Annotated in this window: 46 protein-coding genes (1 of these 46 running past the window's edge); 32 read left to right on the plus strand and 14 right to left on the minus strand. The window is 55.4% G+C overall.

Features of this window, described 5'->3' with window-relative positions; genetic code table 11:
• Nucleotides 1-4,461 (plus strand): Ig-like domain-containing protein (locus J5067_RS13465; RefSeq protein ID WP_319802394.1); only part of this gene is annotated, 4,461 nt, incomplete at its 5' end.
• An 82-nt stretch (nt 4,462-4,543) separates the two neighbouring features.
• Nucleotides 4,544-4,888: a tryptophan synthase subunit beta gene (locus J5067_RS13470; RefSeq protein WP_222157791.1), complete on the plus strand. Its 345-nt coding sequence runs from the start codon at nt 4,544-4,546 to the stop codon at nt 4,886-4,888.
• 84 nt (nt 4,889-4,972) lie between these two features.
• On the opposite strand, the gene lapD is transcribed toward J5067_RS13470, so the two are convergent.
• Both lapD and lapG read right to left on the minus strand, forming a co-directional pair.
• On the minus strand, nt 4,973-6,937 hold the full coding sequence (gene lapD, locus J5067_RS13475; protein ID WP_264651320.1) for a cyclic di-GMP receptor LapD: 1,965 nt from the start codon (nt 6,935-6,937) through the stop codon (nt 4,973-4,975).
• 9 nt (nt 6,938-6,946) lie between these two features.
• Nucleotides 6,947-7,594: a cysteine protease LapG gene (lapG, locus tag J5067_RS13480; RefSeq protein WP_264643665.1), complete on the minus strand. Its 648-nt coding sequence runs from the start codon at nt 7,592-7,594 to the stop codon at nt 6,947-6,949.
• A gap of 308 nt (nt 7,595-7,902) precedes the next feature.
• Here lapG and murQ point away from each other — a divergent pair, with 308 nt between their 5' ends.
• From murQ to tadA, 3 genes are all read left to right on the plus strand, one after another.
• On the plus strand, nt 7,903-8,796 hold the full coding sequence (gene murQ, locus J5067_RS13485; RefSeq protein ID WP_264651321.1) for an N-acetylmuramic acid 6-phosphate etherase: 894 nt from the start codon (nt 7,903-7,905) through the stop codon (nt 8,794-8,796).
• Nucleotides 8,797-8,871: 75 nt separating this feature from the next.
• Nucleotides 8,872-9,510, plus strand: a complete 639-nt coding sequence (gene yfhb, locus J5067_RS13490) for a phosphatidylglycerophosphatase C (protein WP_264651322.1) — start codon at nt 8,872-8,874, stop codon at nt 9,508-9,510.
• 93 nt (nt 9,511-9,603) lie between these two features.
• Nucleotides 9,604-10,134, plus strand: coding sequence for a tRNA adenosine(34) deaminase TadA (gene tadA, locus J5067_RS13495; RefSeq protein WP_264651323.1), 531 nt, complete (start codon nt 9,604-9,606; stop codon nt 10,132-10,134).
• Between the two features lies 1 nt (nt 10,135).
• Here tadA and mltF read toward each other — a convergent pair whose 3' ends face one another.
• Nucleotides 10,136-11,581: a membrane-bound lytic murein transglycosylase MltF gene (gene mltF, locus J5067_RS13500; RefSeq protein WP_264651324.1), complete on the minus strand. Its 1,446-nt coding sequence runs from the start codon at nt 11,579-11,581 to the stop codon at nt 10,136-10,138.
• 297 nt (nt 11,582-11,878) lie between these two features.
• Here mltF and purL point away from each other — a divergent pair, with 297 nt between their 5' ends.
• The 5 genes from purL to glnB all read left to right on the plus strand — a co-directional run bounded on the left by purL (nt 11,879) and on the right by glnB (nt 20,367).
• Nucleotides 11,879-15,763, plus strand: coding sequence for a phosphoribosylformylglycinamidine synthase (purL, locus tag J5067_RS13505; protein ID WP_264651491.1), 3,885 nt, complete (start codon nt 11,879-11,881; stop codon nt 15,761-15,763).
• A 662-nt stretch (nt 15,764-16,425) separates the two neighbouring features.
• Nucleotides 16,426-17,862: a HAMP domain-containing sensor histidine kinase gene (locus J5067_RS13510; RefSeq protein ID WP_264643660.1), complete on the plus strand. Its 1,437-nt coding sequence runs from the start codon at nt 16,426-16,428 to the stop codon at nt 17,860-17,862.
• A gap of 3 nt (nt 17,863-17,865) precedes the next feature.
• A complete protein-coding gene (gene qseG, locus J5067_RS13515) occupies nt 17,866-18,573 on the plus strand; it encodes a two-component system QseEF-associated lipoprotein QseG (protein WP_264643659.1) in 708 nt (235 codons plus the stop codon).
• Nucleotides 18,574-18,587: 14 nt separating this feature from the next.
• Nucleotides 18,588-19,925, plus strand: a complete 1,338-nt coding sequence (gene glrR, locus J5067_RS13520) for a two-component system response regulator GlrR (RefSeq protein ID WP_264643658.1) — start codon at nt 18,588-18,590, stop codon at nt 19,923-19,925.
• A gap of 103 nt (nt 19,926-20,028) precedes the next feature.
• Nucleotides 20,029-20,367, plus strand: coding sequence for a nitrogen regulatory protein P-II (glnB, locus tag J5067_RS13525; protein ID WP_195315181.1), 339 nt, complete (start codon nt 20,029-20,031; stop codon nt 20,365-20,367).
• Nucleotides 20,368-20,413: 46 nt separating this feature from the next.
• Here glnB and pemA read toward each other — a convergent pair whose 3' ends face one another.
• The 3 genes from pemA to hmpA all read right to left on the minus strand — a co-directional run bounded on the left by pemA (nt 20,414) and on the right by hmpA (nt 24,772).
• Entirely contained in the window at nt 20,414-21,514 is a 1,101-nt protein-coding gene (gene pemA, locus J5067_RS13530; RefSeq protein ID WP_264651325.1) for a pectinesterase PemA, read from the minus strand.
• Between the two features lie 96 nt (nt 21,515-21,610).
• Nucleotides 21,611-23,248: a pectin acetylesterase PaeY gene (gene paeY / locus J5067_RS13535; protein WP_264651326.1), complete on the minus strand. Its 1,638-nt coding sequence runs from the start codon at nt 23,246-23,248 to the stop codon at nt 21,611-21,613.
• A gap of 333 nt (nt 23,249-23,581) precedes the next feature.
• Nucleotides 23,582-24,772 (minus strand): NO-inducible flavohemoprotein, encoded by a 1,191-nt coding sequence (hmpA, locus tag J5067_RS13540; RefSeq protein WP_264651327.1) that lies wholly within the window; start codon nt 24,770-24,772, stop codon nt 23,582-23,584.
• Between the two features lie 325 nt (nt 24,773-25,097).
• Between hmpA and glyA the strand changes: the two genes are divergently transcribed.
• The 8 genes from glyA (at nt 25,098) to J5067_RS13580 (ending at nt 36,930) form a co-directional block, all read left to right on the plus strand.
• Entirely contained in the window at nt 25,098-26,351 is a 1,254-nt protein-coding gene (gene glyA, locus J5067_RS13545) for a serine hydroxymethyltransferase (protein WP_264643654.1), read from the plus strand.
• Nucleotides 26,352-26,664: 313 nt separating this feature from the next.
• Nucleotides 26,665-29,556: an autotransporter outer membrane beta-barrel domain-containing protein gene (locus J5067_RS13550; RefSeq protein ID WP_264651328.1), complete on the plus strand. Its 2,892-nt coding sequence runs from the start codon at nt 26,665-26,667 to the stop codon at nt 29,554-29,556.
• A gap of 75 nt (nt 29,557-29,631) precedes the next feature.
• Nucleotides 29,632-31,584 (plus strand): tetratricopeptide repeat protein, encoded by a 1,953-nt coding sequence (locus tag J5067_RS13555; RefSeq protein WP_264651329.1) that lies wholly within the window; start codon nt 29,632-29,634, stop codon nt 31,582-31,584.
• Entirely contained in the window at nt 31,578-32,456 is an 879-nt protein-coding gene (locus tag J5067_RS13560; protein WP_264643651.1) for an alpha/beta hydrolase, read from the plus strand. Before J5067_RS13555 ends, J5067_RS13560 begins: the two co-directional genes overlap by 7 nt.
• Nucleotides 32,457-32,590: 134 nt before the next feature.
• Complete coding sequence (locus J5067_RS13565) at nt 32,591-33,739, plus strand: 3-phenylpropionate MFS transporter (RefSeq protein ID WP_264651330.1); 1,149 nt, start codon at nt 32,591-32,593, stop codon at nt 33,737-33,739.
• 207 nt (nt 33,740-33,946) lie between these two features.
• On the plus strand, nt 33,947-34,621 hold the full coding sequence (locus J5067_RS13570) for a DUF1007 family protein (protein WP_264643649.1): 675 nt from the start codon (nt 33,947-33,949) through the stop codon (nt 34,619-34,621).
• Entirely contained in the window at nt 34,612-35,670 is a 1,059-nt protein-coding gene (locus J5067_RS13575) for a nickel/cobalt transporter (protein ID WP_264651331.1), read from the plus strand. The genes J5067_RS13570 and J5067_RS13575 overlap by 10 nt, the downstream gene beginning before the upstream one ends.
• Before the next feature lie 129 nt (nt 35,671-35,799).
• Nucleotides 35,800-36,930 carry an ABC transporter substrate-binding protein gene (locus tag J5067_RS13580; protein ID WP_264651332.1) on the plus strand — a complete coding sequence of 377 codons (1,131 nt, stop codon included), beginning with the start codon at nt 35,800-35,802 and terminating at the stop codon, nt 36,928-36,930.
• A gap of 58 nt (nt 36,931-36,988) precedes the next feature.
• On the opposite strand, the gene J5067_RS13585 is transcribed toward J5067_RS13580, so the two are convergent.
• The 4 genes from J5067_RS13585 to suhB all read right to left on the minus strand — a co-directional run bounded on the left by J5067_RS13585 (nt 36,989) and on the right by suhB (nt 40,980).
• Nucleotides 36,989-37,792 (minus strand): ABC transporter ATP-binding protein, encoded by an 804-nt coding sequence (locus tag J5067_RS13585; RefSeq protein ID WP_264651333.1) that lies wholly within the window; start codon nt 37,790-37,792, stop codon nt 36,989-36,991.
• Nucleotides 37,789-38,865 carry an iron ABC transporter permease gene (locus tag J5067_RS13590; RefSeq protein ID WP_264643645.1) on the minus strand — a complete coding sequence of 359 codons (1,077 nt, stop codon included), beginning with the start codon at nt 38,863-38,865 and terminating at the stop codon, nt 37,789-37,791. The genes J5067_RS13585 and J5067_RS13590 overlap by 4 nt, the downstream gene beginning before the upstream one ends.
• A gap of 3 nt (nt 38,866-38,868) precedes the next feature.
• A complete protein-coding gene (locus tag J5067_RS13595; protein WP_264651334.1) occupies nt 38,869-39,993 on the minus strand; it encodes an ABC transporter substrate-binding protein in 1,125 nt (374 codons plus the stop codon).
• Nucleotides 39,994-40,176: 183 nt separating this feature from the next.
• Complete coding sequence (gene suhB / locus J5067_RS13600) at nt 40,177-40,980, minus strand: inositol-1-monophosphatase (RefSeq protein WP_264651335.1); 804 nt, start codon at nt 40,978-40,980, stop codon at nt 40,177-40,179.
• Between the two features lie 132 nt (nt 40,981-41,112).
• On the opposite strand from suhB, the gene trmJ reads away from it, so the two are divergent.
• The 11 genes from trmJ to sseB all read left to right on the plus strand — a co-directional run bounded on the left by trmJ (nt 41,113) and on the right by sseB (nt 49,942).
• Complete coding sequence (gene trmJ, locus J5067_RS13605; RefSeq protein WP_264651336.1) at nt 41,113-41,847, plus strand: tRNA (cytosine(32)/uridine(32)-2'-O)-methyltransferase TrmJ; 735 nt, start codon at nt 41,113-41,115, stop codon at nt 41,845-41,847.
• A gap of 164 nt (nt 41,848-42,011) precedes the next feature.
• Nucleotides 42,012-42,506, plus strand: coding sequence for a Fe-S cluster assembly transcriptional regulator IscR (gene iscR / locus J5067_RS13610; RefSeq protein ID WP_222157767.1), 495 nt, complete (start codon nt 42,012-42,014; stop codon nt 42,504-42,506).
• Between the two features lie 74 nt (nt 42,507-42,580).
• Nucleotides 42,581-43,795 carry an IscS subfamily cysteine desulfurase gene (locus J5067_RS13615; RefSeq protein ID WP_264643641.1) on the plus strand — a complete coding sequence of 405 codons (1,215 nt, stop codon included), beginning with the start codon at nt 42,581-42,583 and terminating at the stop codon, nt 43,793-43,795.
• Nucleotides 43,796-43,819: 24 nt separating this feature from the next.
• Nucleotides 43,820-44,206 carry a Fe-S cluster assembly scaffold IscU gene (gene iscU, locus J5067_RS13620; RefSeq protein ID WP_195315164.1) on the plus strand — a complete coding sequence of 129 codons (387 nt, stop codon included), beginning with the start codon at nt 43,820-43,822 and terminating at the stop codon, nt 44,204-44,206.
• A 72-nt stretch (nt 44,207-44,278) separates the two neighbouring features.
• Nucleotides 44,279-44,602 (plus strand): iron-sulfur cluster assembly protein IscA, encoded by a 324-nt coding sequence (gene iscA / locus J5067_RS13625; protein WP_264643640.1) that lies wholly within the window; start codon nt 44,279-44,281, stop codon nt 44,600-44,602.
• 87 nt (nt 44,603-44,689) lie between these two features.
• Nucleotides 44,690-45,208 (plus strand): co-chaperone HscB, encoded by a 519-nt coding sequence (gene hscB / locus J5067_RS13630; protein WP_264643639.1) that lies wholly within the window; start codon nt 44,690-44,692, stop codon nt 45,206-45,208.
• An 88-nt stretch (nt 45,209-45,296) separates the two neighbouring features.
• The gene (hscA, locus tag J5067_RS13635) at nt 45,297-47,147 is read left to right on the plus strand and encodes a Fe-S protein assembly chaperone HscA (RefSeq protein ID WP_264651337.1); all 1,851 of its coding nucleotides are present in this window, start codon (nt 45,297-45,299) and stop codon (nt 47,145-47,147) included.
• Nucleotides 47,148-47,149: 2 nt separating this feature from the next.
• Nucleotides 47,150-47,485 carry an ISC system 2Fe-2S type ferredoxin gene (fdx, locus tag J5067_RS13640; protein ID WP_264643637.1) on the plus strand — a complete coding sequence of 112 codons (336 nt, stop codon included), beginning with the start codon at nt 47,150-47,152 and terminating at the stop codon, nt 47,483-47,485.
• Between the two features lie 12 nt (nt 47,486-47,497).
• Nucleotides 47,498-47,698, plus strand: a complete 201-nt coding sequence (gene iscX, locus J5067_RS13645; protein ID WP_264643636.1) for a Fe-S cluster assembly protein IscX — start codon at nt 47,498-47,500, stop codon at nt 47,696-47,698.
• 115 nt (nt 47,699-47,813) lie between these two features.
• The gene (pepB, locus tag J5067_RS13650; RefSeq protein WP_264643635.1) at nt 47,814-49,112 is read left to right on the plus strand and encodes an aminopeptidase PepB; all 1,299 of its coding nucleotides are present in this window, start codon (nt 47,814-47,816) and stop codon (nt 49,110-49,112) included.
• Between the two features lie 29 nt (nt 49,113-49,141).
• Complete coding sequence (sseB, locus tag J5067_RS13655) at nt 49,142-49,942, plus strand: enhanced serine sensitivity protein SseB (RefSeq protein WP_264643634.1); 801 nt, start codon at nt 49,142-49,144, stop codon at nt 49,940-49,942.
• Between the two features lie 35 nt (nt 49,943-49,977).
• Here the strand turns inward: sseB and J5067_RS13660 are convergent, their stop codons facing one another.
• The 4 genes from J5067_RS13660 to J5067_RS13675 form a co-directional block, all read right to left on the minus strand.
• Entirely contained in the window at nt 49,978-50,769 is a 792-nt protein-coding gene (locus J5067_RS13660) for a MurR/RpiR family transcriptional regulator (RefSeq protein ID WP_264643633.1), read from the minus strand.
• Nucleotides 50,770-50,790: 21 nt separating this feature from the next.
• Nucleotides 50,791-51,642 carry a 3-mercaptopyruvate sulfurtransferase gene (sseA, locus tag J5067_RS13665; RefSeq protein WP_264651338.1) on the minus strand — a complete coding sequence of 284 codons (852 nt, stop codon included), beginning with the start codon at nt 51,640-51,642 and terminating at the stop codon, nt 50,791-50,793.
• A gap of 86 nt (nt 51,643-51,728) precedes the next feature.
• Nucleotides 51,729-53,108 carry a 6-phospho-alpha-glucosidase gene (locus J5067_RS13670; RefSeq protein ID WP_264651339.1) on the minus strand — a complete coding sequence of 460 codons (1,380 nt, stop codon included), beginning with the start codon at nt 53,106-53,108 and terminating at the stop codon, nt 51,729-51,731.
• A 13-nt stretch (nt 53,109-53,121) separates the two neighbouring features.
• Nucleotides 53,122-54,678: a PTS transporter subunit EIIC gene (locus J5067_RS13675; protein WP_264643630.1), complete on the minus strand. Its 1,557-nt coding sequence runs from the start codon at nt 54,676-54,678 to the stop codon at nt 53,122-53,124.
• A gap of 380 nt (nt 54,679-55,058) precedes the next feature.
• On the opposite strand from J5067_RS13675, the gene ndk reads away from it, so the two are divergent.
• The 3 genes from ndk to pilW all read left to right on the plus strand — a co-directional run.
• A complete protein-coding gene (gene ndk / locus J5067_RS13680) occupies nt 55,059-55,490 on the plus strand; it encodes a nucleoside-diphosphate kinase (RefSeq protein WP_264643629.1) in 432 nt (143 codons plus the stop codon).
• A 190-nt stretch (nt 55,491-55,680) separates the two neighbouring features.
• On the plus strand, nt 55,681-56,889 hold the full coding sequence (locus J5067_RS13685; protein WP_264651492.1) for a bifunctional tRNA (adenosine(37)-C2)-methyltransferase TrmG/ribosomal RNA large subunit methyltransferase RlmN: 1,209 nt from the start codon (nt 55,681-55,683) through the stop codon (nt 56,887-56,889).
• Between the two features lie 188 nt (nt 56,890-57,077).
• On the plus strand, nt 57,078-57,671 hold the 5' portion of the coding sequence (gene pilW / locus J5067_RS13690) for a type IV pilus biogenesis/stability protein PilW (RefSeq protein ID WP_264651340.1). 198 nt of this gene lie beyond the right edge of the window; 594 of the gene's 792 nt are visible here — the first part of the coding sequence; the start codon lies at nt 57,078-57,080; its stop codon lies beyond the right edge, outside the window.

The following is a 57,671-nucleotide window of genomic DNA, read 5'->3' on the forward strand; positions in this document are numbered from 1 at the left end:
AAGGTGGAAGCCAAGGCCACCGCCACTGACCCGGCCGGCAATCAGGCGCACGACACTGCCAACTCGACGCTGGATGTGACTGGTCCAACCGTCGATATCGAGCACTTTGCCGGTGATGACGGCTTTATCAATACCAGCGAGTCGACGGCGACGCCGGTGAGCGGCACCAGCAGTGAGAAGACGGTTGATCTGGTGTTTACCGACGTCAACGGCAAAACCGTGGAAGTGAAAAACGTCTCGGTAGTGGACGGCAAGTGGAGCACCACGGCCGATCTGAGCAGCCTGGCGGAGGGCAAGGTGGAAGCCAAAGCTACCGCCACTGACCCGGCAGGCAATCAGGCGCACGACACTGCCAACTCGACGCTGGACGTCACCGGCCCGAGCGTCGATATCGAGCATTTTGCCGGCGATGACGGCTTTATCAATACCAGCGAGTCCACCGCCACGCCGGTCAGTGGTACCAGCAGCGAGAAGACGGTTGATCTGGTGTTTACCGACGTCAACGGCAAAACCGTTGAAGTGAAAAATGTCTCGGTAGTGGACGGCAAGTGGAGCACCAACGCCGATCTGAGCAGTCTGGCGGAAGGCAAGGTGGAAGCCAAAGCTACCGCCACTGACCCGGCAGGCAATCAGGCGCACGACACCGCCAACTCGACGCTGGACGTCACCGGCCCGAGCGTCGATATCGAGCATTTTGCCGGCGATGACGGCTTTATCAATACCAGCGAGTCCACCGCGACGCCGGTCAGCGGCACCAGCAGCGAAAAAACCGTGGATCTGGTGTTTACCGACGTCAACGGCAAGACCGTTGAAGTGAAAAATGTCTCGGTAGTGGACGGCAAGTGGAGCACCACGGCGGATCTGAGCAGCCTGGCGGAGGGCAAGGTGGAAGCCAAAGCCACCGCCACTGACCCGGCCGGTAATCAGGCACACGATACGGCCCTCTCGGCGCTAGACGTGACTGCCCCTGAGATAGATATCACTGGATTTGCGGGTAACGACGGATATATCAATCAGCAAGAGTTGGGTGGAACCTTTATTGAGGGGACGAGCAACGAGCGTTTCGTCAATCTCACCTTTACCGACAGTAACGGCAAGTCAGTCACCGTCAGCAGTGTGCCGGTCTTTGACGGCAAATGGCATAACACGATTAATTTAGGTTCGCTGGCAGAAGGCAAAATCACCGTGGTGGCGACGGCGACGGATGCCGCAGGTAACACCGCGCAAGACAGCGCCAGTGCCATCATGGATAAAACCTTACCTGAAATTGATATCACCAATTTTGCCGGTAATGATGGCTATCTCAATGCGCACGAATTAGCCGGACAATTTATTCAGGGCACCAGCACGGAAAACCACGTGACATTGGTCTTCACTGACAGTAAGGGAAAAGAGGTCAAACTTACTGATGTGCCTGTTATTGATGGTAAATGGAGTACCTCAGCCGATCTGAGCACATTGGCAGAAGGCAAGATTAAGGTCGTTGCAACGGCAACGGATCCGGCGGGTAATCAGGCTCACGATAACGATCAAGCCATATTGGATACCAAGCCGCCTGTCGCGCACGATGAGACGGTGACCGGGCTGGAAGATACGCCGGTGCATATCGGTTGGGATAGCTTGGGCGTTTCTGGCGATACGTCCAGCGTGGTGATTTCTTCATTGCCACCGGCCAGCGCTGGTACGCTGTATTACAACGATAATGGCACCTGGAAACCCGTCACGGAAGGACAGTCGTTTAACTCGACCAATACAGATTTGCGTTTTGATCCTGCGGCAAATGCGTCGGGTTCACCCTATGGCATCGTGCATTTCTCACCGGTGGATAAAGCGGGCAACGTTGGTGCGGAAACCTCGCTCAACATTGATATTACCCCGGTGGCGGATGCACCGACGGTGACGCTGGACATTACCAGCGGCAACAGTACGCCAAGCAGTGAAGTGATTCATATTAACGGCGGCAGTACCAACGGTGGCTTTGATATTCAGGATGGAAAAATTGTTGCCGTCGGCAATGGGGTGCGCGTCTGGTTAACCGAGGGGGATCCGATCCCGACATTGGTGGGTACCGGTACATACTCGTACTATACACAGGGTAATACCAGCGGAAATGATGGCTACAGTGATATTTTCGTTGTCCACTCGAACAGCGGATATTTCTATCGTCAAAGTGGACGACCTGATGAACTAAAACCCTTGGATTCTTTTGGTGGAAACCGAGTAGTTAATAATGACAGTGCGCATAAAGATTATGTGTTTGTGATGAAAGAGGATGGCTATACCTATAATCCTACTTACAACACGAATAATAATCAGCCAACGAGCGTCAATACCCTTGATGGCGTCAAAGTTAACTACACCGACAGCAACGGACAATCCCATTCGTTCACCAATCAGGTGAGTAACAATCTGGGCGGGGTGATTTACAGTGATGGCACCAGTATGGCGCCAGGCAGCAATGCGCCTACGGTAACCAAAGAAACCAACACGGGTACCCAGGAACATACGCTGGATGTCTCAGCCGCATTGACCGATCTTGACGGCAGTGAAACGCTGTCGGGCATTACCCTGACCGGCCTGCCGGAAGGCACCAAAGTGGTTGACCATATCAACAATGATGCGACCTATACCGTGGGCAAAGATGGCACTTACACCATTGCCAACGCGCACAATGCCAACGCGTTGTCGGGAACGGTCACGTTGTACGTGCCAGTGGCGGCAGGCAAGTTCGAGGTGGTGGCTCAAGCAACGTCAACTGAAAAACTCAACCATGACAGCGCGACCGGTTATTCGACGGAAGGCGTTGAGCAATACGGTGCAGCCATCGGCACTACCGGGGATGATTCTGTACAGGGCACCAACAGCAACGATGTGATGATAGCCGATGTTTCCGGTCTGCAACTGGTGGAAGGCACCAACTATAACATCGCGTTTATGGTGGACAGCTCGGGCAGTATGACCACTACCGATATCGCCAACACGGTTGCTTCTCTGAAAAACGTGTTTAACAGCCTGATCAACAGTGCCAACGGTGCGCATGCAGGGAAAGTGAACGTGTTCCTCGCTGACTTTGACACGCAGGTTGGCCGCACGGTATCGGTGGATCTGAAAGACTCGACGGCGCTGAGCAAGCTTACCGGCGTACTGAACTCAATGGTTGGCGGTGGTAACGGCGGCGGTACTAACTATGAGGACGTGTTTAAAACCACGGCCAACTGGTTCCAAAGTGCGGCGGTGAAAAATAATGTCGGTACTAACCTGACCTATTTTATTACCGACGGCGAGCCGACCTATTATCAGAAGGATGAAACCAATCAGGTACAGGTGGGTAGTAATTCGAATGAAGTGCTGAATATCGACAGTTTCAATTACCAAGTCGGCCAAGCCTATAACATGAAAATTATGGGGGAGAACCGCGAGGTCATCAGTGCTAATGGCGATGTCAATCGATACTTCTATAATCGTTATGGTTATATCGACCACGAAGTTGTCGGACGGGTACATGCGCAGGGCGATGGCACTTATGAAATCTCCACGTTGGGCGGCTGGGGTAACAACGACGGGGACTACGGCTACTACAATCGTTACTACAGCCAGCAAAACGCAGACACTGCCTTCAAGCTGTTGCAGTCGATATCGCATAACACCATTGAAGCCATTGGCGTGGGCAAATCGCTCGATGCCAGCAGTCTGACGCGTTACGACTCCGACGGTATTGTTCAAAGCAAGATCGATCCGAGCAAGCTGAGTGAAGCGATCCTGGGCAGCAACAAACCGTTGCCCGGCGGAGACGACACCTTGCACGGTGGTATTGGCAATGACATCCTGTTTGGCGATGTGGTGCGCTTTGACGGTATCGAAGGTAACGGCTTGTCGGCACTGCAAACCTATATCGCGCAGCAGATGAAAGTCTCCAGCGTAACGGTGCAGGATATGCACCATTACATTACCGATCACCATCAGGCGTTTGATCTCTCTTCCAGCAACGACGGTGACGACAAACTGTACGGCGGTGCGGGCAATGACATCCTGTTTGGTCAGGGTGGCAATGACCTGCTTAACGGTGGTGAAGGTAACGACATCCTGTACGGCGGCAGCGGCAACGATATCTTGATCGGCGGTAAGGGCAACGACACGCTGATTGGTGGCTCAGGGGCGGATACCTTTATGTGGCAAAAAGGGGATACCGGTTTTGATGTCATCAAAGATTTCAACCCGGGTGAAGGTGACAAGATCAATCTGCACGATCTGCTCGGCGATCTGGATAAAGGGGCCGATCTTAGCCGTTATATCCGCTTTACCGATCATAACGGTTCTCCCACCATTGAAGTCAGCACGCAAGGTGACTTCTCGGGCAACGCGGGCGGTACGGTGAATGTCTCTATCACGCTTGAGCATTACAGTGGATCAATGCCTTCGCTGGAAAGTCTGGTCAGCAAGCCCGAACAGACGGTAAACTGAGTTGCATTACTTGCGCCCGGAGAAGGCATCGACCTTCTCCGGGGCGAGGCAGCCATACCGTACCGGAGAGAAGAGGTGGTGCATGTACTATATCCAGCGTGACAGCCAAGGGTTTTTAGTCAGAGTGGCGGATGTGCCCTTTGACGAGATGACCGGTAAACTGGCAAAAGATTCTCCGGAAGCGATCCTGTGGCGGAAAAATCAGGAAGTGATGCTCAATGGATTGCAGCAGCTACGCCAAAGCGATTTGGAAATGGTGCGCGTGCTTGAGGATTTGATTCAGGTGCTAACGCAGAAAGGTGTTATCAATATTACCGATTTCCCTGCTGCGGCACAGTTGAAGCTGATTAACCGGGCCCATGCACGTGAAGCGCTCAACGGCGGGCTGAGCAAGCTGATTAACGACGAAGATGAGGCGATGTTTTAAGCCTCAAGTTGCCGCACTTTTCTCTCTCTGGTGCGTGCAGGCAAGCCTGTCTGCACGCACTATTCCTATCAATGCCCTTAGACGTTATTTCAGCAACAGCGTGTTATCCGGCGCGGGGAATGGTTCTCCCAGCAAACGTCCCATAGCACCCTGTAGCCCCATGCCGCGCAGCGTATCCAGCTCACCCTCGGTTTCGACACGTTCAGCAATCAGTGGCAAATCGATGCTGTTGGCGGTGCGGTAAAGGGCTTCAATAAACACCTTTTTATCGTTTTCCCGATCGATATTGCGAATGTAGCTGCCATCAATTTTCAGGTAGGCAAGCCCCCACTGCGCCAGGTTACCTATCAGGTTAAAACGCCCGCCGAAGTGCTGTAATCCCAGTTGGCAACCGTATTCGCTGAGCATTGCGATCAGCGCTTCAAGATGATGGGTTTCCGGCAACTGGTTTTCATCCAGCTCAAGAATCACACGGCGTGCCCGCTCGGGATGGCCCTTAAGCGGTGCCAGCATTTGCGTCAACAGGTTTAAATCCAGCACGGTACTGCCCGACAGACTCAGCGCCAGCGTACCGGAACTGCGTGACAGATAATCCAATGTTTGTTTTATCATCACCTGATCTAACCGGGCATTCCAGCCAAAGCGCTGAATCCAGGGGAGGAAAAATCCCGCTGCGATGCTATTGCCCTGCTCATCGTTGATACGTGCCAGTACCTTATGGTGAAGCACGTCGCCGGGGTGAGCGCAGCGGCAAACCGGCTGGAAGAACAGTTGCAGGCGCTCCTCATTCAGCAGCGTATCCAGGCGATTAAACCACAGGTGACGATCGGCCTCGGTCGGTGAATGGGCTTCATTGTCCGCCAGGGGCGCGTGATGCAGCGGAGAGCTTTCTGCCCGCGTGAGCGCGTGGTCACCTTGTATCAACAGTGTTTTCAGGCTATCGCCGTGCTTGAACGGCACCATGCCCAATGCGGCAACCGGCGAGCTGTCGATTTCGCCCGTTAGCGCGAGTGATTCCAGGTTGTGTGAAAGTGCGACGACCAGCGTGTGCGCTTCTTTTTCTGCCATGCCGGGGCACAGCAGGGCAAATTCACCGCCGCGCAAACGCGCCAGCACGCTCTCCTGTTCGGCATAGAGCTTCTGTGCGGTACGCATCATTTTCGCCATGGTTTCCAGCAGCACATCGGTGCGTTGACCGCCGAGTCGCTGGTTGAGACCTGCCAGATCCTGTATGCGAATCATAATCAGATAACCCGGCGGCGTCTCTTCATCGCTGCTCTTGTCGTTGAACTGCATCTCAAAAGCGCGACGGTTAGGCAGACCGGTTTGCGGATCCTGATAGGCTTCTTGACGTAAGCGTTCACTTCGCTCGGCTTCTTCTTCAAACAACATCTTTAACTTGCTGACCATCAGGTTCATGGCCTGTGCCACGCGGCGGAATTCTGGTGTGCTGGGCAAGTCCGGCTGAGTGAGGTATTCACGGCGGGTGATCGCCAGCGACTGTTTCACCATGTAGTTTAACGGGCGCAACTGGCGGCGCAGCAACAACGCGCCAATCAATAAACCGAGCGCAGCGCAGCCCAGCAGCCAGATGGCTCCTGCGGAGGTGCTTTGCCACAGACGGGTAACGGCGAACATCGGGTGGCTGACCACTTCCACTTTTGCCGCCTGCTCCCACCCGCGCATCACCATGGCCTCACCGCTGCCCGGTGTCAGATTAACCAGCCGCACAAACCAGGCGGGAACATTGGGAATTTCAGGCGAGGCGATGCGTTCCAGCGTGACGTCACCGGTTTTAATATCACGCACCCGAATGCTGGAAAAATAGCCGCTATCGAAAATCGAGCTGACCATTAATTCCACCATGGCCGGATCGTCGATATTGGGCGTTAACGACAATCCAAGTGCGGTGGCGGCATCCTGCGCGTGGGATTGCAATTGGTTATTCGACTGCTCGCGTGAATTTTCCAGGCTGACAAAAAAACTGCCGCTAAAAATCACCAGTACGAATAAGCAGATGGCTATCAAAAGTTGTTTGTACAGAGACATAGCCTAATCCTACTCTTCAAGAGAAAAACCTTCGGCCCGCATTTTGGTCAATAAATCTTGCCAACGTGAAAGCCGCTTACTGTCGCCGACCCGTTTATTGCTGCCATCACTGCCGGGCAGCCATAGTCCCTCTGCGTTAAAGGAATAAACGGGGATGAGGTCGGTACGCTGCGTTGCGGGTAATATTTTATCCGTTAGATTATCCAACACCAGCGGAATAGAGGTCGGAGTGGGATAATACGCAACGATCATATGTGCCTGATTAAGGCGTAATGCTTTAACGTAGGTAATTCGCAACTTCTCATTCGGAATACCGAGCCTGCGTAGCGTAAAATATTTTGCAATAGAATAATCTTCGCAGTCAGCCATTCCTTTGCGCAGCGCTTCAATGGGCGTTGCCCAATAATCTTCCTGCTGCCAGATGACACGATCGTCGCGAAATAGCAGCCGTTCATTAAAAAAACGGTTTACCGATTCCAATAGTTTTTTTTCATCGCTGCCGGGCAATGAACCTAATAATGCCTGCCACTCATTAATTCGCTTACGCGCTTCCGGTGTTGCAGGGCCGTAAAGTTGTTCCGTGCGCTGATTAATGGTGACGAAATCCCAATCCGCGCGCAGCGTTGCCGTCAGCAGTAACAGACTGCTGAACAGCACAAGCAGAACCCCTTTATTACGCCATGTCGTTATCCAGCGGCTATTCACCGGTGTTTCTCTTCGCTATTGATTGAACCAGAGTAAGCCTCTCATCCTCGTTGCGGTGTGCTGGCCTTGTTGCGTGAAAATACGCCATGCGGCCCTGTTGAACACAAGGCAGACATGCACACCTTCCTGGCGTGAAGATAGAATAGGCGCTGAGGGCGGAAACACTGTCGATACAGACGAGTTATCGTTAGCTATTATGGCAGAATAACCTACTTTTATGGCTGGGTCAGCAGCGCACACCGTGTGTCAGGGAGAAAAACATGAATTTAGCCACCTTGGTATCAGAAACCCGTAATCCGGCAACGATGGAACTGGACAGCCAAACCACGCTTGCAATGATGACGCTGTTCAATCAGGAAGACCGTAAAGTGCCCGAGGCGATAAGCCTGGTGCTGCCGGAGATTGCGCGCGCGGTGGATATGGCGGCTGCCAGAATGAAAGCGGGCGGGCGACTGATCTATCTCGGGGCGGGTACCAGTGGGCGCTTGGGGGTTCTTGATGCGTCTGAATGCCCGCCGACCTTTGGCGTGCCCCACGGGCTGGTTATCGGGTTGATAGCCGGTGGACCCGGCGCGCTGTTGAAGGCGGTTGAAGGTGCCGAGGACGATCCTTCCCTCGGTGAGGCCGATCTGGTGGCGCTGTCGCTGACGCCACAAGACACCGTGGTGGGGCTGGCGGCGTCGGGCCGTACCCCTTATGTGATTGGTGCGTTGAAATATGCACGCAGCCAGGGTTGTGGTACGGTCGCCATCTCTTGCAACCCCGCATCCCCGATTGCGGCGCTGGCCGAGGTGGCGATTTCACCGGTAGTCGGACCGGAAGCGCTGACCGGTTCGACACGCCTCAAATCCGGTACGGCGCAAAAGCTGGTGCTCAACATGCTCTCCACGGGCGTGATGGTTAAGCTGGGAAAGGTGTACCAAAATCTGATGGTCGATGTAAAAGCGACCAATGAGAAACTGGTGGATCGCGCTTGTCGTATCGTGATGGAAGCCACGGGTGCCACACGTGATGAGGCGCAGCGAGCGTTACAAGAAACCGGCTATGCGGCCAAACCCGCTATACTGATGATCCTCAGCGGTATCAGCGCGGCAGAGGCCGAGCAGCGGTTGGCAATACACCACGGTTATTTGCGCGATGCGCTGTTGCCTTAAGAATAAGGAAATGGGTACCGTACGTGCTCGTTTTTTCCCGTAACGTAGTGATTACCCTGGCAAGAGGAAAATGGTTTGGGTGAACAATCACCGACACGTATCGTGTTTTTTGATTTGGACGGCACCTTGCATCGCCAAGACATGTTTGGCTGTTTTTTGCGTTACTTGCTTAAACGCCTGCCGTTAAATTTACTGCTGGTTATTCCGGTGCTGCCGGTGGCCGGGCTGGTATTGCTGGCACGCGGCAGGGCGGCGCGCTGGCCAATGAGCGCTCTGCTTTGGGCCATTACCTTTGGTCGGCGTGAGGCGCATTTACGGGCGCTGGAGCAGGGGTTTGTTGCCCGTTTTCGTCGCTGGGTGACGCCCTTTCCGTTGGTGCAGCAGCGCTTGACCGAGTATCTCGCCGCTTCGGATGCACAAGTGTGGCTGGTAACCGGTTCACCACAGCGTCTGGTCGAGCAGGTTTACCATGACGCCGCGTTTCTGCCCGGGGTCAAACTGATGGGCAGCCAGATGGTACGGGGCTATGGCGGTTGGGTATTGCCGCTGCGCTGTCTGGGACGGGAGAAGGTGGTGCAGATGGAAAAACAGCTTGGTGCGCCACTTCAATTGCACAGCGGGTATAGCGACAGCAAGCAAGATAATCCGCTGCTGTTTTTTTGCGAACACCGCTGGCGCGTGACGCGTGCCGGTACGTTGCAACAGCTGGAGTAACGGCGTCGGCCAGGCAATAAGCACTCTGTTTTTTCTTTACACCCTGTATAATGCGCGCGACCAAAAATGCGCGATAAATACCCGGGAGGCACCATGAACGACACCCTTGATGGCCGTGACACGCCTGATGAATATTGGATGCGTCATGCACTGACACTGGCCCAACGGGCGCAGGAGGAGGGGGAGGTGCCCGTCGGTGCGGTGCTGGTTCTGGATAATAACGTGATTGGCGAGGGCTGGAATCGCCCCATCGGTCATCACGATCCGACCGCGCACGCCGAAATCATGGCGTTGCGTCAGGGCGGAAAAGTGTTGCAGAACTACCGTTTAATCAATGCGACGCTGTATGTGACGCTTGAACCTTGCGTGATGTGCGCAGGGGCGATGGTGCACAGCCGTATTGGCCGACTGGTGTATGGTGCCAACGATGAAAAAACCGGGGCAGCAGGGTCGTTGGTCGATATCTTGCGCCATCCCGGTATGAATCATCAGATAGCGATCACGTCTGGCGTGCTGGCTGCCGAATGCGCCCACACCCTCAGCGATTTTTTCCGAATACGCCGCGCACAGCATAAAGCGCTGCGCGCGCAAGAAAAAATCGCCAAGTGTGACGGTGCTACCTGATTTATTTGCCGAGTTTTTCTGGCGGTACGGCAGGGTAAGCGCTTGCTAACAGTTCCTGCTGCTGGGTTTTATTGGCTTTCTCGGTCAGATACCCCTCCAGACTCAGCATATAGCGACGGATATTTTCAACGTAGTTATAGGCTTCGTGGCCGCGAGCATAGCCGTAAGTGGTCTGGGCATAATAGCGTTTCTGGCTGAGCATCGGCAGACGCACCTTCACATCCGCCCAGCTATCGGGATTACCCTTCTGTTTTTCCGTCAGTTTGCGCGCATCCAGCAGATGGGCATAGCCCATGTTGTACGAGGCCAGTGCAAACCAAATCTTTTCATCCTCTGGGATGCTTTCCGGCATTTTTTCCATCATGTGCGCCAAATAGCGTGCGCCACCGCTAATGCTCTGTTCCGGATCGAGCCTGTCGGTCACATTCAGGCTCTCTGCGGTGTTGCGCGTCAGCATCATCAGTCCGCGCACGCCGGTCGGCGAGGTCGCCAACGGGTTCCAGTGCGATTCCTGATAAGAGATGGCTGCCAGCAATTTCCAGTCAATATCGCTGGCATATTTGGCAAACAGCGGCTGTAGATCGGGCAAGGTATTATCGATGGCGCTCAGGAAGGTGCGGGTATCGACATAATCAAATTCGCCTACGTGGCCGAGGTATTTCTCTTCCAGACGAGCCAGCGTGCCGTCTTCCACGGTTTGGCTGAAAAAGTCCAACAAGGCGGCGTACAGGCTGTCGTCCTGAGTGCGGCGCATATACCAGGTGACCGGCTCTTCGTCGCTCAGATCGAACGCAACGGAAAGCTGCGGGTGAATGCGCTGCATCAAACCGATGGTGACGGAATCCGCCAGCGTGTAATCCAACGCCCCCTGCGCCACCTGTTTGAGCAAATCTTGCGTGCTGAGATCCGAGGCGGCTTCCCAGCTCAAAGCCGGATATTTACCGCTTTTCAAATCGCGTAGTGTGGCGATATGGGCTGAGCCCGATGTGACCGCTAACCGACCGCTCAGTTTTTCCAGGTTTTTAGGGCGCGTGGCACCCATACGGTAAACCAACTGCTGCGAAACGGAATAGTAGGTCGGCCCCGCGCGAAAGCGATCCAGTCGCTCATGGTTGTAGATAAGCCCGGCGGCGAGCAGATCGGCATTGTCGTTGTCGAGATCATCGAACAAGGCGTCAAGATTTGGACGCGCCGCTACCACCAGCTTCACGCCAAGGTAATCGGCGAATCGTTTAGCCAGTTCATAATCAAGTCCTGAGGGGGTTCCGTTACTGAGGGTATAGGTCAGCGGCGAATTGAGCGTGCTGATACGCAGCTCACCCCGAGAAAGGATCTGATTGAGCTGTGTATCCTGGCCGCTGCGCCAGGGGATGTTGGGCCAGAGCGCCAACATCAGCAGTAACGTAATAACCCCGATGAAAAAATAATTTAATGTTAAACGCTTCAAATAGTTATCTCTCGGCGGCCGTGTGGCCTTTCTGTCTGTAACGGCAGTTTTTTTGTCTACACTCTCCCAGAGTGGGGGCATTTTGCTTAACAAACCGCCAGTGTGCAACAGTTATCCATCAGGTTAAAGTTTGACCACGTCAAAAATAAGATGTGCAACAAACTCTGCGCAAACGGTTTCGTCGCGCGTCACAATTCTCTATAATGACGCGCGTTTCCCCCCCTTGGCTGCGCGACAAAGTAGCGCCCACTGACGTACTGAAACTCAGTACATCGAAGACGAGAGATTTTTTAGATGATGGAAATACTGCGTGGTTCACCTGCCCTATCGGCCTTCCGTGTAAATAAGTTGCTAACGCGCTGCAAAGAGCACTTTTTGCCAATTAGTGACATCTATGCGGAGTACGTTCACTTTGCCGCCGTGCGTGCACCACTGAACAGCGATGAGCAGGTCAAACTGACACGACTGTTAAAATATGGCCCCTCTCTCGCGGAGCATGAGCCAAGTGGGCGCTTACTGTTGATCACACCGCGTCCTGGCACCATTTCTCCCTGGTCTTCCAAAGCTACCGATATTGCGCGCAACTGCGGCCTGGACAAGGTGATTCGTCTGGAGCGCGGATTAGCCTTCTATATTCATGCGCCGACGCTGAGCGATGAACAGTGGCAGCAACTGGGCGCGCTGCTGCATGACCGCATGATGGAAACCGTATTTACTGAGATGGCGCAGGCAGAACAGCTGTTTGCGCAGCATCAACCCGCCCCGTTGAAACGGGTAGACGCTCTGCTTGAAGGGCGTAAGGCGTTGGAACAGGCCAATGTGCGTCTGGGATTGGCGCTGGCGGAAGATGAAATCGACTACCTGTTGGACGCCTTTACCCGTTTGGGACGCAATCCGACCGACATTGAACTCTATATGTTTGCCCAGGCCAACTCTGAGCACTGCCGCCACAAAATTTTTAATGCCGATTGGGTGATTGACGGTGAAACACAGCCCAAATCGCTGTTCAAAATGATCAAGAACACCTTCGAACATACGCCGGAACACGTGTTGTCTGCGTATAAAGATAACGCGGCCGTGATGGAAGGCTCCGAAGCAGGGCGCTTCTTTGCCGATCCGCAAGGGCACTACGCCTACCATCAGGAACCGACACACATTCTGATGAAAGTGGAAACCCACAACCACCCGACGGCCATTTCTCCCTGGCCGGGCGCGGCGACCGGTTCCGGCGGTGAAATTCGCGATGAAGGGGCGACGGGGCGCGGTGCCAAACCCAAAGCGGGTCTGGTCGGGTTCTCAGTCTCCAACCTGCGTATCCCTCACTTCGAACAGCCATGGGAAGAAGATTTCGGTAAGCCGGATCGTATCGTCAGCGCGTTGGACATCATGCTTGATGGCCCGCTGGGCGGCGCGGCCTTTAACAACGAGTTTGGGCGCCCTGCGCTGACCGGTTACTTCCGTACCTATGAAGAGCAGGTGGACAGCCATAACGGCAGCGAACTGCGCGGTTATCACAAGCCGGTGATGCTGGCGGGCGGTATTGGTAACATCCGTGCCGATCACGTGAAAAAAGGCGAAATCACGGTAGGTGCCAAGCTGATTGTGCTGGGTGGCCCCTCCATGAACATCGGCCTGGGCGGCGGTGCGGCCTCTTCTATGGCTTCTGGTCAATCGGACGCCGATCTGGATTTCGCCTCGGTACAGCGCGATAACCCGGAAATGGAACGCCGTTGTCAGGAGGTGATCGATCGCTGCTGGCAACTGGGCGAAGAGAACCCGATCCTGTTTATCCACGACGTGGGGGCGGGCGGTCTGTCCAACGCTATGCCGGAACTGGTGAGTGATGGCGGGCGCGGCGGACGCTTTGAACTGCGCGACATTCTCAACGACGAGCCGGGCATGAGCCCGCTGGAAGTGTGGTGTAACGAATCGCAAGAGCGCTATGTGCTGGCGGTTGCGCCGGAAAAACTGGCGCTGTTTGATGAGCTGTGCCGTCGTGAGCGCGCCCCTTATGCGGTGATTGGCGAAGCCACGGAAGAGCAACATTTAACCCTGAACGATCGCCACTTTAATAATCAGCCGATCGATTTGCCGCTGGATGTGTTGCTGGGCAAAACGCCAAAAATGCTGCGTGACGTTAAGCGCCAGACTACCGAGGGCACCTTGTTGAACCGCGAAGGTATCTTCCTGGCTGAAGCGGTAGAGCGTGTGATGCATCTGCCAGTGGTGGCAGAGAAAACCTTCCTGATCACCATTGGTGACCGTTCCGTTACCGGTATGGTGGCACGCGATCAGATGGTCGGACCGTGGCAGATCCCGGTGGCAAACTGTGCCGTCACCACCGCAAGCCTCGACAGCTACCACGGTGAAGCGATGTCGATTGGCGAACGTGCGCCTGTGGCGTTGCGTAACTTTGGCGCCTCCGCGCGTTTGGCGGTGGGGGAAGCGTTAACCAACATTGCGGCGACCCAGATAGGCGCGTTAACGCGCGTGAAGCTCTCTGCAAACTGGATGTCGGCAGCGGGGCACCCCGGTGAAGACGCTGGACTTTACGAAGCGGTAAAAGCCATCGGCGAAGAACTCTGCCCGGCATTAGGATTGACCATTCCGGTGGGTAAAGACTCCATGTCGATGAAAACCCGCTGGCAAGAGGGCGATCAGGAGCGCAGCGTCACCTCTCCGCTTTCTCTGGTGATCACCGCATTCGCCCGTGTGGAAGACGTGCGTAAAACCGTCACGCCGCAGCTGCGCGCCGATCGTGATAACGTGCTGTTGCTGATCGACCTGGGTGCTGGACACCATACGCTGGGCGCGACAGCGCTGGCACAGGTCTACCGTCAACTGGGCCGTCACACTGCGGATGTACGTAACCCGCAACAGTTGGCTGGCTTCTTTAACGCTATGCAAACGCTGGTGGCGGATGATGCGCTGCTGGCCTACCACGACCGTTCTGATGGTGGTCTGGTGGTGACGCTGGCAGAAATGGCGTTTACCGGTCACTGCGGCATCGAGGTTGATATCGCGGCCTTGGGTAACGACCCGCTGGCCTCGCTGTTTACCGAAGAACTGGGTGCGGTGATTCAAGTGTCCGCCGATCGTCTGGCGCACGTTGAACAGGTGCTGGCCGACAATGGTTTGGCCGATATCGTTCACCGTTTGGGCCATGCCGCTCAGGACAATCGTTTTGTGATTACCCATGGCAACGATGTGGTGTATCAGGAGAGCCGCACTACGCTGCGCACCTGGTGGGCGGAAACCACCTGGCAGATGCAGCGCCTGCGCGACAATCCGCACTGTGCCGATCAGGAACATGCTGCGAAGCAGGATGAGACCGATCCGGGCCTGAACGTCTCGCTGACGTTCGATCCTGCGCAGGATATTGCCGCACCCTTTATCGCCAAAGGCGTGCGTCCTAAAGTGGCTGTGCTGCGTGAGCAGGGCGTTAACTCTCACGTTGAAATGGCGGCCGCGTTCCATCGCGCCGGTTTTGACGCCATCGACGTGCATATGAGTGATTTGCTGGCAGGTCGTCGCGATCTGCAAGACATCCAGGCGCTGGTCGCCTGTGGTGGCTTCTCTTACGGCGATGTGCTGGGCGCGGGCGAGGGATGGGCGAAATCCATTCTGTTCAATGCGCGGGTGCGCGATGAGTTTGCTGCCTTCTTCCAACGTCCGCAAACGCTGGCGCTCGGGGTGTGCAACGGTTGCCAGATGATGTCCAATCTGCGCGAACTGATCCCTGGCGCAGACCACTGGCCGCGCTTTGTGCGCAACCTGTCCGATCGCTTTGAAGCGCGCTTCAACCTGGTTGAAGTCACCAAAAGTCCGTCATTGTTTATGAATGACATGGTGGGATCGCGCATGCCAATCGCGGTTTCTCACGGTGAAGGGCACGTTGAAGTGCGCGATGCCGCCCACTTGGCGGCGCTGGAGCATGAACATCTGGTCGCTCTGCGCTTCGTGAATAACTTTGGGCAGGTAACAGAGAACTATCCGGCGAACCCGAACGGTTCTCCGAACGGCATCACGGCAGTCACCAGCGCCAGTGGTCGTGCTACGGTGATGATGCCACACCCGGAACGCGTTTTCCGTACCGTGAGCAACTCCTGGCACCCGGAAACCTGGGGTGAAGACAGCCCGTGGATGCGCATGTTCCGCAACGCGCGTCGTCAGCTTGGTTAAGGAGTAGCCGGGCATTGACGATAAAAGGGGCGATGAGCCCCTTTTTTATTGGGTAGAGAGGCGTTTTTTTCTACAAAACCGATATTTGTCGCGATACAGCGACAATTGGCATTATTGATGTCTCTATTTGGAGACATTTAATTATATGATTTTATTGGGTTGATATCCCGAGTTGCATAAAGCGTCTTTTTTTGGCGACAGATTTTAGCGATCGGCGACGTAGTATGACGTTAATAAAGGCACGCTATCGCCTTTAAAGCGATATATGTAAATTTAAATTATTATTTATCAATCAATTAAAATCGATATTGCGAACTGGCATGATTAGTGCATAATGTCACGCGTTGCTCATTCACCTCGTTATGATTGCGCTGTTGATGATATTGCTTTGCGCTCATAACACCCCGAATGACGCCACAAGAAAGGGTGCCTATCGTCCACTACACCGATAACAGTCTGCCATGCAGCTTTATCAAACATCGGGCGACACGTTGAGTGAGGCACCGCCTATTCAGTTGCCCGGTTAGCAGAGATGCAACCGGGCAGCGACTGACTCTCTTTTCTCCACGTCTTGATTGATTTCATCACCCGCTTGCGGATGGGAAAAACATTGCGCTTTTATGCCACTTCGTTAGCATCATGACGGATGAATAAACAACGAGATGATTTCCTTGAAACGCTGGCGTCTGTTTCCGCGCTCTCTGCGCCAATTAGTGATTATGGCGTTCCTGCTGGTGCTCTTGCCGCTGCTGGTACTGGCCTATCAGGCGTATGACAGCCTGGATACCCTGAGCGAACAAGCGGCGGACATTAACAAATCCATGCTGGTGGACGCGCGCCGCAGTGAGGCGATGAGCGGCACCGCACTGGCGATGGAGCGTAGCTATCGCCAATACTGCGTGCTGGATGACAGCACGCTGGCTACCCTCTACCAAAGCCAGCACAAACAGTATGCGCAGATGCTGGAAGCGCACCGCAATGTCCTGCCCGACCCGCGTACTTACCAGCAGCTAAGCCAACACCTTGCCACGTTGGCGACCCTTGATTGTGCCAATAGCACGCCGACCAACGCGGCGCAGGAACAACTGACGCAGTTTGCGCAGGTCAATGCCCAACTGTTGCAAATGACGCGTGAAGTGGTGTTTTCTCGTGGGCAGCAATTGCAACAGGGCATCGCCGAGCGCGGTAAGTTTTTCGGCTGGCAGTCGCTGGTACTGTTTATGGTCAGTCTGCTGTTAGTGGTGCTGTTTACCCGTATGATCATCGGGCCGGTTAACGGCGTGGAGCGCATGATTAAACGCCTAGGCGAAGGGCGCTCGCTCGGCAATACCAGTACCTTTAAGGGACCACGAGAGATTCGCACGCTGGCACAGCGCATTATCTGGCTGAGTGAGCGACTCTCCTGGCTGGAATCGCAGCGGCACGAATTTCTGCGTCATATCTCCCATGAGCTGAAAACGCCGTTGGCGAGCCTGCGCGAAGGCACCTCGCTGTTGGCCGACGAAGTTGTCGGGCCGTTGACGCCGGATCAAAAAGACGTGGTCGCTATTCTGGATAACAGCAGCCGGCACCTGTTGGAGCTTATCGATCAACTGTTGGATTACAATCGCAAGCTGGCGGATACCCCAACGGAGATGGAGCCTGTCGACATTGATGAGGTGGTGGATATCGTGATGTCTTCGCACAGCCTGCCTGCGCGCACCAAGGCGATCCACACCGAAACGCGGCTTGATGTTACCCAGTGCTGGGCCGAGACCACCTTGCTGATGCGCGTTATCGATAATCTCTATTCCAATGCGGTGCACTATGGCAAGGAATCCGGTAACATTTGGATTCGGAGTCGCCAGCACGGACACCGGGTGCAGATTGACGTTGCCAATGACGGTGCGCCGATCCCAGAAGCAGAACAAGGCATGATTTTTGAGCCCTTTTATCAGGGAAGTCACCAGCGCAAAGGCGCGGTGAAAGGCAGCGGGCTTGGGTTAAGCATTGCGCGCGACTGTATTCGTCGCATGCGCGGGGAACTGAGTCTGATACCGGTGGATTATGCTGACGTCTGTTTTCGTATTGAATTGCCCTTAACCGCTGAGAATGAATAACAAATGAAAGCAAGGTGCTCTGACGGCAGGGTTCGCGGATCGGTGTTGGCGCTCGTGGCGCTGCTTGCGGGCTGCGTTGACAGCACCCATCACCGTATTGCGATACGCGATGTTGAAAATGTCACGCCGAGAGAACAAGTGAGCGATTACCGTCTGATCCAGTGCGATAGCCTGTGGCGCACTGACGATCGCGATGCGGTGAATAACGCCCTTTATTGGTTGCGTGCGATGGATTGCGCGGAGCGGTTAACCTCGCAACAGGCGCGTGAGGCGGTGCAAACGCTGGGGAGCGGGACCTGGGATCAGGCATTTAAGCAGAGCATTTTACTCGATCAAGTCAAAATCACCCCGGCGGAACGGCGTCAGGCGCTCGATCGCCTGAACAGTTTTCAAACTGACTTTCCAGCGGCGCTGCGCCCGCTGCTGCAAACCTGGCAGGACAAGCAAACGTTCTGGCTGGCGCTGACCGATGAACGCTTACGTACTCAGCGTTTGCAGGAGGCCAACGACAAACAGCTTGAAGCGATGCGGGTTCAACAGAGCAATTTGCAATATCAACTGGATGTAACGACGCGCAAACTGGAAAACCTGACGGATATTGAGCGTCAGCTTTCCACGCGCAAGCCGATGAGCGGTGAACTTCCGGAGCCTGCGGCTTCGCATGAGTCTGGTGCGACGGAGCGCCACGCTGCGCCTGCGGCGTCAAAATAGGAGCCTACACGCCCATGACAATTCGAAAAACGGCTGATTTGCTGCTGGTCGATGACGATCCCAGCTTGCTGAAACTGCTGGGTATGCGTTTGACCAGCGAAGGGTTTCATGTCGTGACGGCTGAAAGCGGCGCGGAAGCGCTGCGCGTGCTGGCACGCGATAGCATTGATTTGGTCATCAGCGATTTGCGCATGGATGAAATGGACGGTTTGGCGCTGTTTTCTGAAATACAGAAGCAGCAGCCAGGACTGCCGGTAATTATTCTTACTGCCCACGGATCGATCCCGGACGCCGTGGCCGCGACGCAGCAAGGGGTGTTTGGCTTTTTGACCAAACCGGTGGATCGCGACGCGCTCTATAAAGCGATCGATGATGCGTTAGCGCTCAGCGCCCCTGCCGGAGAATCCCACTGGCGAGAAACCATTGTTACGCGCAGCCCGGTGATGTTGCGTTTGTTGGAACAGGCTAAGCTGGTAGCGCAATCTGACGTCAGCGTGCTGATTAACGGGCAGAGCGGAACCGGGAAAGAGGTGCTGGCGCGGGCCATCCACAGTGCCAGTCCGCGTGCAAAAAACGCGTTTATCGCTATCAACTGCGGCGCACTGCCGGAACCGTTGCTGGAGTCTGAACTGTTCGGCCATGCCAAAGGCGCGTTTACCGGCGCGGTCAGCAGCCGCGAGGGGCTGTTTCAGGCGGCGGAAGGGGGCACGCTGTTCCTTGACGAAATCGGTGATATGCCGCTGTCGCTACAGGTCAAACTGCTGCGGGTATTGCAGGAGCGCAAGGTGCGCCCACTGGGCAGCAACCGGGATATTGATATCAATGTGCGCATTCTCTCCGCCACGCACCGTGATTTGCCGGTCGCGATGGAAAAAGGCGAATTTCGTGAAGATCTCTACTACCGTTTAAATGTAGTGACCATGAAATTGCCCGCGCTGCACGATCGGGCCGAGGATATTCCGCTGCTGGCAAATCATCTGCTGCGTGAAGCGGCTAATCGCCATAAGCCGTTCGTTCGCAGTTTTTCCAGCGATGCAATGAAACGCTTGATGACGGCGAGTTGGCCCGGTAATGTGCGTCAACTGGTGAATGTGATTGAACGCTGCGTGGCGTTGACCAGCGCGCCGGTGATTAACGATGCGCTGGTAGAACAGGCGTTGGAAGGCGAGAATACCGCGTTGCCAACCTTTGTGGAGGCGCGTCACCAGTTTGAGCTGAACTATTTACGCAAGCTGCTGCAAATTGCCAAAGGCAATGTGACGCAGGCGGCCAGAATGGCGGGGCGTAACCGCACCGAATTCTATAAATTGCTTGGCCGTCATGCGTTGGATGCCAACGATTTTAAAGAGTGACAGCGCGCTGCGCGTTGTTGCGCCTGGCGTTACCGTTTCACTGAATGTTTGTTACTGATGCCCGACTGCGGTCGAAGAGAAACAGGTTCACAAAGGTTATTTCATGAAAAAAATAGATGCGATTATCAAACCGTTCAAATTGGACGACGTGCGTGAAGCGTTAGCCGAAGTGGGTATCACCGGCATGACCGTCACGGAAGTAAAAGGATTCGGACGCCAGAAAGGGCATACCGAACTGTATCGCGGTGCAGAATATATGGTCGATTTTCTACCCAAGGTAAAAATCGAGCTGGTGGTTGCCGATGACATCGTCGATACCTGTGTCGAAACCATCATTCAGACCGCCCAGACCGGCAAAATCGGGGACGGCAAGATTTTCGTGTTTGACGTGGCGCGCGTGGTACGTATCCGTACCGGCGAAGAAGACGAAGCGGCGATCTGATGCGTAAGCCACGATCCCCGTCATACGGGGATCGTGCAACGTCCTATCAAGGCGCAGTAGGTGTCCAACCCGCCAAGACCTTTTCCTTACTGTATTCTGCGGCCTGCTCTGCGGTGAGCTGACGCCGTCCGTCATTTTTTTCTGCGCCCGCACCGGTTGATTGGTATTCGAAGAAACGCGAATCCTGCGGCTGGAACCAGATTTTCTCGCCTTTGATATCCTTGCCGGACATTTTGTCCCAGCCGTAGATCACATCATCCATCTGGGTGTTGATAAACACCGTTTGTCCGATAGCGTTAGGGTCGGCATAGCGGCCATCGGGGAAGGTGGTGGTTGGGTGCCAGGGGCGGCCAAGCGCATAGCTTTTCGCGGGGACATTGCTGCCTTCCTTGAACACCCGGCTGTTGGTGATCACTAAACCGTACTTTTGGTTGATATCGGTGCTGGGGGCGGTCAGGTAGCCGTAGGATTCATCACCGGGATTAACGCGCGTGCGGGCGACAATATCGCAATCATCAAACAGCGCCGTGCCGCTACCGAAAATAAAGTCCACGGTGCCGCTGATACGGCATTTCTCAAACAAGCTGCGCCCCGCTTTGACATACAGCGTGTCTTGATAACCCACCAGGCTGACATCGTGGAAGTAGGCACGATCGCTGTTCTCTGCCACTAACAGCGCCACGGCCTGGGTGTCTTTTATCTTGGTCGGGTCATCGCTCTTTTTGGCTTCATTGCCCAGATAGTCAAAATCGTTGCGGATGGTCAGCGTGCGGGCACTGAAATCAGGTGCATCAATTTTCACCGTATAGCTGCCGGAGGTGCCCCATTTGGAACCATCAGGCTTCAATGCACCAGCGGCGGTATCCACGGCAATAATGGTGTGGTCACGGTCTTCGCCCTTAAAATGCACGTTAGGGCGGGTAATCACCAGACGCTCGTGGTAGGTGCCCTTTTTGATGTAGATAACAAACGGCGTGGTATCGGCGGGCGCGCTGGCGATAGCCTCACTAATGGTTTTAAAGGTATTGGGTGCAGCCGGTGCAGTGGCAGAAACCACCGCGTTCACATCCGTACTGGCGACGGCGTGCTGCCAGGGGGCTGCCACCAGAACGGCCAGCGCAATCGCGCCTGAGAGAGGTTTAAGCATACCGATCATTCCTTAACTGTAGTATCCGAGAGGTAAAGCCCATCCGTTCGCACGATGGGAAAGCGCCCCTGAGCAAACGCTCAGGGGAGTAAAGCCTTAGTGTTTTTTCTTGAGCAGATAATCGGCCAGCGGGCGCAGCGCCTCGTCGGCGCGAATGCTGTCGGCGACGATCTCGGCTACGGCAATCGCGCCTTTTTGCTGGAAGTGGGTGGTATCCGGTTTGGTGATGCTGCCGCCCTGATCTTTGTAGTACGGGTAGCGTTTAGGATCGATCACCAGCCAATACTGTTTCCAGTGATGTCCGTTGTCCCGGTTAGCCAGCGCAATGGTATCGGGTTCAACATCCAGTAACGGGACATTATTGGCTTTCGCGGTGTCCTTGATGGTTTGGCTGTAGTCGCCGATAAAGGCAAAGCCGTTTTCAGCATTTTGACGGGTGAAGTGGCTGTGAACGGCCGGAGTGCCATCTTTGCCTTGTGCATCTTTCACGCGGGTGGTCGGTGTCAACAGTACCGGGATCATCTGGTGCTGGCGGGCATAGGTGATGTAACGTTCCAGCGCGTTCTGGAATGACATGTCAGGTTTACCCTGCGGGAATTGGCGCTTGCCTGCCGCATCGTTGGGGTAGGTACACAGGTTGCCGACATCCGCCGCGCCGCGTACCGCTCTGGCACCGTTACAGTTCTGATCGTTGTGGCCCATCTGAATGAAAATGTAGTCGCCGGGCTGCATCAGCGGCTGCATCTGGCGGAACCAGCCTTCATAGAAGAAATCGCGCGAGCTGCGTCCGGCACGGGCGCCGTTGATCACTTTGACGCTACCGTCATGGCGGAATTGCTGCTCAAACACCTGTCCCCAGCCCATGCGTGGGAAACGCAGTTTCTCATAGTTGGCAGCGGTGGAGTCACCGACGATAAAGATGCGCGTCTTGGCCTTTTTGATCTCATCCAACTGACGACGCGCATAGCCGTAATCCAGTCCTTCATAGCTGCCATCGGCGCTAAGCCCGACTATCGGCCGGAACACACTGTCCGTTAGCACGGTGTGGCCCGCTTGTCCGCTGTCGTTATGGTAGTTGCGGTTGTGATTGATCACCTCGACCAGTTGGTGAACGGCTTTTTGCTGCGCGGCCGGGTAGTGCAGGGGATCAAACTGTGCCGGGTTGGTGATACCCGCCTGTTTTAACGCGGGGCCGAAACCGGCATGAAACACCGCGTTAGCCTGTTTCCAGGTTGCCGCTGAGAGCGCTGGCGTGCCTGCGTCATCGGAGAGTTGCTGCGGGCCGATATAGCCTGCCGCCGCGGCCATGTCGGAGGCGATGCGATCGGTAAACGGGTTGATGTTGGCGGTGTTGCCTTTACCCGATTGGGCGGTTGGCAACAACGCACTCAGGCAGATGGCGCGCGCCTGATTGTTCAGCAAACAGTTATTGCCGCCGGACTCTACCGCAGAAAGGCGCAGCGGTGCCGTCAATTCAGACACATCCAACTGATAGTGGCCCTGCTCATCGGTTTGCGTCTGGCGACGGTGCCCTTGCTGGTCGCGCACAATAATGGTGGCGGGCAAGCGCGCATCGCGGTGTGCGACGATGCCCTCGAGCGTGGTGTGTTCTCCCAACACCGTGGTGGGCAGCGTTTCGCTAGCAGGTGCAGCATTCTTTTGTGCATGGGCATAGCCCACGGAAGCGCTAATCAGCAGCGCGAGCGTAATGCGGTGAGAAAATCGTGTAGACATGGTCAGATACATCCCTTGTAGCGAAAAGTAGTAAAAAAGACGACGTCGTTTGGGTGGTGTGCAACAGGCTTGCCGCAGTGCTACTGATTCTTACACAAACTCCTTGTTAGTTCGGCCAAAAAAGTGGGATGCAGGTAGGCCGCGGAGCGCATTAAGAAGCTAAAACCGCGTTTTTATAAAATGAAACGTTATTTTAATTATGGCGTAGAGGATTTTTGTGATCGATACCGTTTTTTATCATTACCGGATCGGGCGGGAGCATAAATTTGTGATCGTGGATAAGATTACCGCGCGTGCGTTTGTCCGCGCGGTAGGGGCTTGCGAGTCGGTGTATTACACGACTTTATGCGGGCCAAAGCACTCGTAGTGTAATTGTGAGGGCGCGATGCCCAATGCGAGGAGTTGACGAGCGACGAATTGCATAAAGGCCACCGGGCCGCACAGATAAAAATGCATGGTCACATCGGTCAGACGTGACGCCAGTGTGTCCAACGCCATTACGCCGTGGTGGTGGAAATCTTCGCCGGGACGATCGTCTTTGCCGGGTTCGCGATACCACACGTAACGTGTCAATGCGGGCCATTGCTGGCTAATCTGCGCCAGTTCATCACCAAAGGCATGCACATCGCCGTTGTCAGCGGCGTGCAACCACAGAACGTCCGCCCCATGTGCTTGATCTTTTAACTGGTGCAGCATGCTGAGCAATGGGGTTTGCCCTACACCCGCAGAGATAAGCGTGACCGGCGTGGTAAGAGAGGCCGATAAAAAGAAATCCCCGTGGGGCGCTGCCAGTGAAATGATATCGCCTTCCTGTGCAATGTCATGGAGATAGCCGGAGACCGTCCCCTGATCCTCGCGTTTCACCGCAATGCGGTAGGTGCGGCCATTGGGGGCGTGAGTCAGGGAATATTGGCGAATCTCTTGGTGAGTGAGGCTGTCGTGGCGGACATAGACTGCTAAATACTGGCCGGGTTTAAAATCCACCACCGGTTTGCCATCGACTGGCTCCAGCGTGAAACTGGCGATCAGCGCACTCTGCGCCTGCTTTTTCACGATACGGAAGGGGCGCGTGCCTTCCCAGCCGCCGTGCTGGCTGGCTGCATCCTGATAAATGGCGTGTTCGCGCTGAATAAAAACATCAGCCAACACGCCATAGGCCTTACCCCAGGCATCCAATATCTCCTCGCCGGGGCTAAACAATTCATCCAGCGTGGCAAGCAGATGTTCGCCAACGATGCCATATTGTGCGGGCTGGATAGAGAAACTGGCATGTTTTTGTGCAATACGCTCCACCGCAGGCAGCAGTGCCGAGAGATTGTCGATGTTGGCCGCATAGGCGCAGATAGCGTTGAATAACGCTTCTCGCTGATCGCCGTTGCGCTGATTGCTCATGTTGAAAATGTCTTTCAGCTCAGGATTGTGAGTGAACATGCGCTGATAGAAGTGGGCGGTCAGTGCCGGGCCGGTTTGTGCCAGCAAGGGAATCGTTGATTTTACGGTAGCGATGGTTTTTGCGTCTAGCATGGTGACTCCAGGTGGTTTTATAAGATGTATTTTTAATGCATCTTATTCGAGCGTTGCCGCATTGTAAATCCCTGCTTGGTGTTGGTGTTTATTGTGTCGACGGGAACACAAAATGAAGAAAATGCAGGATGCAGATGAAGAAAACTCCCTTGCCAGCGCATGAAGTCATTAGGCCGCTAAGCCTTGTGCTGCTTGAAGCTAATCGTTTGCGTAAAAACCTCTGTCAAGCCCTATCATGCGAGGGGATAAACGGTTTACACTATAGGCCAATACCCGTTGCGGGCATTTTTACTGTACATATAGTTAGCTGAGTCAGGAGATGCGGATGTTAAAGCGTGAAATGAACATTGCCGATTACGATGCCGAACTGTGGCACGCGATGCAGCAAGAAGTGGTGCGTCAGGAAGAACATATTGAACTGATTGCGTCAGAAAACTACACCAGCCCACGTGTTATGCAGGCTCAAGGGTCTCAGTTAACCAACAAATATGCGGAAGGATACCCTGGCAAACGTTATTACGGCGGCTGCGAATACGTTGATATCGTAGAGCAACTGGCGATTGACCGTGCTAAAGCGCTGTTCGGTGCCGACTACGCCAACGTGCAACCGCACTCCGGTTCTCAGGCTAACTTTGCCGTGTATACCGCGCTGCTGCAACCGGGTGATACCATTCTGGGGATGAACCTGGCACACGGCGGCCACCTGACTCACGGCTCTCCGGTTAACCTGTCTGGCAAGCTGTACAAAGTTATTCCTTACGGTATCGATGAAAGCGGTAAAATTGATTACCAGGAAATGGCTGAACTGGCGCAAACCCACAAACCGAAAATGATCGTAGGCGGTTTCTCTGCCTACTCAGGCGTGGTTGACTGGGCAAAAATGCGTGAAATCGCTGACAGCATCGGTGCTTATCTGTTTGTCGATATGGCGCACGTTGCGGGTCTGGTCGCGGCTGACGTTTATCCTAACCCGGTTCCCCATGCGCATATCGTCACCACCACCACCCATAAAACGCTGGCGGGTCCGCGCGGCGGCCTGATTCTGGCGAAAGGCGGTGATGAAGATCTGTACAAAAAACTGAACTCTGCCGTCTTCCCTGGCGGCCAGGGTGGCCCGTTGATGCACGTTATCGCCGGTAAAGCGGTCGCGCTGAAAGAAGCGATGGAACCTGAGTTCAAAGTTTACCAGCAACAAGTGGCGAAGAATGCCAAGGCCATGGTTGAGGTCTTCCTGACGCGCGGTTTCAACGTGGTGTCTGGTGGCACCAGTAACCACCTGTTCCTGCTCGATCTGGTGAGCAAAAACCTGACCGGCAAAGAAGCCGATGCCGCTCTGGGTCGTGCTAACATTACCGTTAACAAAAACAGTGTGCCGAACGATCCGAAGAGCCCGTTTGTTACCTCCGGTATCCGCATCGGTACTCCGGCGGCAACCCGTCGTGGTTTCAAGGAAGCGGAAGTGCGTGAGCTGGCAGGCTGGATCTGTGACGTATTGGATAACATCAATGACGAAGCGACCATTGAACGCGTGAAACAAAAAGTACTCGCTATTTGCGAACGTTTCCCGGTTTATGCCTGATCGCCAGTAACCTGTATGCCAACGCCAGCCTTCGGGCTGGCGTTTTTTTTATCGCTCTTCCTCACTATCTCCGCGTAACCCTCTGATATCCGTCCTCTGATGCGCCTAAAGCAACAATCAGAATATGAAAGTTTTCTGCCACGCCCCGTCTACCCTTTGAGACAGTTCTTATCGCAAAGACGTTGTTTCCAGGAAGGTTGCTTCTAATCAATAACGGTAAATCATGTTTATTCACCGTTATTAATTAAAATGCTATCGATATCAGCGGAATGATGAAATATCAATGAGTTATACTATTTGGGAGAAGTGCCGGATGAGGTCTTCGTCATTCAAAGTCAAACCGTTGGTGGTGGCAGTAAGTGCCGTACTAGGCGTTCTTTCTACTTACCCATCATCCGCTGCATCGATCGATGTTTCCACCAGCCAAGGTGGTCTGAGCATTACAACAGCACAAGATTATCTGAGCATCACCAATACCGGTACCCTCACCGGAACCGATTTTGGCATTACCAATACGTCGACCATTGGCTCGCTCAGCAATGCCGGCGTTATCACAGGCAATGATGGGATTTACAACACCGGGTCAATCGGTCCGATAACCAACTCCGGTTTAATTTCTGCTAGTGACAATATTGGCCTGTGGAGTGATGCGGGTAACATTGATTCGCTGTTTAACACCGGCACTATCACCGGACATAAGGGCGTCTACCTCGAGAACAACAGCTTCATGGGGGAGTTTAAAAACACCGGATATATCGAAGGTGATGAAGATACTGCCGTTTTAGTCAACGCCAGTAACCTGTGCTATTTCGAGAACTCTGGCGAAATCTACGGTGACCAAGGCGTGGTGCTGGAAAATGACTCCATGCTGTATGAGCTGGTCAACTCCGGTACGATCTCCTCTGAGAACGATGCCGCTATCCTGCTCAACAGTTCCAGTATCTATTCCATCAGTAATACCGGATTGATCACCGGCGATGAGGGGATCGTGCTGGAAAATGACGCTAGCATAGAGTCGTTAATTAACGGCGGTACCATCAGTGCTGGCCTGGGTATTGGCGTGTTTGGTGACAATGTCGAAGAGATGAGTTCGATAGGGTCTATCTCCAATACCGGTCTTATCGATGCTGAAGACGGGCTGATTGTAGCGGGTGGTGGGTATGTAGGCACCTTCTTCAACTCGGGCACCCTGAGTGCCAATCTGGCCATCGGCGCGTTTGGCAACCCGGAATATGCTGTCAACACCATCGTCGCCATTCACAACAGCGGGCTGATTGATGCAGAGGAGGGGCTGGTGGTTGCAGGCGGTTCCTATGTCGGGACGTTTTTCAACACCGGCTCCATCGACACCAATATCGCCATGGGGATTTACGACGGTGGAACCCTTGGCTCGCTCAGTAATGAAGGCATTATCGGCGGTGAGTTAGCCGCGCTCTCCATTGATGGCGGGAGTATCGGGTCGATTTATAACGACGGGGTTATTGCCGGGAATATCTACTCCACCAGCGGTCTGACCTTCTTTGGCGGCAAAGACGAGGACATCGGCACCCTGACCGGGTATGACAAGGGCAGTATCGGCACCATTTCCATTGCGGCCGGTGACCTGACCTTTGTTACAGGCAGCACGCTGCTTAATGACAACGTCATTCTGGGAGAAGGCCAGTTGGTGAATGGCTCAGCCCAGCTGATGATCAACAATGTGCTCACCATCGATGGCGACTATCAACAGGGGGGCGGTGCCAGCCTGCTGTTTGGCGTAAATAACTACCTTGCCACCAACGGTGATATCAACTCCTACAACGGGTATGGCCGCCTGGTGGTGTCCGGCAGTGCCAATATTACCAGCGGATCTAACGTGGGGCTGATGAGTAACGGCCAATATGCCTTCGCACAAGGTCAGCGCTATGTGGTAATTCGGGCAAACAGTGATGGCACCGACTACAACGCCGACAAACTGGATTACTGGGCTGATAATTACACCGGGATGCTGACCGGTAATACGGTAACGCACGGCAGCACCAGTGACCTGGTGGTGACGCTGGGTGACTGTAATGGCGATTACAAGCCGGTCGGTTACGCGACGACGTCAAACGCCGTCTCCTCATTGAACGGCCTGTTCAACTATGGCGGTACGGAATCGTCGCTGCTCAATCTGTTTAACGCCGGTGCTGCGGTAGGCAATACCGCAGAAGCCAACCGCGCGGGTGCGCAACTGAGTCCGGCGGCGATCGCCTCCGCCTCGGCACAGGCGGCAGCACTGCCCGCCATGTCGGTGTTGGACGTATTGGCGCAACGCGGCGAAGCCATTCGTCTGGCGGGAGCGGGCAGCGGTATTTCGACCGGGGAAAATGATGACGGCCCGGTTGCCTGGGGGCAGGGTTTTGGCGGCAAAGTTAACCGAGGCCAGCAAGGGGATATCGCGGGCTACGACGGGCACTTCGTTGGCGTGATGTTAGGGGGCGATGGTGAGGTCAACGACAACTGGCGTCTGGGGGGATTAGGCAGCTACACCACCACGATGGTGAACAGTAGCGGCGATAATCTGGGCAGCTCGGCGCATGTCAAATCTTACGGCGTGTTCGGCTATGCCAACTATGAAGGCGATCCGTGGTACGTCAACCTGACCACCGGCGGTATCTTCCACCATTACGGCACTAAACGTCAGATTGATTTCACCGGCTTTAACGGTAATGCCACGGCGGGCTTCAAAGGCAATCAGTTTGTTGCCTCCGGTCTGGTGGGGTATCCCCTCTCGATGGGAACCCTGTGGACCCGACTGACGCCGATCGCTGCCTTGACCTACAGCAAACTGGGTCAGGACGGCTACACCGAATCTGGCGGCAACGGTGCGGGATTGCGGGTTGACGACACCACGGTAACCTCGCTGAAAAGCGACCTAGCGTTGAAACTGGATCACCGCTTCAAAATGTCAGACGGTGAAATTCAGCCGTTTATCCAGGGCGGATGGCGTCATGAATACCATGACGATGCGTTGCAATCGGTAGCCAGTTTCTCTGCCGACAGCACTGGCGCAAGTTCATTCGTGGCTCGTGGTTCGAAGCCGATTGTGGATACCGGGGTGTTCTCGGCGGGGGTTTCTCTCGTCGGCTCTCGTGACCTCAGCGTAACGATAAAATATACCGGCGAAGCGGCCCGACATTATCAAAGTCACACCGGTAATCTGCAACTGCGTTGGCAGTTCTGATTCCCCTGCGCCAGCGGTGTGATCACACCTCTGGCGCATTGTTTCAGTTCATGTGCTGGCATCAGGGAGATTTTTGTGCTCAATCCGACTCACCCAGTGGCGGCACCGTTAACCGTGGAAACGGCCTTGCGGCGCGCGTATGCACACTGGCGGGCTGGTCAGGCGGCGCAGGCAGAGCAACTCTGTCTGCGCATTTTACGTGTAGCCCCTCAACAGCCCGGCGCCATGCATTTACTCGGTGTTATGGCCCATGCCTATGGTTTACAAGAACGTGCGGTGACCTATTTGGAGACGGCGACCCGCTCGCCGCAAGCCCCTGCGCTGTTTCATAGCAATCTGGCGGAGATGTATCGTCAAAAGGGGCGGCTAAAGGAGGCCGAGCAGTCGGCGCGCAAGGCGGTTGCTGCCGATCCGCACCTGATGGATGCGTGGAATAACCTTGGTATCATCGCGCAAGAGTGTGGCGATCTGCCTTTCAGCGAAACTTGTCTGCGCAAGGTGCTGGCTGCTCGCCCCGTCAGTCCACACGCCCACAGTAATCTGGCGAACACGCTGCGCCGTTTAGGCCAGAGCCAGCAAGCATTACATCACTATCAGCAGGCGCTGATACACGACCCTCAGTTTGTTCAGGCATGTATCAATCAATCGTCGCTGTTACGCGAACTCGGTCATCTAGATCGCGCTACCGAGTTGGCTGAGCAGGCGATAGCCCTCGAGCCACGCTGCGCAGAAGCCTATCTTAACCTTGCCGATCTGGCGAGAGTACGCCAACGGCCGGAAGAGGCTAGCCGCTGGCTGGACGCATTACGCGCCTTTGCACCGGACAGGGTTGACGCGCAGGGCGCGACGTCCGGCACGGCGCTGTCCGCCGAGGTGATTGCTGCTTGTCATCAGCGCGTGCTCGACCTTTCTGCCGAAGGCCGCCATGGCGAGGTGGAAGCCTTGCTGACGCAAACGCTGGCGAACGGCAACGGGCCGCCGACGCTGTGGCATCTGCTGGCGCGGGCGCTGCGCGCGCAGTTAAAAATGGAACCCGCGTTGCGCATTATGACCATGCTGGTGCGGGTCCGGCCCGGTGAGATGACGGCCCGTTTCGATCTGGCTTCACTGCTGTTGGTGACCGGCGATTTTACCCGCGGCTGGCGCGAATACCGCTTTCGCTACCAGATGGAACACACGGCCAAAGTGTGTCGCCATGTGCAAAAACCGCGCTGGGAAGGGCAGTTGCTTACCGGAAAATGTTTGCTGATTCACGACGAACAGGGCTTCGGCGACACCTTTCAGTTTTTACGTCTGGTGCAAGCGGCCCGCGAGCGCAGCGGTGCGCGCATTATTTTACAAGTGAACAACGACTGTCTGGCACTGGCACGCCGCTGTGCAGGTTGGGATGAGATTGTGGTGCGTGGGAACTTACCGCCACCCTTTGATTATCACTGTGAACTGATGAGCCTGCCGATGGCGTTGGGCCTGCAACTGACGGATTTGCCCGGCTCTGTTCCTTATCTGTTTGCCGATCCCCAGCGTGTTGAGGTCTGGCAACAGCGTCTGGCGCATTTACCGCGCCCGTTGGTGGGGCTGGTGTGGGCGGGGCGCCCCGAACACAACAATGATAAAAATCGCTCCATGACCCTGAACGATCTTGCGCCACTGGCACAGCCCGGCGTCAGTTTTCTCGCTCTGCAAAAAGGCACTGCCGCGTTACAAGCCGAGGAACCGCCTGCTGGTATCGATCTGTTATCGTTGAGTGATGACATCACTGATTTTGACGACACGGCGGCGATCCTGTGCGTCATCGATCTGCTGATTTCGGTGGACTCTTCCCCGGTGCATCTGGCCGGTGCGTTGGGTCGACCCGCCTGGGTGATGCTGCCTTACGAGCCGGAGTGGCGCTGGCTGCTGGGACGTGATGACTCGCCCTGGTATCCCTCCGTCACGCTGTTTCGTCAACCGCAGCACGGGCAGTGGACTCCCGTGGTGCAGGCAATGGCCCAGCAACTGGCTCAGTGGCCTCGGCAGACGCCATGCTGATCCGTGCGTGCTTTGCGCCACTACTTGTGCCATTCAGCATGCTGCTGTGGATACTGACCACCAGTTTGACGGGATGCCACTCCGATCCGCGCGCTCATGCCGATCAGTTGGCGCTGCGCGGTGATTTGCAACATGGCACGCTGTGGGTCGCTCCCTTTCACTTAACCACCTACGTGCGCATTACGCGTGTCGACAGGCCTTTGCATGTGTACATCGAGGGCGATGGTCGCGCCTGGCGCGATCGCTATCGGGTAGCGCACGATCCCACGCCGCGACGAGCGATGGGGCTGGCATTGGCGGCGGAGGATACGGCGGCCAATGTGGTTTATCTGGCGCGCCCCTGCCAATTTACCGCCGCCGAGCACGCTTCAGTCTGTCAGCCCGAATACTGGACAGGCAAACGCTTTGCACCCGACGTTGTTGCGTCGATGGATGCGGCTATTTCGCACTATTTGCGCCAGACACCGGGGCAACCGGTGGTGTTGACCGGGTATTCTGGCGGCGGCGCTATTGCGGTGTTGATTGCGGCGCGGCGTAACGACATTGCCCTGCTGCGCACGGTGGCGGGCAATCTCGACCACGTCGCCGTTAATCGCTTACACCGTGTCGCCACCATGCCCGAATCGCTCAACCCGGCTGATGTCGCGAGCAAGGTTGCCGCTGTGCCGCAACTGCATTTCAGCGGCGATAGCGATCGCATTGTCCCTTCGGTTATCGCTCACTTTTTTGTTGCTGCCGTCGGGCGCTGTGCCGATGTGCGTGAAGTGCACGACGTGGATCATGAGGGCGATTGGCCCGCGCTGTGGTCTGCGTTGTTACAGATGCGCGTCCCCTGTGAGGACCCGGCGCAACGGTCTTTGCTACGCGCCTGATAAACTGAATTTTGCGAGCCCGCGCTGGGAAGCCTCCGCCTTACCTGTTAGGCTAAGACGCCTTTTTTGGGGCGCAATGATGGTCTGTGGCCGAGTGGCGGCACCAGGTGCTGCATGGCTTACAAGGAGAGACGATGGTTTTGCAATCCACCTACTGGCTGGCGCTCAGTTATTTCACCTACTTTTTTTGCTACGGTATTTTCCTGCCGTTCTGGAGCGGGTGGCTAAAAGGGGAAGGTCTTAGCGCGGAAAACATCGGTTTACTGCTCGGTGCCGGACTGGTGGCGCGCTGTATGGGTAGTCTCTTCATTACGCCTTGTGTAAAAAATCCCGCTCATCTTATTAATGCGATACGTCTTTTGGCGCTGCTGTCACTGATCCTTGCGCTGGGTTTCTGGTTGGGAAATGCCTGGGCGTGGCTGCTGCTGGTGATTGTCGGCTTTAATCTGTTCTTTTCGCCGCTGGTGCCGCTCAACGATGGGCTGGCCGCCACCTGGCAACGCCAGATCGCCATGGATTATGGCAAAGTGCGCGTCTGGGGATCGATAGCCTTTGTGATTGGCTCTGCGGTAACCGGTGAATTGGTGGCCGCCTGGGGACACACGGCAATCCTGGCAACGCTGACCGCCGGGTTGGTTTGTATGCTGTTGGGCATGTTGCTGCGACCTTCTGTGATGCCACAGGTCAGCGCGGGCGGCGAACATACCGCGCCCGTAACCCCCTGGCCGCAATTACTGCGTGAATCGGGCGTGTGGCGCTTTCTGCTGTGTGTGGCGCTGCTGCAAGGGGCGCACGCGGCCTATTACAGTTTTAGCGTTATCTATTGGCAGGATGCGGGCTATTCGCCAGCGGTGATTGGCTATCTGTGGTCGCTGGGGGTGGTGGCTGAGGTGGTGGTGTTTATGTTCAGCAAGCGCTGGTTCGGGCGTTTCAGCGCCCGCGATCTGCTGCTGCTGTCGGCGTTGGCTGGCATGGTACGCTGGAGCCTGATGGGGGCCACCGTAGCGCTGCCCTGGCTGATTGTGATACAGATATTGCACTGCGGTACTTTTACCCTGTGCCATCTGGCCGCGATGCGCTTTATCTCTGCGCGTGGCGGTGGCGACGTGCTGCGTTTGCAGGCCGTCTACTCGGCACTGGCTATGGGCGGCAGTATCGCGGTGATGACGGTGGTGTCGGGCTTTTTGTTTGAGCATCTCCAGAACGGCACATTCTGGGTAATGGCGGCGCTGGTGGTTCCCGCGCTGTTTTTGCGACCCGCTACCCCGGTTCAACGCTCATAAAACCGGGTATCACGTTCAACTCTCCCCGTCATTCCCGCGCAGGCGGGAATCTCTTGCAGGTGAAATGCGTTTCTTCTGGCAGAGATCCCCGGCTTTCGCCGAGGATGACGAGAGGGAAACCGAGGATGACGAGGTAAAGTGATTTTGTCATCAGTCTGTCACCCGGAAAATCTGGGTGCCATTATCTGCGTCAAGAGACGATACATTATGTTACTTTATAACACTTTCGGTCGCGGTGGTGCTCGGTTAGGGTGGCGTCGGGGCGTGTTGTTCTCGCTGCTGTCGCTTGCCTCGCCTGCGGTGTGGGCGCATCCCCACAGTTTTATCGATATCCAAACCACGGTTGAAGGTGAGAACGACACCATTACCGGGTTGCGTATGCATTGGACGATGGATCCGATTACCTCGGCAGACCTGCTTTACGATGCGGGCAAGGCGAAAAGTGACTCAGAAATCTGGAAAAAGCTGGCGGCTGAAGTGATGGCAAACGTGTTGGGCCAGCATTATTTCACCGAGATCTACCGGGATAACGCGGCGGTGAAGTTTCAACCGATGCCGACAGAATATCATTTGTCGCGCCAGGGCAACAAAGCGGTGCTGGAATTTGTGTTGCCGCTGGCGCACCCGCAGGCTTTGAAAGGCGCGCCGCTACAGATTTCTACCTATGACCCGACCTATTTTGTCGATATGTCCTATCAGGATAAAAACGCTGTCCGCCTTGCGCCCGCGCTGGCGGAACACTGTAAAACAGCGCTGTTTACCCCGAAACCCAGCGCAGATTTACGCTCTTATGCGCTGTCGCTGGATAAAGCCGATGCCCCCGATGAGGATCTGGCGCTGGGCAAACAGTTTGCACAACGAATTACGCTGGAATGTCATTGACTGTGTTTGAAAAACGAAAACGCAACCGCATCGTGAGACTGTGCCTTGGCCTGTGGCCGTTAGCGGCTTTTTTACTGCTGCTGACGGTAGGCTTTCAGGTAGCGCTGCGTTACTGGCCGGATATTCTGCTGCAAAGCGTTGCCTGGCAGAAGGTGATGCATCAGCAGATGTCAGCGCTGCTCGAGGCGGTGCAAGAACAGCCGCATCAGGCGGGGCTTAGCCTGCTGGCGTTCAGTCTGGTCTACGGCATCTTGCACGCGGTGGGGCCGGGGCACGGTAAAGTGGTGATTACCACCTATCTTGCCACCCATCCGGCACAGCTTAAAAGCAGTTTGAAACTGACGCTGGCATCATCGCTGCTACAAGGCATGATGGCGATTGCGCTGGTGAGCGTCACGTTGGGGGTTCTGCAACTCTCCAGCCGGGCGCTGCACGCCAGCAGTTTCTGGATGGAAAAGGCCAGTTTTATGCTGGTGGCGCTATTGGGATTGTGGCTCAGCGGGCGGGCCCTCAAACGCCTGTGGGCGGCGGTTACCCATGCCCGGCATGCCAGCAGGCCACACATTCGGCGTATGCAGGTGCTCACCGCACAGGCGCGTCCGTTACCGTTAGCGCCTTCCTTGCCAGTGACTGATGATGGCGTGTGCGGTTGCGGTCATCGCCATCTTCCTTCCCAGGAAGAATTGCAACGCGGTGATGGCTGGCGTACCCGATTGGCGATTGTGTGTGCCATGGGGTTGCGTCCCTGCTCGGGGGCCATTCTGGTGCTGCTGTTCTCCAAAGTGATCGGCGTGTTTGCCTGGGGCGTGGCTTCCGCGCTCGCTATGGCGCTGGGCACGGCCATTACCCTCTCGGCGTTGGCGCTGCTGGTGTTCTTTTGCCGCCGAGTGATTGAACGTGTGGGGCGCTCACGTGCGCCTGCGCTGTGGCAACAGACCGCCTGGAGCACGCTGGCGCTGACGGGTGGCATGGTGCTGTTTGGCATGGGCGTTCTGCTTTACCTCACGGCGCAGCCTGCCATCACCGGTGGTATCCGCCCGTTCTCCTGACACGCCTTTCTGATTTTTCTCTCTGAACGTGCCTGATGTCAAAAAGCCATTGCGTCTGCTCTGGCGCGCAGCATATCATTTCAAAGATGATAATGAGTCTCATTATCCATATAAAAATCAGGGATAAAAATGAAGAAAACGCTACATTGGATAGCCGCCATCGCGCTATGGAGTGTTACCTGCCTATCGTATGCTGCCCCGATCGTTATTGAAGATGTCAGTGGTCGTAAAGTTGAAATTGCGGCTGAAGCCAAACGCATCATTTTGGGCGAAGGACGGCAGATCTACCTGCTGGCGGCCTTTGACACCGAGGCCCCGTTTAAACGCGTGGTCGGCTGGCGCGACGATCTGCCCAAAGCGGATTTTGATGGCTATAAGGCCTATGAAAAACAGTTCCCGAGTATCACCGCGTTGCCAACGTTTGGCGGCGCGAAAGACGGCACCTTTAACGTTGAGCAGGCGTTAACGCTTAAACCCGATTTGGTGCTGATGAACCTGGAATCGAAAGCGGCAACGGATGAAGGCAAACTGATTGAAAAGCTGGATCAGTTGGGTATTCCGGTAGTGTTTATCGATTTCCGCGAAAAGCCGTTTGAGAATGCGGAAAAGAGCATCCGTATCATGGGGCAACTGCTGAACAAGCCGCAGCGTGCCGAGGAGATCGTTCAGTTCCGCCGCGAGCAGATCGCCGTGGTGGAAGATCGCCTGAAAAACTATCAGGGGCCGCGTCCGAAAGTCATGATCGATCGCGCTGGCGGCTATGATGACGAGTGCTGCATGTCCTTTGGTGATGAAAACTTTGGCAAAATGGTGGAAGTCGCTGGCGGGAGCAATATCGCCAAAACGGCGATCCCCGGCACCTTTGGCACCTTGAATCCTGAATTTATCATCAGCGCTCGCCCCGATGTGGTGATTGTCACGGGGGCCAACTGGAAGAACTACAACACGGCGAACAAGTGGGTGGGCGTGGGACCGGGGGCGGACACGGCGGAAGCCACTAAACGTCTGGCTGCGCTGATGCAACGTTCTGCGTTCAAAACCTTGCCGGTGGCGACCAATGGCAAGGCGCACGCCATCTGGCACCAGTTCTATGATAGCCCGTATCAGTTTGTCGCGATTCAGGCGATGGCGAAATGGCTGCATCCGGATCTGTTTAAGGATATCGATCCGGATGCGACATTCAGAACCTTCCATGAGAAATTCTTGCCGCTGCCGTATCAACCGGGATATTGGGTAACACTGCCGCCGCAGCAGAAATAATTACCGATAAAAAAGCCCGCATTGATGCGGGCTTGATGGTCATTCAATGCACTGGCAATTAAATCGTCGGTTCAGACACCAACCCATCGATCATCACCTGCGGTATACCCTGCGAACAGCGCTCAATGCGTCCGCGTACGCCGTACACCTGTGCCAAACTGTCAGCGCTGATCACCTCGGCGGGTGCGCCATCGGCAATCAGTTCACCGTTTTTCAGCATCAGCACATGGTCGCCATGGCGCAGGGCGATGTTGATGTCGTGCACCACCACCAGCGTAACGATATTGCGCTTGCGCGTCTCTTTACGCACCAAATCCATCACGTGAAACTGGTAGTTGAGATCCAGTGCGCTTAACGGTTCATCCAGCAACAGCAGGGAAGGTTGGCGAATCAGCGATTGCGCCAGCCCCACCAGCTGTTTTTGGCCGCCGGACAGCTGGTCCAGATAGCTCATCGCCAGATGTTCAATGCCGAGCTGGCGCAGCAGCGTCAACACCTCATTCTCTTTCTCGCGCGAGTTCAAACCGCCGGAAGCTCGCTGCGCCACGATGATCGATTCCAGCACGTGCAGATGCACGCCCGCAGGCAGGGATTGTGGCAGGTAAACCACCTGTTCCGCGCGCTTGGCGAACGGCAACTGCATCAGTTCGGTATCGTCCAGATGCAGCTCACCCTGGGCATTGCCCAGCCCTGCCAGTGCGCGCAGCAGCGTTGATTTGCCGCTGCCGTTCGGGCCGAGCAGTACCGTGATTTTACCGCGCGGCAGCAGCGGCACATTGAGGTTGTGAATGATTTGTCGTTTCGGGTAACCGGCCTCGAAACGGGAGATGCGCAAACCGGCGTGAGGCAGCGTCTGGTTCATACATTCCCCCGGTGGCGCAGAATAATACTCAGGAAGAAGGGCACCCCAACCAGCGATGTCACGATCCCAACCGGAATAATCACGCCGGGGATCAGGTTTTTAGACGCTACCGACGCCAGCGACAACACCAACGCACCAATCAGCGCGCTGGCGGGCAGATAGAAGCGGTGATCTTCGCCGAAGACCATGCGGGCAATGTGTGGCGCGACCAAGCCAATAAAACCGATCGGGCCGACGAATGCCACCGACAGCGCGGAGAGAATACTGATGCGCAACAGCGTCGTCAGACGCAAACGGCGCACGTTGATGCCAAAACTGGTGGCGCGATCTTCTCCAAGACGCAGGGCGGTCAGTTTCCATGAACTCATAAACGACAGCGGCATCAATACCGCCAGTGCCAACAGCAGTACGCCCAGCTTTTCCCATGAGGCGCGAGCCAGGCTGCCCATGGTCCAGAACACCAGCCCTTGCAAGGTATCTTCATTGGCAATGAATTGCAGCATGGAGACCAGCGCATTGAAGGTGAACACCAGCGCGATGCCGAACAGCACCACGCCGGACGTCGCAACGTTGGTCCAGCGGGTAATGCCATCGAGCAGCAGTGCGGCCATCAGCGCAAAGAGAAAGGCGTTGGCGGAGATAAACCACTGGGCCGGAATGCCGGGAATACCAATCCCCAACACAATCGCCAAGGCAGCACCGAAGGCGGCGGCCGAGGAGACGCCCAGGGTAAACGGGCTGGCTAACGGGTTATTCAGGATGGTCTGCATCTCTGCGCCTGCCAGCCCTAAGGCCAGCCCGACGATCAGCGCCATCAGCGCATAGGGCAGGCGGATATCCCACACGATCACGCGCGTGCCGGCATCGGCCTGTGCCGGGTTGGTCAGGGTTTGCCACAGCACGTCGAGCGAAAGCCCAGACGGCCCCATGGTGAAATCCAGCAGCAGGGAGGCAACAATGGCGACGACCAGCAGCAGCATGATCAGCAACCGGTGGCGCAGAATATCTTGATAGTGACGGAGGATATCCGATTCAGCCGCCTTTTGGCGGCTGATGTCAGTGGTTGTACTCATCGACTACTTGGCCAACTTTTGACTGAAAATAAACGGCGTGTCCGGAAGCGTGGTAAAGCGACGCACGATATCGTGGTAGGTTTGATCCGGATTTAACGTTGCCAGGGCTTGCGGATAGGCAATTTTCGCCAGATATTCCATGCCGACAATGTTATACGGATGGTTATAGAAGTGGTGATACACCCCGTAAACCTGACCGGCCTTGATAGCGGGGACCTGATCGATACCCGGACGGCTTAACAGCACATCTGCTTTGGCCTGAATATCCTCAGCGGTGGCGCCATAGCCGAACGACAGAATTTTGTTGGCGCTGTTGCCGCGTTTGGAACCGGTCATGATGTAGGCATCCGGTTTTTCCGCAATCACTTTTTCCAGTGAGATAAAACCGGTGGCACCCGGCAGCAGATCGGCGGCGATGTTGGTCACCCCAACCGCTCTTAGCAAACCGCCCCAGCCGTTATCTTTATGGCTAAAGCAGCAGGCATCGCTGTTGCCCGCGATAGGTTCGATAAACACGCGCGGTTTGGGGGTAATGGCTGAGGTTTTTTGCTGGATGTCGGTGGCGTGCTGACGGTAGAAATCGGTATAGGCTTTGGCATTCTCTTCGCGGTTAAGCACCTTGCCGAGCAGGTCGATGCTGTCTGCGGTGTTCTTGGCCGGATCGATTTCATAATCGACAAACAGCAGCGGAATGTGCAGTTCATTCAGCTTGTTCACCACGCCATTGCCTTCCAGCGACGCCTTGGCACGCAGCTGCGCTACCATCAAATCCGGTTTTTTCACCAGCACGCTTTCCAGCTCGATATCACCTTTGTCACCAAAGCCCATATCGAGGATGTTTTCTGCGTCCGGCCATTTGCCCTTCAACAGATTCCAGGTAGCGGTATCCTGCTTTTTCGGCAGGTTGTTCCACGCCACCAAACGCTGGAACGGATCGTCGCGATCCAGCAGTGCCAGCGCCATAATATCGCGCCCGTCTTGCAGCACCAGATGCTTCGGCTCGTGTTGCAGCGTGACGGTATTGCCCGCCATATCAGTGATGGTTAAGGGATACTGCGTGGCGTGGCTGAAAAGTGGTGTAGCAAGGAGTGCCGTGAAGAACAGCGAGTTGATGGATTTTTTAAACATGGTGTCGTCCCGTTACCATCTGCCCTGATGAATTAAGCCTCTCCTAATACAAATCAGACAGATGTAATGCATTTGATAATCATTATCGTATTACCATACGCCAAAACTTAACAGAAACGCAATGTAAGGAAAAATATCAGATGTTGTCCCGCCCACCGACGGCGAACGGGACAAAAGACAGCCTTAGCGTTTCAGGGCTTCGCTAAGTTGTTCACGGATGGTGGACAGAATGGATTTCACCACGCGCGGATTGCCCGCCACCAGGTTGCCAGAAGAGAGGTAGTTGTGGCCGCCAACGAAGTCAGTCACGATGCCGCCCGCTTCACGCACAATCAGTTCGCCACCGGCGAAATCCCAGGGCTTCAGGCCAATCTCGAAGAAACCGTCTACGCGGCCTGCTGCCACATAGGCCAGATCCAGCGCGGCAGAACCGGTACGACGGAAGTCGGCACAGGTGGTAAACAGGGCTGACACCATATTGATGTAAGGGGTAGCGTGCTGTTTCAGCTTGAAAGGAAAGCCGGTTGCCAGAATCGTGCCTTCCAGATCGCGCGCGTTGCCGCTGCGCAGACGATAGCCGTTCAACTGTGCGCCCTGACCGCGCGTGGCGGTAAACAGTTCATTGCGCATCGGATCGTAAACCACGGCGACTTCAGTGCGGCCTTTAATGCGCACCGCAATGGAAACAGCAAAATGGGGGAGACGTTTTACGAAGTTGGTGGTGCCATCCAGCGGATCGATAATCCATTGCACTGTGTCGTCTTCACCGACTATTTCGCCGCACTCTTCACCAATAATAGTGTGCTGGGGGTAGGATTTGCGGATCACCTCAATAATCAGGCGTTCGGCGTCGCGGTCAACGTTGGTGACAAAATCGTTGCTGCCTTTTTGGCTCGCTTCAACGGCGTCGGGGGTTTCATAATTCTTGGCAATTAAATTACCGCCCTTGCGCGCAGCGCGCACAGCGATGTTAAGCATCGGATGCATGGTATCGTCCACTAGGATGTTAAAGAACAGAAAGCGAGGCGCAGTATAGCAGGGGAAAGAGAAAATAGCGAAGTCTGTGATACACTAATCCTGTTTTTCACTCTTTTTCTTCTTTCTTACTGCCGAGTCAACATGTTAGAGAATATTCGTATCGTTCTGGTGGAAACCTCGCACACAGGCAACATGGGGTCCACCGCCAGAGCGATGAAAACCATGGGATTAAAGAACCTCTATCTGGTGAACCCACTGATCAAACCGGATTCACAGGCAATCGCACTGGCCGCAGGTGCCAGCGATATTATTGGAAACGCTACGCTGGTCAATACGCTGGATGAGGCGTTGGTCGGGTGTAACCTGGTGGTGGGTACCAGCGCGCGTTCCCGTTCGCTGCCCTGGCCGATGCTCGAACCGCGCGAGTGCGGCGTGCGCAGTGCGCACGAAGCGCAGCACGCACCGGTGGCGCTGGTGTTTGGCCGTGAACGCGTGGGGTTGACCAATGACGAACTGCAAAAATGCCACTATCACGTCTGTATTCCCGCCAATCCCGAGTACAGCTCGTTGAATCTGGCGATGGCAGTACAGCTGATCGCTTATGAAGTTCGCGTTGCGCATCTGGATTTGCTGGCGCAGGGAGCACCCCAGATCGCAGAAGAACCTTACCCGCTGGTTGACGATCTGGAACGTTTCTATACCCATCTGGAAGAAACGCTGCACTATACCGGTTTTATTCGTAAGGCCCATCAGGGGCAGGTGATGCACAAGCTGCGTCGCTTATTCACCCGTGCGCGCCCGGAAGAGCAGGAGTTGGCCATTCTGCGCGGCATTTTGAGCTCGGTACAAAAAAACCGACATGACAGTCAGGACTAGAAAAGCATAGCGTAAATACTTGAGTGAATTACTCGGTTAAATAGTTGACTAAAACACTCGGGAATGTCAGACTCGAAGGGTGCTATGTAAGTACATGCATTTACAGTGCATGTTATAATAACCGTGTTCGATAATAAGCTGTTTTATCTACAGGTACCACTATTATGAGACTGACATCAAAAGGCCGTTATGCCGTTACCGCCATGCTTGATGTGGCGCTGCACTCCAAAGAAGGGCCGGTTCCTTTGGCGGATATTTCCGAGCGACAGGGAATATCGCTGTCCTATCTCGAGCAACTGTTCTCTCGCTTGCGCAAAAACGGGCTGGTTTCCAGCGTCCGTGGGCCGGGCGGTGGTTACCTGCTAGGCAAAAACGCCAATGAAATCGCCGTTGGTGCCGTGATCTCTGCCGTCGACGAATCCGTCGATGCGACCCGTTGTCAGGGGCGTGAAGGCTGCCAGGGTGGCGATCGCTGCCTGACGCACACGCTGTGGCGCGATCTCAGCGACCGTATCACCGATTTCTTGAACAATATCACGCTGGACGAACTGGTGAATAATCAGGAAGTGCTGGACGTGGCGGATCGCCAAGATGCCGACACGCGCCGCACCGCTAACGGACGTTTTCAAGAAACCATTAATGTCAATCTGCGCGCCTGATAGTTCATCCTCGCAGGAATAATAAAATCAAAACGCATTGTACGTTTTGAAGTGATGTACGGAGTTTATGAGCAATGAAGTTACCCATTTATCTAGACTATTCAGCCACGACGCCGGTTGACCCGCGCGTGGCTGAAAAAATGATGCAGTTTTTGACCCTGGACGGTACGTTTGGCAACCCGGCTTCCCGCTCTCACCGCTTTGGTTGGCAGGCGGAAGAGGCAGTGGATATCGCGCGTAACCAAATTGCCGATCTGGTGGGTGCCGATCCGCGTGAAATTGTGTTCACGTCCGGCGCGACCGAAGCCGACAACCTGGCTATCAAAGGTGCCGCTAACTTCTATCAGAAGAAAGGCAAGCACATCATTACCAGCAAGACCGAACACAAGGCCGTGCTGGATACCTGCCGTCAGTTGGAGCGTGAAGGCTTCGAGGTCACTTACCTCGCGCCGCAGCGCAACGGCATTATCGATCTGCATGAACTCGAAGCGGCAATGCGTGAAGACACCATTGTGGTTTCCATCATGCACGTGAACAACGAAATCGGTGTGGTACAGGATATTGCCGCTATCGGCGAGATGTGCCGTAGCCGTGGTATCGTATTCCATGTTGATGCGACGCAGAGCGTGGGCAAACTGCCTATCGATCTCAGTAAGACCAAAGTCGATTTAATGTCTTTCTCCGGTCATAAAATCTATGGTCCGAAAGGCATTGGCGCGCTGTATGTGCGTCGTAAACCCCGTATCCGTATTGAAGCGCAGATGCACGGCGGCGGTCACGAACGCGGTATGCGTTCCGGCACCTTGCCGGTGCACCAGATCGTCGGCATGGGTGAAGCGTACCGTATTGCCAAAGAAGAGATGGTGGCGGAAATGGCTCGCCTGAGCGCGCTGCGCCATCGCTTGTGGAACGGTATCAAGGATATTGAAGAGGTGTACCTTAACGGCGACCTGGAGCAGGGCGCGCCGAATATCCTCAATGTCAGCTTTAACTATGTTGAGGGTGAATCCCTGATCATGGCGCTGAAAGACCTGGCTGTCTCCTCCGGTTCTGCCTGTACCTCTGCGAGCCTGGAGCCATCCTATGTGCTGCGTGCGCTGGGCATGAATGATGAATTGGCGCACAGCTCGATCCGCTTCTCTCTCGGCCGCTTCACCACCGAGGAAGAGATCGACTACACCATCGATCTGGTACAGAAATCCATCGGACGTCTGCGTGACCTGTCCCCGCTGTGGGAGATGTTCAAGCAGGGCGTGGATCTGACCACCATCGAATGGGCTCATCATTAATTCGCAGCACGGAGAACGTTAATCATGGCATACAGCGAAAAAGTTATTGATCATTACGAAAATCCGCGCAACGTCGGCTCCTTTGACAACGCCGATCCTTCGATTGGCAGCGGCATGGTGGGCGCACCGGCGTGTGGCGACGTAATGAAATTACAGATCAAAGTCAGCGACAACGGCATTATCGAAGACGCACGTTTCAAAACCTACGGTTGTGGCTCCGCCATTGCTTCAAGTTCGCTGATCACTGAATGGGTGAAAGGCAAGTCTCTGGACGAAGCCGAGGCGATCAAGAACACCCAGATCGCCGAGGAGCTGGAACTGCCACCGGTGAAAATTCACTGTTCTATTCTGGCGGAAGATGCGATCAAAGCAGCGATCGCAGATTACAAAAGCAAACGCACAGCGAAATAATGGGTCGGCGAACCTACTGCCCGGCGCGTATGCGTTGGGCAGTAGGCGTGCTAACGGTACCGAGGTTGGTGTATGTCTATTTCTCTTAGCGATAGCGCAGCACAACGTGTCAGCGCTTTTATGGTAAATCGAGGCAAAGGCGTTGGCCTGCGTCTGGGCGTGCGGACGTCGGGTTGCTCAGGTATGGCTTATGTGCTTGAGTTTGTTGACGACCTTAATGACGACGATGTGGTGTTTGAAGATAAAGGGGTAAAAGTCATCATCGATGGCAAGAGCCTGGTTTATCTCGACGGCACGCAGTTGGATTTCGTCAAAGAAGGGTTGAACGAAGGCTTCAAGTTCAATAACCCCAACGTTAACGGCGAATGCGGCTGCGGCGAAAGCTTTACGGTCTGATTCGTTTTGCCCGTGTTAGCGGGGGCATGCTCGTGACGCATTGGCGCAGGGCGGCTACCCGTTAGCGCCACACTGTCCGAGCGCACTATGGATTACTTTACGTTGTTCGGGCTGCCGGTCCACTACGATGTGGATGGCAGCCTGCTCCTTTCTCGTTATCAGGAACTGCAACGCCAGTTCCATCCCGACCGTTTTGCCACGCACCCCGAGCGCGAGCGTCTGCTGGCCGTACAGCAGGCGGCGACGGTTAATGATGCTTACCAGTCGCTGAAACATCCGCTGAAACGCGCAGAATATATGTTATCGTTGCACGGTTTTGATCTGGGTAACGAGCAACATACGATGCGCGATACCGCCTTTCTGATGGAGCAACTGGAACTGCGCGAACGGTTGGATGCGATTTCGCATCAGGCCGATCCCGACGCCGCGCTGGCTGACTTTGCTGACCAGTTAACGGCCATGACACGGCAGCGCACGACGCAGATGCAGTCTGAGCTGGCGCAGGCAGCGTGGTCTGCGGCCGCAGATACGGTGCGTAAACTCCGCTTTTTGGATAAGCTGCAACAGCAGGTGGAACAACTCGAAGAACAACTGCTGGATCGCTAATCTGCGCAGTGATGCACATAATCGAATAACGTCTTTTTATTTCGTCGGCGCAACGGTGGCGCTGACAGCCAATTGATGGAAGCTCAATATGGCCCTATTACAAATTAGTGAACCCGGCCTCAGCGCAGCACCACATCAGCGCCGTCTTGCCGTGGGTATTGATCTCGGTACCACCAATTCGCTGGTGGCAACGGTGCGCAGCGGTGAAGCACAGCCGCTGGCGGATGCCGAAGGGCGCGAACTGCTGCCGTCGGTGGTGCGCTATGGCGCAGAAAGCATTGATGTCGGTTGGGCGGCGCAGGCGCAGGCGGTAAACGATCCCGCCAACACCGTCAGTTCCGTTAAACGACTGATGGGCCGTTCTCTGGCCGATATTCAACAACGCTATCCCCATTTGCCGTACCATTTTCAGGCCAGCGACAACGGCTTACCGGTGCTGCAAACGGCGGCAGGTAATAAAAACCCGATTCAGGTTTCTGCTGATATTTTGTCGGCGCTGGCGGCGCGTGCTGAAGCGGCGCTGGAAGGCGTGCCGGATGGCGTGGTGATCACCGTTCCTGCCTATTTCGACGACGCTCAGCGTCAAGGCACCAAAGATGCGGCGCGTCTGGCCGGGCTGCATGTGCTGCGTTTGCTCAATGAGCCAACGGCGGCAGCTATCGCCTACGGGCTGGATTCGGGCAAGGAAGGGGTGATTGCCGTCTACGATCTGGGCGGCGGTACCTTTGATATCTCCATTCTGCGTTTAAGCCGCGGGGTGTTTGAAGTGCTGGCGACTGGCGGTGATTCGGCGCTCGGCGGCGACGATTTCGATCACCTGTTGGTGGAATGGTTGCGTGAGCAGGCGGGCGTCAACGATCGGTCTGATGCACGGGTGCAGCGTGAATTGATTGAAACGGCCTTGCATGCCAAGGTTGCGCTTAGTGCCGCGCCGTCGGTGACGGTGCAGGTTGGCAACTGGCAGGGTGAACTGAGTCGCGAACAGTTTGATGCGCTTATCGAGCCACTGGTGAAACGCACGCTGCTTTCCTGCCGTCGGGCACTGAAAGACGCGGGCGTTCAGGCGGATGAAGTGCAGGAAGTGGTGATGGTGGGGGGCTCGACCCGCGTGCCATTAGTGCGCACCCGCGTCGGTGATTTCTTTGGCCGCACGCCGTTGACCGCCATCGATCCGGATAAAGTGGTGGCGCTGGGCGCGGCCATTCAGGCAGATATCTTGGTGGGAAACAAGCCAGACAGCGAGATGCTGCTGCTGGATGTGATTCCGCTATCGCTCGGTCTGGAAACCATGGGGAGCCTGGTCGAGAAGGTGATTCCGCGTAACACCACCATCCCGGTGGCGCGCGCACAGGAGTTCACCACGTTTAAAGACGGTCAGACTGCCATGATGATCCATGTGCTGCAAGGTGAGCGTGAGCTGGTGCAGGATTGTCGCTCGTTGGCGCGATTCTCGCTGCGCGGCATTCCGCCCATGCCCGCGGGCGGCGCGCATATTCGCGTTACTTTCCAGGTGGATGCCGATGGCTTGCTGAGCGTCACGGCAATGGAGAAATCCACGGGTGTGGAGGCCGCGATTCAGGTCAAACCGTCGTATGGGTTGAGCGATGATGAGATTGCCGCGATGATCACCGATTCGATGCAGAATGCGCAGGGTGACGTCGCTGCGCGCATGCTGGCGGAACAGAAAGTCGAAGCTGCTCGGGTGCTGGAAAGCGTGCAGAGCGCGCTGGCCGCCGATGCGGACTTGCTGAGTCGTGAAGAACAGACGGCTATCGTTCAGGCGGTGTCGGCACTGCAACAGGTGAGTGCCGGTGATGACGTTGCGCTGATTGAAGCCGCAATAAAAACAGTAGATCAACAAACCCAGGGGTTCGCTGCACGTCGTATGGATGCTTCCATTCGTCGGGCGCTGGCAGGACACTCTGTGGACGAGGTGTAAGCATGCCTAAGATAGTTTTTTTGCCGCATCAGGATTTGTGTCCTGAAGGCGCGGTATTGGAAGCCAAAGTGGGCGAGACGATTCTGGACGTCGCCCTGCGCAATGGTATTGAAGTCGAACACGCCTGCGAGAAGTCCTGTGCGTGCACCACCTGTCATTGCATTGTGCGCGAAGGGTTTGATTCTCTCGCGGAAAGCACAGAAGATGAAGATGACATGCTGGATAAAGCCTGGGGGCTGGAGCCTGAAAGTCGTCTGGGCTGTCAGGCGCGTGTCGCGGGCGACGATCTGGTGGTTGAGATCCCGCGTTACACCATTAACCATGCCCGCGAGCATTAACAGGAGCAGAACATGGGATTGAAATGGACTGACAGCCGTGCCATTGGTGAAGCGCTGTATGACGCGTTTCCTGACACGGATCCGAAAACCGTGCGTTTTACCGACCTGCATCGCTGGATTTGCGAGCTGGACGATTTTGATGACGCGCCGGACGCTTCCAATGAAAAAATCCTGGAAGCAATACTGCTGGTGTGGTTAGACGAAGCAGAATGATGATTCGGGGCTGCCTGACGGGCGGCCCTTTTTTTCAGCACCATCACCCTGAATAATTCGAATTGAAACATGACGGGTATAGGCTGCTGTTGAAAATAATATCCACGGAGCTGATATGACAAGCGAAGCTATGCAGATTTCACTCTCCACCCAGCCTGCCGATGCACGTTGGGGAGAAAAAGCGTCATTGAGCGCGAACGAACAGGGATTTACCATTCATCTGCCCGAAGCGGCAGCGCTGGGCATCATTCAGCGTGCGGCGCGCAAGATTGACGGGCAAGGCATCAAACACGTCAAACTGGTGGGCGAAGGCTGGGATCTGGAAACCAGCTGGGCGTTCTGGCAAGGCTACCGCGCACCAAAAGGCAAGCGTACCGTCGAATGGGCACCGTTGGAAGAGGCGCAGCGCAAAGCGCTGGATCTGCGCCTGAAAGTTGTCGATTGGGTACGCGACACCATTAACCTGCCCGCCGAAGATCTCGGGCCAGAACAACTGGCAACGCGTGCGGTGGATTTGCTGCACGATGTGGGCGGCAATGCGGTCAACTATCGCATCACCAAGGCTGAAGATCTGCGCGATCAAAACTATATCGGGCTGCATACGGTAGGGCGCGGCTCTGAACGCCAGCCGGTGTTGCTGGCGTTGGATTTTAACCCGACGGGCAGCCCGGATGCGCCGGTGTTTGCTTGTCTGGTGGGCAAGGGCATCACCTTTGACAGCGGCGGCTACAGCCTGAAGCCGAGTGGCTTCATGGATTCGATGAAATCCGATATGGGCGGTGCGGCGCTGGTTACCGGTGCGCTGGCGCTGGCGATTGCTCAAGGGTTAACCCGTCGCGTTAAACTCTATCTGTGCTGCGCTGACAATATGGTGAGCGGCAACGCTTTCCGTCTCGGCGACATTTTGCGCTACCGCAACGGTAAAACCGTTGAAGTGATGAACACCGACGCGGAAGGGCGTCTGGTGCTGGCAGATGGCCTGATCGATGCCAGTGCGCAAGCGCCACAGTGGATTATCGACTGTGCCACGCTGACCGGTGCGGCCAAAACGGCGTTGGGTAACGACTATCACGCGCTGTTCAGCTTTGATGATGCCTTTGCTGAACGCCTGCTCGCCAGTGCAAAACAGGAAAACGAACCGTTCTGGCGCTTGCCGCTGGAAGAGTTTCACCGTTCACAACTGCCGTCCAGTTTTGCCGAGCTGAATAACGTTGCAGGTGCGGCGCATAGCGCGGGTGCCAGCACGGCGGCGGCGTTCTTGTCGCACTTTGTCTCGTCCTATCAGAAAGGGTGGCTGCATATCGACTGCTCCGCCACCTACCGTAAAGGGGCGGTGGATCAATGGGCGACCGGCGCGACCGGCTTGGGCGTACGTACGCTGGCCAATCTGCTGCTGAGCGAAGACCAGCATTGAGTGAATAAGGCTTGAGTGATAACAACAGTATGACATTTACACCGCAAAACAAGCTGGAAGAGGTGCTGATGAAGGCGGCGACTGAGCCCGCCCATCGGCCTGAGTTCTTCACCGAACTGATGGACGCCACCGTCTATATCATCGGCAACAGCGATGACGCCAGTGAACAGGGCGCCAGTACCCTGCCTGTGGGCAGCCAGGTTGAGATTCAGCACTGGGAAAAACCCGATGGCAGCACCGCTATCCCATTTTTCTCGTCGCTGGATGCCTTGCAGATGGCTATCTCAACGGAAGCCGCTTTTCTGGCGCTGCCAGCCCGCTCACTGTTTGAATTAACGCAGGGGCAGACGTTGTTCCTTAATCCTAAACTCCCCTATGGCAAAGAGTTCCTGCCGCAGGAGGTGGAACACATGCTGGCGGGAGAGGGCAATGGCTTTGTGCAAAGCCGTGTGGTAGATGAGCCAGTAGAAGTGCATCTCAGTCTGCCGGAACCGTCGCCGGATCAAATGATCGATTCACTGACGCAACTGCTTGCCAAACACCGGCCGGTACGTCGCGCGTGGGTGGTACAGATCCAGGAAGGTGAAGCGCAACCGAATCTGCTGATCGGTCTGGAACTGGTCGATATGGATGAGGTAGATGCGGTGGTCCAGGCGGTGGGCACCGTTGCCAGCGATACGGTGGTCGGCGATCAGCCGGTGGATATTTGTATCGTCGATAAGGAAGAAAAGGGCGGCGTCAGCCACTATTTTCTGCACCACGCCACGCCGTTTTATGAGCGTAAGTGGGGCAGCTTCCTGCGCGAGTTCAAACAGACAGGCAACGCGTAACTGACCTTGTGCATCCCCTGCCGAGGGGATGCCATCTAGGCCGGGTTGCCCGTGGTCGCCCGCAGCAGTAGTAAATCAATCAGCAACACCAAATTAGACTCGAACGAGCTAATCTCTCCCGCTTCGGCCGCAAAATGAATGGCATCATCATGCAAGCGAAAGTGTAAATCCGCCACGTTGGCTAGCGGATTAAACGACGCACGGGTGAAGGCGACCACAGTCATGCCGATGTTTCGGGCGATCTGCGCTTTTTCAATCACCTGCTCGGTTTCACCGCTGCGCGAGATAGCGATAAAGATGCGGTATTTGGGCGCGTTGCTGAGAAAAATCCCTTTGCTGTCCCCGAGACCGGAAACAAACGCATCTTTACCCAGTATTTGCAGCTTTTTGGCGAAATACTCGGTGAACAGGTGAGAGAACCCGGCACCGTAAAGAAAAAAATGGCTCTCGTGACGCAGAATATGGCAGAAGGCGTCCATCAGCGCAGGCGTTACGTAGGTAAAGGTTTTTTCGTAATTGGCGACAAAATGGCGATAGGCTTCGGGGATACCGTCGCTGGTAACGGACGTGGGGTTTGCCGGAAACGAACGCGGCACGTCTGCGAGCAATTGCTTACAGTGATAGATAAATTCGCTGTAGCCGCTGAACCCCATTTTTTGGCACAGGCGCATGATGGTTGCCGTCGAGACATAGGTTTGCTGCGCCAGTTCACGCACAGTGATTTTGCCGACCAGCGATGCATGCTCGGCGATAAACACCAGCACGCGGTGTTCCGCGCGCGTCAAGTCTCGGCCGTGGTGAACCAGTGAAGTCAACCGGCTATCCATGGTGCTGCTCCTGCGTGGCAATCAGCCTAACGCGATAGGGGTGTCATCACGGCCGCCCCATTCGCTCCAGGCACCGTCATACAGCGTGACATCGGACACGCCCAACTGCGCAAGCGCCAGGATCACCACCACGGCGGTAACGCCGGAGCCACAACTGGCAACAATCGGTCGGCTGAAATCCATGCCCGCTTTGTGCAGGATCGTCGCCAGCTCTGGGCTGGGTTTCAGGGTACCCTGTGTCACCAGATCGCCCCAGGGTACGTTCAGGCTGCCGGGAATATGGCCGCGATGCAGACCGGGGCGCGGTTCATCCACTTCCCCGCGAAAACGCGGGGCGGGGCGCGCATCGACGATTTGCGCCGAGCCATCGCGACTGATCGCCACTACCTGTTCCCGAGAGCGGATTGCTCCTTCGGTCAACACTGCATTAAAATGCGCGTGCGCGGGATGCACCTCTCCCTGCTCGATGGGATAACCCTGCGCTTTCCACTCCGCCAGTCCGCCGGAAAGAATCACCACCTGGCGAGCGCCGAAGTGGGTTAGCATCCACCAGGCACGTGGGGCAGAAAACAGATTACCCTCATCGTAAATCACCAGCGGCTGCTGATCGCTGATGCCCAATTCACTCATCGCGTTGGCGAACGCTTCGGCGCTGGGCATCATGTGGGGCAATGCGGTATTGGGATCGGACAGGGCTTCAATATCAAAAAAAACCGCGCCGGGCAGATGCCCCGCGCGGTATTCAGCATGGATATCCCGGCTGGTTTCACCCGGGGGTAGCATGCGCGCATCGATCAGTGTGATGTCATCGGAAGCCAGATGCTCCGCGAGCCAGTCGGCAGAAACAAACAAACGTGAAGAGGAAGCTGACATATAAACCCCACGCACGGGCAGTGCATGCCGCCCTGAGTGAAACAGTGGTAAATATTGTCAGCCATTTTTCCTTTTCCGACAAGCAGCTATTCGGATTTGCCTGCGTTGACCGCCACGCCGTCACGGTAGGCCTGTGTCAACTGCGGCCAATATTCCCGGTTTGCTGCGATCATCTCATCGAGGATTGCTTTGGCATGCTGCATAGTGGGCACGGTGCGGTTAAGCGTAAACGCTTGTAACGCTTTCTCGTAGCTGCCTTCAAGGGTCGCTTCCACCAGTAATTGCTCGGAGGCCAACTGCTGTTCCAGCAGCGCGCGGTGGAACGTCGGCACATTGCCCATACGAACCGGCTCCGGTCCGTTAGCCGTGATATACGCGGGCACTTCCACCATCGCGTCATAGGGCAGATTGGCAATCGCCCCTTTGTTCTCAACGATCACCAGATGGCGCTGGCGCAGGTCGAACGCCAGCGAGCAGGCAACGTCGACAATAAACGCTCCGTGCACGCCAACGTGGAACGCGTCCGGCAAAATCCCGGTTTGTTTGTAGGTGGCGGCGGCGGCAAACAGCTTCTTCTCACGCCCATCCATCACTTCATTGGCGCGGGTGTAGTTGGGGTCCTGATGCGCGACGATATCGTTAGGCATCAGGTAGTACTGCAAATAGGGATTCGGCACGAACTCCGGGAAATGATCCATTACAGGTTTGATATTGCGCCAGGTTTTCACCCAGGACGGATCGGCATGCTGCGGATCGGTGTCCGCGGCATTGGCCGTCAGCAGACCATAACGGGCGATGTGCTCACGCAGCTGCGGTAAACGATCTTCCCCTTCGACCAGCACGCGGGTAAACCAGCCAAAGTGATTCAGACCGAAGTAATCGACGGTAATCTCTTCGCGTTTTACGCCCAGCACGGCGGCGATATTGCGCATCGCTGCCACTGGCATATCGCAGATATTGAGTACCCGGGCATCAGGGCGCAGGCGACGGATCCCTTCCGCAACAATGGCCGCCGGATTGGAGTAGTTAACAATCCAGGCGTCTTTATGTGCAAAGCGTTCAACCAGATCGATCAGTTCCACCATCGGCAGGATGGTACGCAGGCCGTAGGCCAATCCACCGGGGCCGCAGGTTTCCTGCCCAACCACGCCGTGACGCAGCGGGATCTTCTCATCCTGCTCGCGCATTTTGTATTGTCCAACGCGCATCTGTGCAAACACAAAATGCGCGCCGGAAAAGGCCACTTCCGGATCGGTGGTGACGCAGAAACGAATACTGTCGCTGTGATCGCGAATCACCTTTTCGACCACCGGTGCGATGGTGTCCTGACGTTGACTGTCGATGTCGTACAAGCGGATTTCAGCCAGCGGGAAATCGGCCAGGCGTACCATCAGGCTTTTCACGATGCCGGGCGTATAGGTGCTGCCGCCACCGGCAATGGTCAGGATGAAAGGGGGTTTGGTCATCGTTTGTCTCCTTTTAAAGCGCATTTTCTACGGCTTCACGAACGGTTTTTACATGCAGGCCATACACCACCTGAACATTGTTGCCCTGGCGGATAACGGCTTTGGCACCGGTGGTTTTCAACTGCTGGTCGTCAACCAGCGCGGTGTCTTTCACTGTCACCCGCAATCGGGTGTAGCAGTTGTCGACCACCTCAATATTGGGTTTACCGCCCAGTCCGGCGATGACGGTGGCGCCGTCGGGGACGTTGCTGCCTTTTTCCTGCGCTTTGCTCTGATAGTCGGTTTTGGAGTAGAGCCGCGTCTCGTCTTCATCCGCTTCACGTCCCGGTGTCGGCATGTCGAAGTACAGGATCAGGGTGCGGAACACAAAGAAGTAGATCACCGACATGGTCAGGCCGACCGCGATGTACATTGGCCAGTTGGATTTGGCGATGCCCAGCGGCAGGTTATACAGCAGAAAATCGATCACGCCGTTAGCGCCAATGGCATGTACGCCAAGCACTGAAAACAGCATCATCCCCAATCCGGTTAATACCGCGTGCACCACAAACAGTAACGGCGCGACGAACAGGAAGGAGAACTCCAGCGGCTCGGTGACGCCGAGCAGGAATGAGGTAAAGGCGGCGGGAATCAGGATGGCCTTGGCGGCAATGCGTTTTTCTGGCTTGGCCGTGACGTACATCGCCAGTGCCGCCGCAGTCAGGCCAAACATTTTACTGATACCGCGCGCGTCCCAGGCGACGGTCGGGCTCAGCTGTGTGACGCTGGGGCAGGCCATTTCAGCGAAATAAATGTTGCGTGCACCCTGATACAGCTTGCCGCACACCTCGGCGGTTCCACCCAGTTCGGTATACAGGAATGGGGTGTAGACCAGATGATGCAGCCCGGTTGGGATCAGAATACGCTCAAGGAAGCCGTAAATAGCGACCCCAAACGGGCCTGCGCCTTTAATCGCAAAGGCCAGTGCGCTAATGCCGTGCTGGGCATAGGGCCAGACGGTGCTCATGACAAAACCGAGCAATATTGCGCTGGGGATCGCCAGAATGGTGACAAAACAGTGGCCAGAGTAGATAGCCATCACGCCGTTAAACTGTTTGCTGGAATAACGGTTAAACAGATAACCGGCAAACGCGCCGATGAGGATACCGGCGAACACGCCCATTTCCAGCACTTGCACGCCCAGCACCATGCCTTGTCCGGCAGGACGCATCTCCGCTGCGGGCACCAGTTTGCCCTGAAGTTGCAGCGTAATGTTCATCGCGTTGATAAAAATGATGAAGGTCACCAGCCCGATCAGCGCGGCATAGCCTTTATCACGCGTGGCAAGGCCGATGGGAATACCAACGGCAAACACCAGCGCCAGATTGGCCAGAATGGCAACGGCGGATTTGGCGATCAGTTGACCAAAACTCTGAATAATGGGGTGGTGCAGCAAAGGCAGGTATTCGGCCAGGTTGCCGTTACCGAACACATTACCAAACGCGATAAACAACCCGACGATTGGCAGGATCAGCACCGGACCGTACAGCGATTTGCCGAAGTTCTGCAACGCATTGACGGCTCTTTTCATTTTTTGCCCTCTTCGTGGCTATTGTTAAGGGTAACGTCTGTCAGGTATCACCTGAGAAGGAGTAGCGTACGGGTAAAGCCTAGCAGTGAATGGTGCAAGAGTTCTAGTTATCTTATTGTTTTAAAAACAAATTACTCAAAAGGTAACAAATGACTCTGGGAAGTGTGATCGCGCGGCGATTGCGGTAACACCGGTATGCACCCTCCGGTGTGGTGATGTGCATAATGGCGAGACAAAAAGATACGATTTTTTTAAGAAAATGTTATATAAGCCGATAGGCAAGGGAATGCAGCCACCCTATAATCGGCGCCACTTTCACTGACTGGTATGATAATTCTTTTAATCCGGTCGTTATTAGCGTGTGACATAATGAGGTCAATATGACGGTAGAACGTACCTTTTCCATCGTAAAACCCAATGCCGTAGCCAAGAATGCCATCGGTGCCATTTACGCGCGTTTTGAAAGCGCTGGCTTCACGCTGGTAGCCGCCAAAATGGTGCAACTCACCCGTGCACAGGCGGAAGGGTTCTACGCCGAGCATCAAGGCAAGCCGTTTTTTGATGGCCTGGTGGATTTCATGACCTCTGGCCCAATCATGGTGCAGGTGCTGGAAGGGGAAAACGCCATTCAGCGTAACCGTGACATCATGGGGGCGACTAATCCGGCGAACGCGCTGGCAGGTACGCTGCGCGCTGACTACGCAGACAGTTTTACCGAAAATGCGGTACATGGCTCTGATTCCCCGGAATCCGCGGCACGTGAAATTGCGTATTTCTTCAGCGCCGAAGAGATCTGCCCGCGTCTACGTTGATGCGTTGCGGCGGTTTTTCTTGCGCCAAACGTAAAAAAACGCGACGGCGGTAGCATCGCTGTTTTAAACTTTGTACAATGCCGCGCCCCGGATGAGCACGCACTGTTTGTCCGGGGCGTTTCCTATTCATATTATCGTCATTTGTCGCGCCACAACGTGTAACAACGAGGCCAGAGTTACCATTATGAGCATGTCCCAGTCCCCGTCTTTGGCGGAAAGCAACACCCTGTCTGCCACCACCTGTTCCTCCACTGCTGCTGATGCTGCACCTGTCGTGAAAACCGACGGTGAAAAGATCAACCTGTTGGATTTAAACCGTCAGCAAATGCGCGCCTTTTTTGCCTCGATTGGCGAGAAGCCATTCCGTGCCGATCAGGTGATGAAGTGGATGTACCACTACTGTAGCGATGATTTCGCTGACATGACGGACATCAACAAGGTGCTGCGTCAGAAGCTTGAGCAGATAGCCGAAATCCGTGCACCGGAGGTGGTGGCTGAACAACGCTCTTCGGACGGCACCATCAAATGGGCGATTCTGGTCGGTGGGCAACGGGTCGAAACCGTGTACATCCCGGAAGAGGATCGCGCCACGCTCTGCGTCTCCTCGCAGGTGGGTTGCGCCCTTGAATGCAAGTTTTGCTCTACCGCGCAGCAGGGGTTTAACCGTAACCTGCGTGTGTCGGAAATCATTGGTCAGGTGTGGCGTGCTGCGAAAATTATCGGTGCCCAGAAAGTCACCGGTCAGCGCCCGATCACTAACGTCGTGATGATGGGCATGGGTGAGCCGTTGCTCAACCTTAACAACGTGGTGCCCGCCATGGAGATCATGCTGGATGATTTCGGTTTTGGTCTGTCCAAGCGCCGCGTGACGCTTTCTACCTCTGGCGTGGTGCCCGCTCTGGATAAATTGGGTGATATGATTGATGTCGCTTTGGCGATATCGCTGCACGCGCCGACGGATGATATCCGTGATGAAATCATGCCGATCAACAAAAAGTACGACATCGCCACCTTTTTAGCCGCTGTGCGTCGCTATCTGGAGAAATCCAATGCCAATCAGGGGCGCGTTACGGTGGAATACGTGCTGCTGGATCACATCAATGATGGCACCGAACATGCGCATCAGCTTGCCGAGTGTTTAAAAGATACCCCCTGCAAGATCAACCTGATTCCCTGGAACCCGTTCCCGGGCGCGCCCTATGGTCGCAGTTCCAACAGCCGCGTAGACCGTTTCTCCAAGGTGCTGATGGAGTATGGTTTCACCACTATCGTGCGTAAGACGCGCGGTGACGATATTGATGCGGCGTGCGGTCAATTGGCGGGCGAAGTGGTCGATCGCACCAAGCGGACGCTGCGCACCAAACGCGCAGGTGAACCAATTCAGGTTAAAGCGGTCTAATGTCTTAATGTGCTTGGTGAAATGGCATTTGACATCGAATCAGGGTGCCAAACGCCGTTCATCGGCATATGATGGCGTCCGCAAGGGTTAGCGCGTATTGGCTGAATGCGCGAGGGTACTTGCCGCAATAACGGCAACGCGGGATTCAGCGTGCGGACAGGGAATCCGTTTATCAGCGGAGGGTCAGGATGACACCTCGTATTGAGCAAGCGTATGTACCACGTCAGCAGTATGTACCGCGTGGTGTTTTATTCGCGCTCGGCATCGTACTGCCACTGTTGAGTGGGTGTGCCAAGGTGCAGCGCCCGTCGGCGACTGACGCATTGGTCACCACGCGGTTACAACTGGGAATGGCATACCTGAAACGCGATGACCTTGATGCGGCGCGGCGTAACTTGTCGAGTGCCGTCGAGGCCGCTCCGGACGATTATCGTACCCAACTGGGCATGGCGTTGTACGAACAGCGTATCGGTGAATACGGCGCGGCGGAACGGCGCTATCAAACCGCATTGCGTCAGGCACCGGAAAATGCCAGCGTAATGAATAATTACGGTGCGTTTCTCTGTAGTTTAGGGCAGTATGTAGCGGCGCAGAAACAGTTCAGCGCTGCGGCGCAACATCCTGATTATCGGGAAGTTGCGCAGGCTTTGGAAAACGCGGGATACTGCCATTTCAAAGCGGGAAAATGTGATGAGGCACGCACATTTTTAGTTCGGGCGCTACACTATGACCCGACAAAAGGCGACAGGGTGCTCAGTGAAGTGGGGCATCGACTGACTGCC

The sequence above is a fragment of the Candidatus Symbiopectobacterium sp. NZEC151 genome (assembly GCF_025962655.1).
In the GTDB taxonomy this organism is placed as follows: Bacteria; Pseudomonadota; Gammaproteobacteria; order Enterobacterales; family Enterobacteriaceae; genus Symbiopectobacterium.

Coding starts and splice junctions, on each gene's coding strand:
- hscB (WP_264643639.1), top strand. CDS start 44,690: ATGGATTACTTTACGTTGTTCGGGCTGCCGGTCCACTACGATGTGGAT.
- paeY (WP_264651326.1), bottom strand. CDS start 23,248: ATGTCTACACGATTTTCTCACCGCATTACGCTCGCGCTGCTGATTAGC.
- glrR (WP_264643658.1), top strand. CDS start 18,588: ATGACAATTCGAAAAACGGCTGATTTGCTGCTGGTCGATGACGATCCC.
- J5067_RS13570 (WP_264643649.1), top strand. CDS start 33,947: ATGTTACTTTATAACACTTTCGGTCGCGGTGGTGCTCGGTTAGGGTGG.
- J5067_RS13550 (WP_264651328.1), top strand. CDS start 26,665: ATGAGGTCTTCGTCATTCAAAGTCAAACCGTTGGTGGTGGCAGTAAGT.
- ndk (WP_264643629.1), top strand. CDS start 55,059: ATGACGGTAGAACGTACCTTTTCCATCGTAAAACCCAATGCCGTAGCC.
- J5067_RS13585 (WP_264651333.1), bottom strand. CDS start 37,792: ATGAACCAGACGCTGCCTCACGCCGGTTTGCGCATCTCCCGTTTCGAG.
- iscA (WP_264643640.1), top strand. CDS start 44,279: ATGTCTATTTCTCTTAGCGATAGCGCAGCACAACGTGTCAGCGCTTTT.
- fdx (WP_264643637.1), top strand. CDS start 47,150: ATGCCTAAGATAGTTTTTTTGCCGCATCAGGATTTGTGTCCTGAAGGC.
- qseG (WP_264643659.1), top strand. CDS start 17,866: ATGAAAGCAAGGTGCTCTGACGGCAGGGTTCGCGGATCGGTGTTGGCG.
- sseB (WP_264643634.1), top strand. CDS start 49,142: ATGACATTTACACCGCAAAACAAGCTGGAAGAGGTGCTGATGAAGGCG.
- J5067_RS13565 (WP_264651330.1), top strand. CDS start 32,591: ATGGTTTTGCAATCCACCTACTGGCTGGCGCTCAGTTATTTCACCTAC.
- pepB (WP_264643635.1), top strand. CDS start 47,814: ATGACAAGCGAAGCTATGCAGATTTCACTCTCCACCCAGCCTGCCGAT.
- glnB (WP_195315181.1), top strand. CDS start 20,029: ATGAAAAAAATAGATGCGATTATCAAACCGTTCAAATTGGACGACGTG.
- J5067_RS13615 (WP_264643641.1), top strand. CDS start 42,581: ATGAAGTTACCCATTTATCTAGACTATTCAGCCACGACGCCGGTTGAC.
- sseA (WP_264651338.1), bottom strand. CDS start 51,642: ATGTCAGCTTCCTCTTCACGTTTGTTTGTTTCTGCCGACTGGCTCGCG.
- J5067_RS13685 (WP_264651492.1), top strand. CDS start 55,681: ATGTCCCAGTCCCCGTCTTTGGCGGAAAGCAACACCCTGTCTGCCACC.
- J5067_RS13670 (WP_264651339.1), bottom strand. CDS start 53,108: ATGACCAAACCCCCTTTCATCCTGACCATTGCCGGTGGCGGCAGCACC.
- purL (WP_264651491.1), top strand. CDS start 11,879: ATGGAAATACTGCGTGGTTCACCTGCCCTATCGGCCTTCCGTGTAAAT.
- J5067_RS13675 (WP_264643630.1), bottom strand. CDS start 54,678: ATGAAAAGAGCCGTCAATGCGTTGCAGAACTTCGGCAAATCGCTGTAC.
- lapD (WP_264651320.1), bottom strand. CDS start 6,937: ATGTCTCTGTACAAACAACTTTTGATAGCCATCTGCTTATTCGTACTG.
- tadA (WP_264651323.1), top strand. CDS start 9,604: ATGAACGACACCCTTGATGGCCGTGACACGCCTGATGAATATTGGATG.
- J5067_RS13470 (WP_222157791.1), top strand. CDS start 4,544: ATGTACTATATCCAGCGTGACAGCCAAGGGTTTTTAGTCAGAGTGGCG.
- J5067_RS13510 (WP_264643660.1), top strand. CDS start 16,426: ATGATTTCCTTGAAACGCTGGCGTCTGTTTCCGCGCTCTCTGCGCCAA.
- J5067_RS13580 (WP_264651332.1), top strand. CDS start 35,800: ATGAAGAAAACGCTACATTGGATAGCCGCCATCGCGCTATGGAGTGTT.
- iscR (WP_222157767.1), top strand. CDS start 42,012: ATGAGACTGACATCAAAAGGCCGTTATGCCGTTACCGCCATGCTTGAT.
- suhB (WP_264651335.1), bottom strand. CDS start 40,980: ATGCATCCGATGCTTAACATCGCTGTGCGCGCTGCGCGCAAGGGCGGT.
- J5067_RS13590 (WP_264643645.1), bottom strand. CDS start 38,865: ATGAGTACAACCACTGACATCAGCCGCCAAAAGGCGGCTGAATCGGAT.
- iscU (WP_195315164.1), top strand. CDS start 43,820: ATGGCATACAGCGAAAAAGTTATTGATCATTACGAAAATCCGCGCAAC.
- J5067_RS13660 (WP_264643633.1), bottom strand. CDS start 50,769: ATGGATAGCCGGTTGACTTCACTGGTTCACCACGGCCGAGACTTGACG.
- pemA (WP_264651325.1), bottom strand. CDS start 21,514: ATGCTTAAACCTCTCTCAGGCGCGATTGCGCTGGCCGTTCTGGTGGCA.
- J5067_RS13595 (WP_264651334.1), bottom strand. CDS start 39,993: ATGTTTAAAAAATCCATCAACTCGCTGTTCTTCACGGCACTCCTTGCT.
- J5067_RS13575 (WP_264651331.1), top strand. CDS start 34,612: ATGTCATTGACTGTGTTTGAAAAACGAAAACGCAACCGCATCGTGAGA.
- glyA (WP_264643654.1), top strand. CDS start 25,098: ATGTTAAAGCGTGAAATGAACATTGCCGATTACGATGCCGAACTGTGG.
- J5067_RS13560 (WP_264643651.1), top strand. CDS start 31,578: ATGCTGATCCGTGCGTGCTTTGCGCCACTACTTGTGCCATTCAGCATG.
- hmpA (WP_264651327.1), bottom strand. CDS start 24,772: ATGCTAGACGCAAAAACCATCGCTACCGTAAAATCAACGATTCCCTTG.
- hscA (WP_264651337.1), top strand. CDS start 45,297: ATGGCCCTATTACAAATTAGTGAACCCGGCCTCAGCGCAGCACCACAT.
- trmJ (WP_264651336.1), top strand. CDS start 41,113: ATGTTAGAGAATATTCGTATCGTTCTGGTGGAAACCTCGCACACAGGC.
- iscX (WP_264643636.1), top strand. CDS start 47,498: ATGGGATTGAAATGGACTGACAGCCGTGCCATTGGTGAAGCGCTGTAT.
- murQ (WP_264651321.1), top strand. CDS start 7,903: ATGAATTTAGCCACCTTGGTATCAGAAACCCGTAATCCGGCAACGATG.